This is a genomic window from Kitasatospora sp. NPDC087861, from assembly GCF_044742585.1.
Classification (GTDB): domain Bacteria; phylum Actinomycetota; class Actinomycetes; order Streptomycetales; family Streptomycetaceae; genus Kitasatospora.
This window is the reverse complement of sequence record NZ_JBIUUS010000020.1, coordinates 114,198-169,914: the sequence shown is the minus strand read 5'-3', so window position 1 is coordinate 169,914 and position 55,717 is coordinate 114,198. Positions and strand designations below refer to the sequence as shown.

54 protein-coding genes and 2 pseudogenes (3 of these 56 cut by a window edge) are annotated in these 55,717 nt (G+C 72.2%); 37 read left to right on the top strand and 19 right to left on the bottom strand.

The features are described from left to right. Position 1: a 1-nt sliver of a hypothetical protein gene (locus ACIOJE_RS27040; protein WP_400779431.1), read on the top strand. Its footprint begins 206 nt before the window's first position; only 1 of the gene's 207 nt is visible here; the start codon falls outside the window, past its left edge; its stop codon straddles the left edge of the window (only 1 of its three bases is visible, at position 1). After that, positions 1–975: pseudogene (locus ACIOJE_RS27035) on the top strand (FtsK/SpoIIIE domain-containing protein); its annotated part reaches 3 nt to the left of the window's first position; the annotation flags it as partial. The gene ACIOJE_RS27040 and the pseudogene ACIOJE_RS27035, both read left to right, overlap by 4 nt. A gap of 129 nt (positions 976–1,104) precedes the next feature. Here the strand turns inward: ACIOJE_RS27035 and ACIOJE_RS27030 are convergent. Both ACIOJE_RS27030 and ACIOJE_RS27025 read right to left on the bottom strand, forming a co-directional pair. Continuing rightward, positions 1,105–2,058, bottom strand: a complete 954-nt coding sequence (locus tag ACIOJE_RS27030) for an IS481 family transposase (RefSeq protein ID WP_400779429.1) — start codon at positions 2,056–2,058, stop codon at positions 1,105–1,107. A 287-nt stretch (positions 2,059–2,345) separates the two neighbouring features. Next, positions 2,346–3,824, bottom strand: coding sequence for a recombinase family protein (locus ACIOJE_RS27025; protein WP_400779427.1), 1,479 nt, complete (start codon positions 3,822–3,824; stop codon positions 2,346–2,348). Positions 3,825–3,833: 9 nt separating this feature from the next. On the opposite strand from ACIOJE_RS27025, the gene ACIOJE_RS27020 reads away from it, so the two are divergent. Then, positions 3,834–4,028 carry a hypothetical protein gene (locus ACIOJE_RS27020; protein ID WP_400779424.1) on the top strand — a complete coding sequence of 65 codons (195 nt, stop codon included), beginning with the start codon at positions 3,834–3,836 and terminating at the stop codon, positions 4,026–4,028. Between the two features lie 216 nt (positions 4,029–4,244). On the opposite strand, the gene ACIOJE_RS27015 is transcribed toward ACIOJE_RS27020, so the two are convergent. Then, positions 4,245–4,448: a cold-shock protein gene (locus ACIOJE_RS27015; protein ID WP_031063656.1), complete on the bottom strand. Its 204-nt coding sequence runs from the start codon at positions 4,446–4,448 to the stop codon at positions 4,245–4,247. Between the two features lie 346 nt (positions 4,449–4,794). On the opposite strand from ACIOJE_RS27015, the gene ACIOJE_RS27010 reads away from it, so the two are divergent. From ACIOJE_RS27010 to ACIOJE_RS26980, 7 genes are all read left to right on the top strand, one after another. After that, positions 4,795–5,754 (top strand): menaquinone biosynthetic enzyme MqnA/MqnD family protein, encoded by a 960-nt coding sequence (locus ACIOJE_RS27010; protein WP_400779422.1) that lies wholly within the window; start codon positions 4,795–4,797, stop codon positions 5,752–5,754. Positions 5,755–5,884: 130 nt separating this feature from the next. Then, a complete protein-coding gene (locus tag ACIOJE_RS27005) occupies positions 5,885–7,573 on the top strand; it encodes a serine/threonine-protein kinase (protein WP_400779420.1) in 1,689 nt (562 codons plus the stop codon). A gap of 112 nt (positions 7,574–7,685) precedes the next feature. Then, the gene (gene mqnC / locus ACIOJE_RS27000) at positions 7,686–8,906 is read left to right on the top strand and encodes a cyclic dehypoxanthinyl futalosine synthase (RefSeq protein WP_280678632.1); all 1,221 of its coding nucleotides are present in this window, start codon (positions 7,686–7,688) and stop codon (positions 8,904–8,906) included. A 16-nt stretch (positions 8,907–8,922) separates the two neighbouring features. Continuing rightward, positions 8,923–9,564 (top strand): imidazolonepropionase-like domain-containing protein, encoded by a 642-nt coding sequence (locus ACIOJE_RS26995; protein ID WP_280678630.1) that lies wholly within the window; start codon positions 8,923–8,925, stop codon positions 9,562–9,564. A gap of 248 nt (positions 9,565–9,812) precedes the next feature. Continuing rightward, positions 9,813–10,400: a hypothetical protein gene (locus ACIOJE_RS26990; protein WP_280678628.1), complete on the top strand. Its 588-nt coding sequence runs from the start codon at positions 9,813–9,815 to the stop codon at positions 10,398–10,400. Between the two features lie 134 nt (positions 10,401–10,534). Further along, on the top strand, positions 10,535–11,230 hold the full coding sequence (locus tag ACIOJE_RS26985; RefSeq protein WP_400779417.1) for a demethylmenaquinone methyltransferase: 696 nt from the start codon (positions 10,535–10,537) through the stop codon (positions 11,228–11,230). 215 nt (positions 11,231–11,445) lie between these two features. Then, positions 11,446–12,735 (top strand): geranylgeranyl reductase family protein, encoded by a 1,290-nt coding sequence (locus tag ACIOJE_RS26980; protein WP_280678847.1) that lies wholly within the window; start codon positions 11,446–11,448, stop codon positions 12,733–12,735. Here ACIOJE_RS26980 and ACIOJE_RS26975 read toward each other — a convergent pair. From ACIOJE_RS26975 to ACIOJE_RS26965, 3 genes are all read right to left on the bottom strand, one after another. Continuing rightward, complete coding sequence (locus tag ACIOJE_RS26975) at positions 12,732–13,130, bottom strand: MazG-like family protein (protein ID WP_400779415.1); 399 nt, start codon at positions 13,128–13,130, stop codon at positions 12,732–12,734. The genes ACIOJE_RS26980 and ACIOJE_RS26975 overlap by 4 nt on opposite strands. 112 nt (positions 13,131–13,242) lie before the next feature. Then, the gene (locus ACIOJE_RS26970) at positions 13,243–13,902 is read right to left on the bottom strand and encodes a peptidylprolyl isomerase (RefSeq protein WP_400779413.1); all 660 of its coding nucleotides are present in this window, start codon (positions 13,900–13,902) and stop codon (positions 13,243–13,245) included. A gap of 126 nt (positions 13,903–14,028) precedes the next feature. After that, the gene (locus ACIOJE_RS26965) at positions 14,029–14,805 is read right to left on the bottom strand and encodes a TetR/AcrR family transcriptional regulator (RefSeq protein ID WP_400779411.1); all 777 of its coding nucleotides are present in this window, start codon (positions 14,803–14,805) and stop codon (positions 14,029–14,031) included. A gap of 94 nt (positions 14,806–14,899) precedes the next feature. On the opposite strand from ACIOJE_RS26965, the gene ACIOJE_RS26960 reads away from it, so the two are divergent. Together ACIOJE_RS26960 and ACIOJE_RS26955 are read left to right on the top strand one after the other, a co-directional pair. Beyond that, entirely contained in the window at positions 14,900–15,565 is a 666-nt protein-coding gene (locus tag ACIOJE_RS26960) for a CatB-related O-acetyltransferase (RefSeq protein WP_400779409.1), read from the top strand. Between the two features lie 173 nt (positions 15,566–15,738). Then, a complete protein-coding gene (locus tag ACIOJE_RS26955; RefSeq protein WP_400779407.1) occupies positions 15,739–16,698 on the top strand; it encodes a DMT family transporter in 960 nt (319 codons plus the stop codon). 13 nt (positions 16,699–16,711) lie between these two features. Here ACIOJE_RS26955 and ACIOJE_RS26950 read toward each other — a convergent pair whose 3' ends face one another. Next, a complete protein-coding gene (locus ACIOJE_RS26950; protein ID WP_280678614.1) occupies positions 16,712–17,284 on the bottom strand; it encodes a hypothetical protein in 573 nt (190 codons plus the stop codon). Positions 17,285–17,478: 194 nt separating this feature from the next. Between ACIOJE_RS26950 and ACIOJE_RS26945 the strand changes: the two genes are divergently transcribed. The 20 genes from ACIOJE_RS26945 (at position 17,479) to ACIOJE_RS26850 (ending at position 41,417) form a co-directional block, all read left to right on the top strand. Then, positions 17,479–18,615 carry a sensor histidine kinase gene (locus ACIOJE_RS26945; protein WP_400779404.1) on the top strand — a complete coding sequence of 379 codons (1,137 nt, stop codon included), beginning with the start codon at positions 17,479–17,481 and terminating at the stop codon, positions 18,613–18,615. A gap of 25 nt (positions 18,616–18,640) precedes the next feature. Beyond that, positions 18,641–19,330 carry a response regulator gene (locus tag ACIOJE_RS26940; RefSeq protein WP_400779402.1) on the top strand — a complete coding sequence of 230 codons (690 nt, stop codon included), beginning with the start codon at positions 18,641–18,643 and terminating at the stop codon, positions 19,328–19,330. A gap of 567 nt (positions 19,331–19,897) precedes the next feature. Further along, complete coding sequence (locus ACIOJE_RS26935; RefSeq protein ID WP_030060100.1) at positions 19,898–20,257, top strand: NADH-quinone oxidoreductase subunit A; 360 nt, start codon at positions 19,898–19,900, stop codon at positions 20,255–20,257. A gap of 101 nt (positions 20,258–20,358) precedes the next feature. Next, complete coding sequence (locus tag ACIOJE_RS26930; protein WP_280678608.1) at positions 20,359–20,913, top strand: NADH-quinone oxidoreductase subunit B family protein; 555 nt, start codon at positions 20,359–20,361, stop codon at positions 20,911–20,913. Beyond that, positions 20,910–21,638: an NADH-quinone oxidoreductase subunit C gene (locus ACIOJE_RS26925; protein ID WP_400779400.1), complete on the top strand. Its 729-nt coding sequence runs from the start codon at positions 20,910–20,912 to the stop codon at positions 21,636–21,638. The genes ACIOJE_RS26930 and ACIOJE_RS26925 overlap by 4 nt, the downstream gene beginning before the upstream one ends. Next, a complete protein-coding gene (locus ACIOJE_RS26920) occupies positions 21,638–23,023 on the top strand; it encodes an NADH-quinone oxidoreductase subunit D (RefSeq protein ID WP_400779398.1) in 1,386 nt (461 codons plus the stop codon). Before ACIOJE_RS26925 ends, ACIOJE_RS26920 begins: the two co-directional genes overlap by 1 nt. Positions 23,024–23,040: 17 nt before the next feature. After that, positions 23,041–23,775, top strand: a complete 735-nt coding sequence (gene nuoE / locus ACIOJE_RS26915; protein ID WP_280678845.1) for an NADH-quinone oxidoreductase subunit NuoE — start codon at positions 23,041–23,043, stop codon at positions 23,773–23,775. Then, positions 23,775–25,136: an NADH-quinone oxidoreductase subunit NuoF gene (gene nuoF, locus ACIOJE_RS26910; protein ID WP_400779396.1), complete on the top strand. Its 1,362-nt coding sequence runs from the start codon at positions 23,775–23,777 to the stop codon at positions 25,134–25,136. Before nuoE ends, nuoF begins: the two co-directional genes overlap by 1 nt. Then, on the top strand, positions 25,133–27,691 hold the full coding sequence (locus ACIOJE_RS26905; RefSeq protein WP_400779394.1) for an NADH-quinone oxidoreductase subunit G: 2,559 nt from the start codon (positions 25,133–25,135) through the stop codon (positions 27,689–27,691). Before nuoF ends, ACIOJE_RS26905 begins: the two co-directional genes overlap by 4 nt. Continuing rightward, positions 27,688–29,022, top strand: coding sequence for an NADH-quinone oxidoreductase subunit NuoH (gene nuoH / locus ACIOJE_RS26900; RefSeq protein ID WP_280678598.1), 1,335 nt, complete (start codon positions 27,688–27,690; stop codon positions 29,020–29,022). The genes ACIOJE_RS26905 and nuoH overlap by 4 nt, the downstream gene beginning before the upstream one ends. 6 nt (positions 29,023–29,028) lie before the next feature. Then, positions 29,029–29,631 carry an NADH-quinone oxidoreductase subunit NuoI gene (gene nuoI / locus ACIOJE_RS26895; RefSeq protein ID WP_280678596.1) on the top strand — a complete coding sequence of 201 codons (603 nt, stop codon included), beginning with the start codon at positions 29,029–29,031 and terminating at the stop codon, positions 29,629–29,631. Between the two features lie 5 nt (positions 29,632–29,636). After that, positions 29,637–30,542: an NADH-quinone oxidoreductase subunit J gene (locus tag ACIOJE_RS26890; protein WP_280678843.1), complete on the top strand. Its 906-nt coding sequence runs from the start codon at positions 29,637–29,639 to the stop codon at positions 30,540–30,542. Next, positions 30,539–30,838 carry an NADH-quinone oxidoreductase subunit NuoK gene (gene nuoK, locus ACIOJE_RS26885; protein ID WP_195911268.1) on the top strand — a complete coding sequence of 100 codons (300 nt, stop codon included), beginning with the start codon at positions 30,539–30,541 and terminating at the stop codon, positions 30,836–30,838. Before ACIOJE_RS26890 ends, nuoK begins: the two co-directional genes overlap by 4 nt. Before the next feature lie 13 nt (positions 30,839–30,851). Further along, a complete protein-coding gene (nuoL, locus tag ACIOJE_RS26880; RefSeq protein WP_400779391.1) occupies positions 30,852–32,765 on the top strand; it encodes an NADH-quinone oxidoreductase subunit L in 1,914 nt (637 codons plus the stop codon). A 37-nt stretch (positions 32,766–32,802) separates the two neighbouring features. Continuing rightward, entirely contained in the window at positions 32,803–34,422 is a 1,620-nt protein-coding gene (locus ACIOJE_RS26875) for an NADH-quinone oxidoreductase subunit M (protein WP_280678591.1), read from the top strand. A gap of 11 nt (positions 34,423–34,433) precedes the next feature. Continuing rightward, a complete protein-coding gene (gene nuoN, locus ACIOJE_RS26870; protein ID WP_400779448.1) occupies positions 34,434–36,056 on the top strand; it encodes an NADH-quinone oxidoreductase subunit NuoN in 1,623 nt (540 codons plus the stop codon). Positions 36,057–36,359: 303 nt separating this feature from the next. Further along, entirely contained in the window at positions 36,360–37,370 is a 1,011-nt protein-coding gene (locus ACIOJE_RS26865; RefSeq protein ID WP_280678589.1) for a polyprenyl synthetase family protein, read from the top strand. Between the two features lie 100 nt (positions 37,371–37,470). Further along, a complete protein-coding gene (locus ACIOJE_RS26860) occupies positions 37,471–38,133 on the top strand; it encodes a response regulator transcription factor (protein WP_280678587.1) in 663 nt (220 codons plus the stop codon). A 264-nt stretch (positions 38,134–38,397) separates the two neighbouring features. Further along, a complete protein-coding gene (locus tag ACIOJE_RS26855) occupies positions 38,398–40,365 on the top strand; it encodes a 2-oxoacid:acceptor oxidoreductase subunit alpha (RefSeq protein ID WP_400779446.1) in 1,968 nt (655 codons plus the stop codon). Further along, the gene (locus ACIOJE_RS26850) at positions 40,362–41,417 is read left to right on the top strand and encodes a 2-oxoacid:ferredoxin oxidoreductase subunit beta (RefSeq protein WP_400779388.1); all 1,056 of its coding nucleotides are present in this window, start codon (positions 40,362–40,364) and stop codon (positions 41,415–41,417) included. Before ACIOJE_RS26855 ends, ACIOJE_RS26850 begins: the two co-directional genes overlap by 4 nt. 71 nt (positions 41,418–41,488) lie before the next feature. Here ACIOJE_RS26850 and ACIOJE_RS26845 read toward each other — a convergent pair whose 3' ends face one another. The 3 genes from ACIOJE_RS26845 to ACIOJE_RS26835 all read right to left on the bottom strand — a co-directional run bounded on the left by ACIOJE_RS26845 (position 41,489) and on the right by ACIOJE_RS26835 (position 44,122). Beyond that, positions 41,489–41,869, bottom strand: coding sequence for a VOC family protein (locus ACIOJE_RS26845; protein ID WP_280678585.1), 381 nt, complete (start codon positions 41,867–41,869; stop codon positions 41,489–41,491). 170 nt (positions 41,870–42,039) lie between these two features. Continuing rightward, positions 42,040–43,680: an LCP family protein gene (locus tag ACIOJE_RS26840; protein ID WP_400779385.1), complete on the bottom strand. Its 1,641-nt coding sequence runs from the start codon at positions 43,678–43,680 to the stop codon at positions 42,040–42,042. Continuing rightward, positions 43,673–44,122, bottom strand: a complete 450-nt coding sequence (locus ACIOJE_RS26835) for a DUF6542 domain-containing protein (RefSeq protein ID WP_400779383.1) — start codon at positions 44,120–44,122, stop codon at positions 43,673–43,675. The genes ACIOJE_RS26840 and ACIOJE_RS26835 overlap by 8 nt, the downstream gene beginning before the upstream one ends. 295 nt (positions 44,123–44,417) lie before the next feature. Between ACIOJE_RS26835 and ACIOJE_RS26830 the strand changes: the two genes are divergently transcribed. Further along, positions 44,418–45,059, top strand: a complete 642-nt coding sequence (locus ACIOJE_RS26830; RefSeq protein WP_400779381.1) for a TetR/AcrR family transcriptional regulator — start codon at positions 44,418–44,420, stop codon at positions 45,057–45,059. Between the two features lie 27 nt (positions 45,060–45,086). On the opposite strand, the gene ACIOJE_RS26825 is transcribed toward ACIOJE_RS26830, so the two are convergent. The 4 genes from ACIOJE_RS26825 to ACIOJE_RS26810 all read right to left on the bottom strand — a co-directional run bounded on the left by ACIOJE_RS26825 (position 45,087) and on the right by ACIOJE_RS26810 (position 50,310). Continuing rightward, positions 45,087–45,617, bottom strand: coding sequence for a GNAT family protein (locus tag ACIOJE_RS26825; protein ID WP_280678579.1), 531 nt, complete (start codon positions 45,615–45,617; stop codon positions 45,087–45,089). 134 nt (positions 45,618–45,751) lie between these two features. Beyond that, positions 45,752–46,459 (bottom strand): hypothetical protein, encoded by a 708-nt coding sequence (locus ACIOJE_RS26820; RefSeq protein WP_400779379.1) that lies wholly within the window; start codon positions 46,457–46,459, stop codon positions 45,752–45,754. A gap of 236 nt (positions 46,460–46,695) precedes the next feature. After that, on the bottom strand, positions 46,696–47,247 hold the full coding sequence (locus ACIOJE_RS26815) for an RICIN domain-containing protein (protein WP_280678576.1): 552 nt from the start codon (positions 47,245–47,247) through the stop codon (positions 46,696–46,698). Positions 47,248–47,358: 111 nt separating this feature from the next. Further along, positions 47,359–50,310: an AfsR/SARP family transcriptional regulator gene (locus ACIOJE_RS26810; protein ID WP_400779376.1), complete on the bottom strand. Its 2,952-nt coding sequence runs from the start codon at positions 50,308–50,310 to the stop codon at positions 47,359–47,361. A 131-nt stretch (positions 50,311–50,441) separates the two neighbouring features. Between ACIOJE_RS26810 and ACIOJE_RS26805 the strand changes: the two genes are divergently transcribed. After that, positions 50,442–51,899, top strand: coding sequence for a BTAD domain-containing putative transcriptional regulator (locus ACIOJE_RS26805; protein WP_400779374.1), 1,458 nt, complete (start codon positions 50,442–50,444; stop codon positions 51,897–51,899). A gap of 104 nt (positions 51,900–52,003) precedes the next feature. Here ACIOJE_RS26805 and ACIOJE_RS26800 read toward each other — a convergent pair whose 3' ends face one another. Further along, positions 52,004–52,480 carry a hypothetical protein gene (locus ACIOJE_RS26800; RefSeq protein WP_280678571.1) on the bottom strand — a complete coding sequence of 159 codons (477 nt, stop codon included), beginning with the start codon at positions 52,478–52,480 and terminating at the stop codon, positions 52,004–52,006. A 139-nt stretch (positions 52,481–52,619) separates the two neighbouring features. After that, positions 52,620–53,261 (bottom strand): NAD(P)-dependent oxidoreductase, encoded by a 642-nt coding sequence (locus tag ACIOJE_RS26795; protein ID WP_280678569.1) that lies wholly within the window; start codon positions 53,259–53,261, stop codon positions 52,620–52,622. Between the two features lie 96 nt (positions 53,262–53,357). Here ACIOJE_RS26795 and ACIOJE_RS26790 point away from each other — a divergent pair, with 96 nt between their 5' ends. Beyond that, positions 53,358–53,720 (top strand): helix-turn-helix domain-containing protein, encoded by a 363-nt coding sequence (locus ACIOJE_RS26790; protein WP_280678567.1) that lies wholly within the window; start codon positions 53,358–53,360, stop codon positions 53,718–53,720. 8 nt (positions 53,721–53,728) lie between these two features. Here the strand turns inward: ACIOJE_RS26790 and ACIOJE_RS26785 are convergent, their stop codons facing one another. Next, on the bottom strand, positions 53,729–53,857 hold the full coding sequence (locus tag ACIOJE_RS26785; protein WP_400779371.1) for a hypothetical protein: 129 nt from the start codon (positions 53,855–53,857) through the stop codon (positions 53,729–53,731). A 5-nt stretch (positions 53,858–53,862) separates the two neighbouring features. On the opposite strand from ACIOJE_RS26785, the gene ACIOJE_RS26780 reads away from it, so the two are divergent. Beyond that, positions 53,863–54,447 carry a DinB family protein gene (locus tag ACIOJE_RS26780; RefSeq protein WP_400779369.1) on the top strand — a complete coding sequence of 195 codons (585 nt, stop codon included), beginning with the start codon at positions 53,863–53,865 and terminating at the stop codon, positions 54,445–54,447. A gap of 45 nt (positions 54,448–54,492) precedes the next feature. After that, a pseudogene (locus ACIOJE_RS26775) lies at positions 54,493–55,310 on the top strand (IS5 family transposase). Between the two features lie 81 nt (positions 55,311–55,391). Here the strand turns inward: ACIOJE_RS26775 and ACIOJE_RS26770 are convergent. Together ACIOJE_RS26770 and ACIOJE_RS26765 are read right to left on the bottom strand one after the other, a co-directional pair. After that, complete coding sequence (locus tag ACIOJE_RS26770; protein WP_400779367.1) at positions 55,392–55,592, bottom strand: DUF397 domain-containing protein; 201 nt, start codon at positions 55,590–55,592, stop codon at positions 55,392–55,394. 10 nt (positions 55,593–55,602) lie between these two features. Continuing rightward, positions 55,603–55,717: the 3' portion of a helix-turn-helix domain-containing protein gene (locus ACIOJE_RS26765; RefSeq protein ID WP_400779365.1), read on the bottom strand. 776 nt of this gene lie beyond the right edge of the window; 115 of the gene's 891 nt are visible here — the last part of the coding sequence; its start codon lies beyond the right edge, outside the window; it ends in the stop codon at positions 55,603–55,605.

Here is a 55,717-nt window from a genome sequence, read left to right as displayed (position 1 = left end):
ATCCTCGCCCAACTCCTCTGGGTGATCCTGCTCGCCGCCGTGCTCATCCTGCTCACCACGGCCCCCGGGTTGCGGCGCAGCTACCCCTACGTGTGGTGGTGCTTGCTCGGCTACCCGGTCACCGTGGTCAGGGTCCGTCTCACCTGGCGGCGCCTGACCACGAACCTGGGTCTCGTGGTCGCGAAGCGTCCTGGGCGGGTGCTGCTCGGGGACCTGGTGGTCAGGGGTGATCCCCTCAAGCCGGTCCCGCCCCGTCTGGGTGTGCCGAAGCTGCGGCGCGGTGGTCTGGACGTGGCGGTGCGGCTGCACCCGGGGCAGGTGCCGGAGCACTTCCTGTCCGCCGTGGAGGCGATCACCCATGCCTGGCGAGTGCACGCGGTCCGGCTGTTCTCCGACGAGCGCGGGTTCGTCACCCTGTCGGTACTGGCTTGGGACCCGCTGCGGGCGCCCGTGGTGCCGTACCAGTTGAAGCAGCGTGTGCTGCGGGCGGTCGTCGGCCTGCTGGAGGACGGCCGGGCCTGGGTGATCGACTTCCGGCGGGCGCCGCACTGGCTGATCGTCGGCGCCACCCGCTCCGGCAAGTCCACGCTCATCGCCGCTCTGGTGAAGGAGCTCGCCCCTCAGCGCGTCGCCCTGTTCGGCATCGATCTCAAGGGCGGCATGGAACTGTCGCTGTTTGAGGACCGGCTCTCCGCGCTGGCCTCCACCCGGACGGAAGCGGCTCGCCTGCTCGCCGAGCTGGTCGCCGAGACGGAAGCGCGCATGCAGTTGTGCCGCTCGGTCGGCGCCCGGTCGATCTGGGACCTGCCCGCAAAGCTCCGCAAGCTGCCCGTCGTCCTGATCGTCGACGAGGTGGCGGAGCTGTACCTGATGGCCACACGGGAGGACAAAGCGGAAGTCGGGGAGATCTCCACGAACCTCCTGCGGCTCGCGCAGCTCGGCGCCGCGCTTGGCATCCACCTGGTGATCGCCGGTCAGCGGGTCGGCTCCGACCTCGGCCCCGGCGTCACGGCCCTGCGGGCGCAGTTGGCCGGCCGCATCTGCCACCGGGTGAGCGACGCGGGCACAGCGGAGATGGCGCTCGGCGACCTCAACAAGGACGCCCTAGGTGTTCTGTCCCGTGAGGTTGGGGATGCGGCTTGCGGGTGGTTGGCCTGCGAGTGCGGTGTGTCCGCGGTGGTGATTGTAGGTGTGGAGCCAGGCGGGGTAGGCGTCGCGTCGTTCCTGTTCGGTGCGGTAGGGACGTGCGTAGGCCCATTCGTCGAGCAGGGTGCGGTTGAAGCGTTCGACCTTGCCGTTGGTCTGGGGGCGGTAGGGGCGGGTGCGCTTGTGTGCGATGCCCTCGGCCGCGAGGGCATCGCGCCAGGGGTGTGAGCGGTAGCAGGCGCCGTTGTCGGTCAGCACGCGCTGGACGGTGATCCCGGCCCGGGCGAAGAACTCGTTCGCCCGGGCCCAAAACGCGGCGGCGGTCTCCTTGCGCTCGTCGGCCAGGATCTCGCTGTAGGCGAGGCGGGAGTGGTCGTCGACGGCGTTGTGGAGGTAGCTGTAGCCGGCCCTGGAGCGGTTCTTGCGGCCGGCCTCGCGGCCCAGGGTCTTGTGGCCGCCGCCGTCGGGGATGTTGCCGAGCTTCTTGATGTCGACGTGCACCAACTCGCCTGGTGCGGCGCGTTCGTAGCGCCGTATCGGACGGGCGGTGGCGCGGTCGAGGTGGGCCAGGCGGGCGAGCCGGTAGCGGACCAGGACCCGGTGCACGGTGGCCGGGTTGAGCTTGAGGAGGTAGGCGATGCGGGCCGGTCCCCAGCGTCGCAGGACGCGGACCTTGACGATCCGCCGCTCGGTCCGGGTGGGCAGCCTGCGCGGGCTGCGGTGCGGGCGGCTGGACAGGTCGCTCATGCCGGCCTCGCCGAGCGTGCGGTACCGGTCCGCCCACCGCTTGGCCGTGGTCGGTGAGACCTGGAAGCGCTCGGCGGCCCGCCGCAGCGGCCAGCCGTCCTCGACCACGCAGCGGGCCAGGCGCAGGCGTCCGGTCTCGGTCAGCGGTGCGTTACGGTGTGGCATGAGGGCCTTTCTGGAAACCGGGTAGATGTCGCAATCCACACCGAGCCAGAAGGCCCTCACTCATTTCAAGACCACACAGCCGTGAGCCCTGTCACCAACCTCCGTGGTCAGTACAGCTAGGCCAACCGGGTGCCGTACACCTAGATCGTGATAGTCCCTCAGCAGGTGACCACTCATGACTGCTCCGGCGACGGGCCCGGTGGCGGAGTGGATCGCGGAGATCCTTTCGAGGTGGGTCCCCCCGGAGGACTACGACGCGCAGCTCTCCGGGGTGGTGGCGGGCTACGTCAGTGATCGTCGACGGGAGCGTGTTCCTCCTCCGGGCGATGCTGGCCAACCGGGGTGACGGTGATCGAGTCGAGCTCAGGCGGCTTCCGCCGGCCTCGGCCGACGCTGTGTACCTCGACCTCGGAGATGACGGTTGCCACGATGGCCCGGCGGCGTTCGAGATTCTGCATGGTGTCATCGCGCCAGACGGCAAGCGCGTCCACCTCGGTCTGCGACTGCGCCACTGCTGCCGCCGCCTCCCGGGTGCGCAGCGACTGGAGTTCGGCCCGTAGGTGGCCCAAGGAGTCGAAGTAGTCCTCATCCTCCAACTTCTGCTCCTTCCAACGGAGACGAAGCAGCCGGATGCGTTCCTCCAGCAGGGAGATTTCGCCGGTCAGATCCGTGCCGGATTCGACCGGCGTGATGTTCGGCTGCTGGGCGAGCAGCGCGGCTTCGACGACCTTGTTCAGTTGCTCTTCGACCCACGTGTACGCCCGGCTGACCTTGCCGCACGCCGGGCGGCCGTCGGTCGCGTTGCGGTTGGTGGCGCAACGGGTCTGGCGGAACGTGCGGGTCTTGTCGGTGACCCATTGAATGGCCATGTTGGAGCCGCAGGGACCACACTTGAGGAAACCCGAGTAGAGGTGCTTCCGTTTGCCCGCGCCCTTGGCGACTGGGGCGGCCCGGCTGTCGAGTACGGCCTGAACGTTCTCCCACTCCTCCTTCGTCAGAGGATGCGGGTAGATGCTGTCGCCCAGTACCTGCCCCTTGTAGGTGATGATCCCGCCGACGCGTTCGGACCGGTACACACGTTTGACCTTGTTCGGCGTCCACCACGTCCCGGCCCCTGACGACCGCGCCCCCTTGGCGTTCCATACACGGGCGATCTCGCCGGGAGTCTTGCGGTCCATGAGCATGTCGTATCCGAGTCGGATCAGTTCGACCTCCTCCGGGACGACCCGCTGAAACCCCGAGTCGGCCGCGAAGCCGAACACGCGGGGGCCGCCGGCGTGCGGTTTGCCCTTCTCACGGCGTTGGAGGAGAGCGGAGTTGACCCGCTCCGCCATGCGTTCGGTCTCCTGCTGCGCGACCGCACCCTTGATCGTGAGGATCATGCGACCGGAGGCGCTGGCGGTGTCCTCGCCCTCGGTGGTGGCGAAGGCGAACCCGTGCTCCTTCTGCTCTTCCAGAAAGCTGGTCAGCTCGGTGATCCGGCGCGTGAGGCGGTCGATCGAGTAGACGACGATCGCGTCGATGATCCCGGAGCGGGCGTCCTTCATCATTTCGGTGAAGGCCGGACGGGGCTTCCGGCTGCTGGTGGACGCCGAGACGTCGTTCTCCGGATAGACCTTGAGGACCGTCCAGCCGAGACGGTCACACAGCTCCCGGCAGGCTTTCTCCTGGCGCTGGATGCCGAGTTCCTGTCCCTTGCGATCCTTGCTGATGCGGACGTAGACGCCGACCCGAGTAGCCTTGGGAATTGCACCCCCTGATCTCAAATGATCACTGTGCGTAACGTAGGTGTTCAGAGTACAGCGACGAACGTCGCGGGCCAGGTGCTGGTGCCGGTCCTGGTGGCCTCGCGGGAGAAGATCCTCGACGTCGCCGCCTACAACCACCCCTCCGGCGACCTGTACGACGACGCCCCGTCGGCCGTCATCCCGGCACAGGCGGACAAGGAGGCGGCCCCGGCGGCCGCCTGACCCCCGCCGGCCGGGCACACGACGAGGCCCGCCCCCGCACCGAGTGGTGCGGGGGCGGGCCTCGTTCTGCCACCGGCCGCCTAGGCCGGAAAAGGCAGGGGGCCCGCCGGTCGGGCGGGCCCCCTTGGGTGTTGCTCTTGTGCTCGTGGGTGACGGCCGTCGGGGGCCGTCGACGGACCCGGTGGGGTCCCGAGCGATCAGAACATCAGAAGATGGTCAGATAGCGACGACGTTCTCCGCCTGCGGGCCCTTCGGGCCCTGGGTGACGTCAAAGCTCACCGCCTGGTTCTCCTCCAGCGAGCGGAAGCCGCTCGCGTTGATGGCGGAGTAGTGGACGAAGACGTCGGGGCCGCCGCCCTCCTGGGCGATGAAGCCGAAGCCCTTCTCAGCGTTGAACCACTTGACGGTTCCCGTGGCCATGCCGTTCTCCTTGCGAGGGACGTATCGGGGCCACACCGTGTGGCACCCGGTCCGCTGCGCTGATCGCCCTGCCTCCGGACGAGTCCGAAGTTTTTCGATATTGCTGAAAAACTACAAAAAGCCTGCGGTTACATGCTCCGCAGGCTTCAAGTACTGCAAGGGGAATCAAACTGCAACTGAGGGCAACGCTAGCATGCGGTCGCTGTGACGACCAGGGGTGAACTGCGGCCCGGACGGCGCGTGTCGCAAGGGCCCGGGCCCGCGTGTCAGGTGCCCGGTGCGGGCCTTTCCGGGCACCGGGCATACGCTGCGGGAAGGCGCACGAACGGCACGAGGGAGCGGCGCAGTGGCAGCACCGGACGGACAAACGCGGGAGCCCCAGGAGGCCGCCCCGGTCAGGCCGCGGGTCGGCCACATTCAGTTCCTGAACTGCGTCCCCCTTTATTGGGGCCTCGCCAGGACCGGCAATCTGCTGGATCTCGACCTCACCAAGGACACCCCGGAGAAGCTGAGCGACCAGCTCGTCGACGGCTCGCTGGACATCGGGCCGATCACCTGCGTGGAGTACCTGCGCAACGCCGACGACCTGCTGGTCCTGCCCGGCATCGCGGTCGGCAGCGACGGCCCGGTGATGTCCTGCCTCATCGTCAGCAAGGTGCCGCTCGCCGAGCTGGACGGCCGCCGGGTCGCCCTCGGCTCCACCAGCCGCACCTCCGTCCGGCTCGCCCGACTGCTGCTGGAGGAGCGTGAGGGCGTCCGCCCGGACTACTTCAGCTGCCCGCCCGACCTGAGCTCGATGCTCGCCGAGGCCGACGCCGCCGTCCTGATCGGCGACCCGGCGCTGCGCGCCTACCTCGGGCAGGCCGCCGACCTCGGGCTGACCGTCCACGACCTCGGCGAGATGTGGAAGGAGTGGACCGGCCTGCCGTTCGTCTTCGCCGTCTGGGCCGTGCGCCGCGAGTTCGCCGAGCGCCGGCCGGACCTGACGGCGGCCGTGCACCGGGCCTTCCTGGAGTCCCGCGACCTGTCGCTGGTCGAGGCCGCCAAGGTCGCCGAACAGGCCGCCCGCTGGGAGGCCTTCGGGGCGGACGTGCTGGAGCGGTACTTCAGCGAGGCCCTCGACTTCTCGCTCGGCGAGCGGCAGTTGGCCGGCGTCGCCGAGTTCGCCCGGCGGGTGGCGCACGACAGCGGCTTCGCGCCCGACGTCGCGGTGCGGCTGCTGGAGTCGGCGGCGCCGGGGTCGGTGGTGCCGGGGTCGCCGGTGCTGGAGCCGGTGCTGGAGCCGGCGGTGCTGCCGGTCGGCTGAGCGCGGGGCGGCCCCCGCCCGGTACGGTCTGCTCCCGGGCACGTCGTGCGGGCCGACCGCCGGACGCGCCCGGGGCGGCGGACGCGGCCGGACGGCCGCGCGCCCACGGCGCGAGGGGAGCGTGGCGGGCATGCGGGCACTGGGGTCGGACGACCCGCGGCAAGTGGGCGCCTACCGGCTGCTGCGGCGGCTCGGCGCGGGCGGCATGGGCCGCGTCTACCTCGGCCGGACGGCGGGCGGACGCACCGTGGCCGTCAAGGTGGTGCGCGGCGAACTCGCGGACGACGCCGAGTTCCGCGCCCGCTTCCGGCAGGAGGTGGCCGCCGCCCGGCGGGTCGGCGGCGCCTGGACCGCACCCGTCCTGGACGCGGACACCGAGGGCGAGCACCCCTGGGTCGCCACCGGCTACGTGGCCGGTCCGGCGCTCGGCGACGCCGTCCGGGACTTCGGGCCGCTGCCCGAGCCGGCCGTGCGCGCCCTCGGCGTCGGGCTCGCCGAGGCGCTCGCCCACGTCCACGGGCTCGGCCTGGTGCACCGCGACGTCAAACCGTCCAACGTGCTGCTGACCCTGGACGGTCCGCGGCTGATCGACTTCGGGATCGCCCGCGCGCTCGACGCGACCAGCGGCTTCACCCGGTCCGGGTACGTGGTCGGCTCGCCCGGCTTCATGCCGCCCGAGCAGGCGAACGGGCAGGCCGTCGGGCCGGCCGGCGACGTCTTCTCGCTCGGCGCCGTCCTCGCCTTCGCCGCCACCGGGGTGCACCCCTTCGGCGAGGGGGTGAGCGCCGCCGTCCTGCTCTACCGGGTGCTGCACGAGGAACCGGACGTCGCCGACCTGGCCGGGCCGCTGCGCACGCTCGTCCTCGACTGCCTGGCCAAGGACCCGGCCGCCCGCCCCACCCCGGGTGCGCTCCGGGCCGCGCTGGACCCGGACGGCACGGCCACCGCCCGGCTGGGGCAGGGCGGTTGGCTGCCGCCGGCACTGGCGGCGGCGGTGGGGCGCGGTGCGGTGGGGCTGCTGGATCTGGAGGGGGACGGGGCTTCGTCGGTCGGGGTTCCGGTGGCGGGCGGGGCTTCGCCGGTGGTCGGGGCGGCGGCCGCGGAGTCGCCGGTGGGGCGGACACCGACGCTGGTGCCGGGTGTGGGTGTGGGCGCGGGCGGGGGTACGGGCGAGGCTGTGAAGCCCGGGCGGCGGCGGCCGGGGCGGGCCGGGCTCGTGGTGGCGGTGGTGCTCGCGCTGCTGGCGCTCGGGGGCGGCGGGTACGGGGTGTACGCGTGGCTGCACCGGGCGGATCCGGGGCCGGGGGTGGTCGCCGGGCCGACGGCGCCCACGGGGGACGGCGGTTCCGGGAGCGCGGGGCCGAGGCCGGCGCCGTCCCCGACCGCCGCCGACCGCACCTCCGCCGCCCCGTCGCCCGGGACGGGCAGCGGGACGGGCGGGCCGAGCGTGGTGCCGGCCGGGTTCCTGGGCACCTGGCGCGGGGACATGGTCACGGACAAGGGCGTGCCCGCCGGCACCACCACGCTCACCATCGGTCCGGCCGCGATCGGCCAGGAGAACACCACCAGCCGCAACGCCCTCACCGGCCTGATCCCGCTGAGCTGCGAGGGCGCCTGGACGCTCAGGTCGGTGTCCGACACCAAGCTCGTGTTCGCCTCCCGGCTGGTCCGCTCCTCGCTGCCCGGCGCCTGCACCGGCGGCGCGAACGCCGAGACGCTCACCCTGCAGGGCGACGGCACGATCCGCTTCAGCTCCGCCGACCCGGCGGCCGGAAACCCGGTCGGCACCCTGCGCAAGGTCGACGGGGCAGCGGGCTGACGCGGACGCCGGAAAGGCCTGGCGTAGGCTGGTTCGGCCGTACCCGGGCGCCCGTCGTCCGGGGTCCGGCAGCGCCGAGAACAGCAGTATCCGAGAGAGAGAAGGCCGCCAGGTGACCGAGCTCGCAGCGACCACCCTCGATGCGCCCAGCACCGACCTGCAGGCCGTGCTCGACCGGGCCGCCGGCGGTGGCCGGATCACCCCGGAGGAGGCGCTGGAGCTGTACCGCTCGGCGCCGCTGCACGCGCTCGGCTCCGCCGCCGACGCGGTGCGCCGCCGCCGCTACGCCGGTACCGAGCACATCGCGACGTACATCATCGAGCGCAACATCAACTACACCAACGTGTGCGTGACGGCGTGCAAGTTCTGCGCCTTCTACGTGCCGCCGAAGAGCGACAAGGGCTGGTCCCGCGAGCTCGACGAGATCCTGCGCCGCTGCGCCGAGACCGTCGAACTGGGCGGCACCCAGATCATGTTCCAGGGCGGCCACCACCCGGACTACGGGGTGGAGTACTACGAGCGCGCGTTCGCGGCGATCAAGGCGGACTTCCCGCAGCTGGTGATCCACTCCCTGGGCGCCTCCGAGGTCGAGCACATGTCCCGGATCTCGGGCGTCTCGATCGAGGAGGCCATCACCCGGATCCACCGGGCCGGCCTGGACTCCTTCGCCGGCGCCGGCGCCGAACTGCTGCCCGAGCGGCCGCGCAAGGCGATCGCCCCGCTCAAGGAGTCCGGCGAGCGCTGGCTGGAGATCATGGAGGTCTCGCACGGCCTCGGCGTGGAGTCCACCTCCACCATGCTGATGGGCACCGGCGAGACCAACGCCGAGCGGATCGAGCACCTGCGGATGATCCGCGACGTGCAGGACCGCACCGGCGGCTTCCGGGCCTTCATCCCGTACACCTACCAGCCGCAGAACAACCACCTGAAGGGCTCGACGCAGGCCACCGTCTTCGAGTACCTGCGGATGATCGCGATCGCCCGCCTGTTCCTCGACAACGTCGCCCACATCCAGGGCTCCTGGCTCACCACCGGCAAGGAGGCCGGCCAGCTGTCGCTGCACTACGGCGCGGACGACCTCGGCTCGGTCATGCTGGAGGAGAACGTGGTCTCGGCGGCCGGCGCCAAGCACCGTTCCAACCTCACCGAGCTGATCCACCTCATCCGGGCCGCCGACCGCGTCCCGGCGCAGCGCTCGACCACGTACGAGCACCTGCGGGTGCTGGACGACCCGGCGAACGACCCGGTGGACCCGCGGGTCGCCTCGCACATCGCCTCCACCGCGATCGAGGGCGGCACCGCGCACCCCGAGCTGAAGATCCTGGACAACTGAGGCCAGGGCCACCGCCGTGCTGACCCTGCACCGGGCGGCCCTGGTGCTGCCCGACCCGGCCGACCCCGCCGCCCCGTCCCTCCCGGACGGGGCGGTGCTGGTGCGCGGCGACCGGATCGAGGCCGTCGGGCCGTACCGGGAGCTGGCCGCCGCGCACCCGCAGGCGCGGCTGCGGGACTGGGGCGCCGCCGTGCTCACCCCCGGGCTGCGCAACCCGTACGGGCACCGGCTGTTGGAGCGCGACTACCACCCGGACCCGCGCGAGGAGGTCGGCGTCGAGCCGGTGGCGGGCGGGCTGGTCGGCTCGGTTGATGACGCCCGGTGCGGGGCGAGCGCCCGGCGCGGGCTGCAGCGGATGCTCGGCTTCGGGGTGACGGCGGTGGCCGGGCCGTTCGAGCGGGCAGCGGTGCGGACGGCGGTGGCGCGCTCCGGGCTGGTCGTGCTGCCGGGCGCCCCGGACGAGGGGGACGCCGGGGACGGCCCGCTGGACCCGTTGGCGGTGCTGCCGTTCGCGGCGGCCGTGCACGGGCGGGTGGCGGCGGGCGGCCGGGCCGACTTCGTGGTGTTCCCCGCTGTTGGGGAGGGCTTCGCCGTGCCGCTGCCGGGCGGCTGCCTGGCCGCCGTGCTGGGCGGGCGGCTGGTGTACCGGCGGCGCTGAGCGGGACCGGCGCGGGTGCGGCGTACTCGCCGGTAGCCGGACTTCCTTGCGGCGTACGCGACTTCCTTCGTGTGCCGCCGAACTCCGGTGTCCACCCGGCGGGGTGATTCCCCCTTCGCCGTGACCTGAGGGCCCGCCAGCGGATACGATCCCGGACAGCTCACTCCGTACCCTCACCACATCACCGCCCGTGCCCGCGGGTGGCGGGGCCACGTCCCAGGCCCCGACGGCAAGCCAGGACAGGAACCATGCGATCCGCGACCGTTCCCCCGCCGCGATCCCCGCGGATGGGCCGTGGTTGGTACCTCGCCGCCGTGCTCAGCGCCGTGCTGGCCGTCGGCATGTGCCTGCTCGGTTGGCGCCAGGCCGACCAGGCCGACCGGATCGGCGCCCACCCGGTGAGAGCCGAGGGCGTCGTCACCCAGCTCCCCACCGGCGGCGGCTCCTACAGCGCCGTCAGCTACCGGGCCGGCGGCCAGTCCCACACCGCCGCCGCGCTGCCGCTCGCCGACGGCGCCAAGATCGGCGACCAGGTCTGCCTGGAGCACGCCGCCGACGACCCGGGCGCGGTGCGGATCTGCGGCGACACCTACCCGCAGCCGGTCGGTATCGGCCTGGCCCGCTTCAGCGTGCCGGTCGCGGTCGGGATGTTCGTGATCTGCGTGCTGCGGATCCGGCGGCACCGGCGGGCCCTGGCGGTCCGCGCCGGGCAGGGCCGGCTGGCCGCCACCGTCGCGCTGGCGACCGGGGCGCTGGCCGACGGGATGCCCGCGATAACCCACGGCAAGCGCTCCCGGCGCCGACGGCGCGCGGGCGGTCGGCGCGCGCAGCACTGACGGGGGCGGCCGGGCTGACGGGCCCGTTCGGACGGGTGGGCCCACCCGGGCCGGCCGGCCCGTCCGGCGGGTGCCGGACGTGCCCGGCGTGCCCCCTTGGTCCGGGCGCCGGCGCGAGGGTGAACAATGGGGGCGTGACCCGAGCCTCTCTGGACAAGCAGCCGCACGAAGTCGCCGCCATGTTCGACGACGTCGCGGCCAAGTACGACCGCACCAACGACGTGCTGTCCCTCGGCCAGGCCCGTGCCTGGCGCCGGGCGGTGGCCGAGGCGGTGGCCGCCGGACCGGGGGACCTCGTGCTCGACCTCGGGGCCGGTACCGGCACCTCCTCGCTGCCCTTCGCCGAGGCCGGCGCGCAGGTCGTCCCGTGCGACTTCTCCGTCGGCATGCTCGTCGAGGGCAAGAGCCGCCACCCCGAACTGGCGCTCACCGCCGGCGACGCCACCCGGCTGCCGTTCGCGGACGACACCTTCGACTCGGTGACGATCTCCTTCGCGCTGCGCAACGTCCAGGACACCGACGCGGCGCTGCGCGAGATGCAGCGGGTCACCAAGCCCGGCGGCAAGCTGGTGATCTGCGAGTTCTCCACCCCGACCTGGACGCCGTTCCGGACGGTCTACACCGAGTACCTGATGCGCGCCCTGCCGCCGGTCGCCACCGCGGTCAGCAGCAACCCGGACGCGTACGTGTACCTCGCCGAGTCCATCCGGGCCTGGCCCGACCAGGCCGGGCTGGCCGCCCGGCTGCAGGAGAGCGGCTGGTCCAAGGTCGCCTGGCGCAACCTCACCGGCGGCATCGTCGCGCTGCACCGGGCGTACAAGCTCGGGTAGCGGGCGGACAGGCCCGGGCGGCGGGGGCGCGGGGGCGGCCGGTGCGGTGGGGGGCGCGGGTGCGGCCGGTGCGGCCGGTGCGGTGGGGGACCGGTGGGGTGGGGGCGCGGTCGTTTCCGGCGGCGGGGACGGAACTAGACTGCCGGAGACAAAAGCAGCCGTCCCCCAGCCGCAGCTCCAGGAGAGTGTCCACCGTGTCCGAGACCGCAGCCGATCTGACGAAGCCGGACAGCCCGATCGAGAGTACGGCCGACGTCATCGTGGTCGGCGCGGGCCCGGCCGGGTCCACCACCGCGTACTACCTCGCCCAGGCCGGGCTGGACGTGCTGCTGCTGGAGAAGACCGCGTTCCCGCGCGAGAAGGTCTGCGGTGACGGTCTGACCCCGCGCGCCACCAAGCAGCTGGTGGACATGGGCATCGACGTCTCCACCGAGAACGGCTGGCTGCACAACAAGGGCCTGCGCATCATCGGCGGCGGCGTCCGGCTGGAGCTGGACTGGCCCGAGCTGTCCGCCTTCCCCGACTACGGCCTGGTCCGCAAGCGCGCCGACTTCGACGAGCTGCTGGCCCGTCAGGCCGAGAAGGCCGGCGCCCGGCTCTACGAGCGCTGCAACGTCAGCGGGCCGGTCCTGGACGACCGCACCGGCCGGATCGTCGGTGTCACCGCCAAGCTCGGTGACGAGAAGCGGCCGGTCACCTTCCGCGCCCCGCTGGTGGTCGCCGCCGACGGCAACTCCACCCGGCTCTCCCTCGCCATGGGCCTGCACCGCCGCGAGGACCGCCCGATGGGCGTCGCCTACCGGACGTACTTCACCTCGCCGCGCCACGACGACGACTACCTGGAGTCCTGGCTGGAGCTGTGGGACACCCGCGGTGGCCAGCGCAGGCAGCTGCCCGGGTACGGCTGGGTCTTCGGCATGGGCGACGGCACCTCCAACGTCGGCCTCGGCATCCTCAACTCCTCGCCCGCGTTCGGCGAACTCGACTGGCGCGAGGTGCTCAAGGCCTGGTGCGCCGGCATGCCGGAGGAGTGGGGCTACACCCCCGAGAACATGACCGACCCGATCCGCGGCGCCGCGCTGCCGATGGCCTTCAACCGGCAGCCGCACTACACCCGCGGCCTGCTGCTCGTCGGCGACGCGGGCGGCATGGTCAACCCGTTCAACGGCGAGGGCATCGCCTACGCGATGGAATCCGGTCAGATCGTCGCCGGCGTCATCGTCCAGGCCCACGCCCGGGTCACCGCGACCGGACGCGAGCGCGCCCTGCAGGGCTACCCGCGCATCCTCAAGGACGTCTACGGCGGCTACTACACGATGGGCCGCGCCTTCGTGAAGCTCATCGGCAACCCCAAGGTGATGCAGCTCGCCACCCAGCGGGGCCTCACCCACCCGATGCTGATGCGCTTCACCCTCAAGATGCTCGCCAACCTCACCGACCCGCAGGGCGGCGACGCGATGGACCGCATCATCAACGGCCTCGCGAAGGTCGCGCCGAACGCCTAGGGCTTCTTCTCCGTCTCCTTCGTCTTCTCTGTCTCCTCCTTTTCCTCCGCCGTCTTCCGCTCCCGGTCCGCCGGGTGGCGGGAGGCGGCGGAGCGCTGTTCGACGTAGGCGAGGCGGTCGGCGAAGACCCGGGCCGCGTCGGGGGTGAGCGTCCGGAGGGCGACGAGGGCGGAGAAGACGACGTCGCAGAGTTCGTGCTGGACGTCCTCCCAGCTGTGGGTGACGCCCTTGCGCGGGTTCTGGCCGGTGGCGCCGATCACCGCGGCGCCGACCTCGCCGACCTCCTCGGAGAGCTTGAGGATCCGCAGCAGGCGTTCCTCCCGGGGCGACTGCGTGCTCTCCTCGTCGAGCCACGCGACCAGGTGGTCGACGCTCTCCCAGATCCGGCTGTCCATGTGCGCTGCTCCCGTGCGGTGTCGTTGGTGCTGTCACCGTACGGGAGCAGCGGCGGGCGGCGGTCGGCCGGTCAGTGGGCGCGGGAGCCCGGCCGACGGGGTGGGCCTTCGGTCAGTGGGTGCTGATCTTCACGTGGCGGATGTTCACGGGGAGGTTGGGGAAGCCGTCGCCGGGGTTGTTCTGGTCGTCCTCGCCGCCGGCGGCGATCTTCTGCAGCACGTCCAGGCCCGCCGTGACCCGGCCGAACGGGGTGTAGGCGGGGGAGAGCTTGGTGTCCTTCCAGACGAAGAAGAACTGGCTGCCGTTGGTGTTCGGACCGGCGTTGGCCATCGCCACGGTCCCGGCCGGGTAGGTGGCGCCGGTCAGGTTCTCGTCTGGGAAGGAGTAGCCGGGGCCGCCGCTGCCGGTGCCGGTCGGGTCGCCGCACTGCAGGACGTAGAGCCGCTGGGTGGTGAGGCGGTGGCAGTGGCTGCGGTCGAAGTAGTCGTGCTCGGCGAGGAAGCGGAACGAGAAGGTGGTGCAGGGTGCCTTGTCGGTCAACGCCTGGAAGGTGATCGCGCCCTGGCTGGTGCGCAGGGTGGCGCGGTAGGGCTGGGAGGCCTTCTTGGCGTCGAAGACCGGGATGCCCTTGAAGTTGTCGGCCGGCACCGCGGGGGTGTAGGTGCAGGCGGGCGCGGGGGGCGGGGTGTCCGCGACGGCGGTGCCGGCGCTCGCCGTGAGCGGGAGGACGGTGGCGACGGCGAGCAGGGCCGCCCAGGGTGCGCGCTTCACGTGACTTGCCTTCCGAGGGGTGGTGGACGGCGGGGTTGGCATGGCGCCATCATCCACGCCGGGGCGGCGATCCGGTAGGGGGCGGTGGGGATCGGGTTCCATCGGGCGGGCGGAGGGGCGGGAGCGTCAGGAGGCTTTCCGGGGGCCGGGGTTGGCGGGCGGTGCGGGGTTGGCGGTCGGTGCGGGGTTGGTGGGCGGTGCGGGGTTGGTGGGCGGTGCGGGGTCGGCGGGCGGTGCGGTGGTGAAGAGTCCGGCGCGGGCGGCCAGCGCGGCGGCGTCGGCGGCGCGTTCGGCGGTGTGGGCGTCCAGCGGCTCGCCGGTGACGAACAGTCGGTAGTAGAGCGGGGCGGTGGCGGCCCGGACCACCTCGGCGCCGTCCGTCCCGGCGGGCAACTCGCCGCGGGCGACCGCTCGTTCGGACACCTCGGCGGCCTGGCGGTGGCGGGCGGCGAAGAAGGCGCGCAGGGCGGCCGCGCCGGCGTCGGAGCGCTGGGCGGCGAGGATCAGCGCGGTGGGGGTGGCGCCCAGGTCGGGGTCGGTGAAGACGGTGAACACCTCCCGGGTGATCCGGCGTAGGTCCTCGCGGAGGTCGCCAGTGTCGGGCAGCGGCCAGGGCTGGTCGGCCGAGGCGGTCAGGGCGTCCGCGACCAAGCCGTCCACCCCGGTCCACCGCCGGTACAACGTCGCCTTGTGGACGCCGGAGCGGGTCGCGACCGCCTCGACGGTGAGGCTGTCGTACCCCTTCTCGGCGACCTCGGCGAGGGTGGCGGCGACCACCTCTGCCCTGACCCGGGCGCTGCGGCCGCCGGGGCGCGGGGTCGGGGTGCGGGGCTCGGGGTGGGGGTTTTCGGGGGTGTGCGTGCGGGCGTTCTCGGAGGTGTTCGCGGAAGTGTTCCCGTTCAAAGTCGACTCCAGTCGCATTAATGCTTGCTGTGGCGAGGTGGCCGTGCCATGCTCATCGTAATGCGACTTTAGTCGCGTTACGAGAGGAGTCCGCATGACCTCCACCGCCATTCCCGATCCCACCGCCCTGCACCCGCTCGCCGGCCACGACCGGGTGGTCCTGCTGCGCCCGCTCGTCACCGACCCGCGGATCGAGGTCGGCGCGTACACCTACTTCGACGACCCCGACGGGGCCACCCGCTTCGAGCAGCGCAACGTCCTCTACGCCTACGGGCCCGAGCGGCTGGTGATCGGCAAGTACTGCGCGATCGCCACCGGAACCCGCTTCCTGATGGCCGGCGCCGCCCACCCGACCATCGGTGTGTCCACCTTCCCGTTCACGATGTTCGGCGGCGACTGGACCGAGCGGACCCTCGACATCGTCACGGGCCTGCCCAGCCGGGGCGACACCGTGATCGGCAACGACGTCTGGTTCGGCCACGGCGCCACCGTCCTGCCCGGTGTCCGGATCGGCGACGGCGCGATCATTGCGGCCGGCGCGATGGTCTCTGCCGACGTCGATCCGTACACCATCGTCGGTGGCAACCCGGGCCGCCCGATCCGGCGCCGCTTCGAGGACGCCGACGTCGAGCGACTGCTCCGCGCGGCCTGGTGGGACTGGCCGGTGGAACTCGTCACCGAGCACGTCCGCGCCATCATGTCCGGGGCCCCGGCGGACATCGAGGAGATCGCTGCGGCGAACGGCCTGCTCGGCGGCTGACCGCCGGACCCGGAAGGGCATTGATCGCGGACGGGCCGGTGCGCGAAGATGGCGCCCTCCTGCTCCACGCTCCGCCCCGTCGACAGCCGGGCCTTCCGCCCGGCTCCAGGGTCCGTCCGACGCCGTACGGTACTCGCGCCCGCCGGTTCCGTACGCTCGGAGGGATCTGACCCATGCGTGCCCCGTTGTCCATGTCCTCGTCCTCCTCGGTCCTTCGCGATCTGCCGGTCCTGCTCGTGGCGGTGGTGTGGGGATCGAGCTTCCTCGCCGTCCAGCGGGTGGCAGGGCCCGGGACGGCCGTGGCGATGCTGGTCCTGCGGTTCGGGCTGGTGCTGCCGCTGCTGGGGGCGGTCGCCTGGCCGGCGCTCCGGCGGCTGAGCCGTGCCGAGTGGCTCGGCGGCGGCGCGCTGGGGCTGGTGCTCAGCGGGATCTTCCTGCTGGAGACCTACGGCGCCGTGCACACCTCCGCCACCAATGCGGGGCTGATCATCAGCCTGGCGATGGTGTTCACACCGCTCGGCGAGAGCGCCCTCGGCCGGACGGCGCCGCCGCGGGCCTTCCTCGCGGCCGCGGGGCTGGCCGTGCTCGGCGTCGCCCTGCTCACCGGGGACGGCGGGCTGCGTCCTCCTTCCCTCGGAGACCTGCTGGTCCTGGGTGCCGCCCTGGTCCGTTCGGCCTTCGTCCTGGCGACGGCCCGCGTCCGGGCCGTCCGCGACACCGGCATGCTTGCTCTGACCTGGGTCCAACTCGCTGTTGCCACCGCCGTGTTCGCGGTCGTCGCGGCGGTCGTGGGGCCGTCGCCGTGGACTCTCGCCAGCTCGTACGGGCCCGGCCAGTGGGCCTGGCTGCTGCATCTGTCCCTGTTCTGCACGCTGTTCGCCTTCTTCGTCCAGATGTGGGCCGTCCGCGCCACCTCGCCGTCCCGGGTGAGCCTGCTGCTCGGCACCGAGCCGCTGTGGGCTGCCGTCTTCGGCATCACCATCGCCGGGAACCGGATGGGCCCGCTCGCCCTGGTCGGCGGAGCCCTGGTGCTGGTCGCGACCGAGTGGGGCCGCCGCACCGCCCCGGCTCCGTGCCAGGCCGAGGCCGAGGCCGAAGCCGCGGACCGGGAGTCGGAGCCCGCCCCGGCGTGACACGCCACGGTGGTCACCTGCGCCGCAGGGTGCGTCGGGCGTAGTCGACGGTGACCACGCCGAGCAGCGGACCCCAGGCGACCAGCGGCAGGTAGGCGAGGGTCATCACCAGGCCGGCGATGCCGTGCGGGGAGTCCGCCTCCGCCATGTTCCGGCTCCAGCCGCCGGTCAGCGCGGCTATCCCGAGCGTGGTCAGAATCGCCGAGCCCAGTGCGGCCGGAACGATCGCCGCGAGCGGCCGGACCGCCCGGCCGCCGATCAGCGGGATCCAGCGAGGCGCCACCCGCCCCCAGGGCCGGACCAGCCCGACGGTCAGGAAGGCCAACGCCTCGGCCAGGGCGCTCAGCACCACGACGTAGACCGTGCCCCAGCCCGGCTGGTGCTCGGCGTACCGCGCGGCCGTGGCGCCAGTGAAACCGACCGGGACGCCGAAGCCGAACGCGATCCGCCACAGCCCCGAGGGCACGGTCGTCAGGACGGTGGCCCTGGCGGCGAGCTCGGCCCATCGCGGCGCGGGCGGGACGGCCGGGACGGCCGAGGGGGTCGGACGAGTGGTGGTCCGGGCCTTGATCATGATCTTCGACATGGGGGTGAACTCCCTTCGCGGTCGGCCCATCCGGCCGCTTCGATGGCTCAAGCCTGACCGCTGCGGCCGATCCGCGACAGCTGCCGATCGGGCTGTTCTCCCTGCTCAACAGGCCTCTGAAATATGCCGATCGGCACAAGCGAGCAGCCGGCGACCCGTCGTAACGTGGCGGCAGTCGAAAGGAGGAGATGGCGATGAGTCAGCTGCTGGCGGTGGTCGTTCCGGCCACCCTCCTGCTGGTGCCCATGGCGCGCAGGCGCCGAGGGGCCGCGGTCGCGACCGCGGCGGTCGGGGCGATGTCGTCGGCGGTCACGATCGCCGTCTGGCTCGCCGGCCGCTGGACGGAGTCGGACCGGTGGCCCGGGGTGCTCGGCCTGGCCGAACTGGCCGCGCTGCTGCTGGCGGTGGTCCTCCTGCTGCGCGCGGAGGACGGCCCGCGGTGCGCGGCGGCGGCCTGGACGGCCTGTGGTGCGGTCGCGCTCTGGCCGTCCCGCTTCCAGGCGATCGACGGGCCCGGAGACGTGCTCACCCTCTTCGGTTTCGGGTCGATGCTGGCCCTGCCGGCCGTTCTGATCGGGCTTTATCTGCGCGGCCTGGACGCGGGGCGGCACAGGGCGGTCGCCGAGGCACGGCGTGCCCAGCGGCTCGAACTGGCCCACGACCTGCACGACTTCGTGGCGCATGACGTCAGCGGCATGGTCGCCCAGGCCCAGGCCGGGGCCTATCTGGCAGCCATCGACCCGGCCCGGGCGGTCGAGATGTTCGAGCGGATAGAGCAGGCCGGGCAGCGGGCCCTGGCCTCGCTGGACCGGACGGTTCAACTGCTGCGCACAGAGGAGGGGACTGGGCGCGGACCGCAGCAGGGGCTGGCCGAACTCGTCGAGTTGGTCGAGCGGTTCACCGCCTCGGGCGCCGCCGAGGTCCGGCTGGAGCTCCCGGAGGAGCCAGTACCTCGGGAGGTGGAGGGCACGGTTCACCGGGTCGTTGTCGAGGCCCTGACCAACGTCCGGCGTCACGCCCCGGGCGTACGGCAGGTCGAGGTCAGGGCGCGCTGCACCGGTGGGTGGCTGGAGTTGCTGGTGGTGAATGACGGCCTCGCCCCTGGTGCAGGTGGGCGCCCGCGCCGGGGCGGCGGCAGCGGACTACCGGGGCTGGCGGCCCGGGTGGAGGCGCTCGGGGGCACGTTGGCAGCGGGTGCGGACGGCCAGGATGCCTGGCAGGTGACGGTGAGGCTGCCGTTGGAGCGGCAGGAGGGAAACGAGACGCGAGAAGCGCAGCGGGTGGAGGAGGCAGGGGAGGAACGGGAGATGCAGGGGAGACCGGTCCGATGAGGACCAGCACAGAGGAAGGGTGGAGATGAGGGGCAGCACGGGCCCGATTCGGATCCTGGTCGCCGACGACCAGGCGGATGTCCGCAGCGCGTTCCGGATGATCTTGGACGTCCAGCCGGACATGGCCGTGGTGGCGGAGGCAGCGGACGGAGTCGCAGCGGTGGAGGAGGCCCGACGGCTTCGACCGGACGTCGTGCTCGCGGACATCCGGATGCCAAGGCTCGACGGTCTGGAGGTCACAAGACAGTTGGCCGGGGAGTGCAAGGTGATCGTGGTGACCACCTTCGACCTGGACGAGTACGTGCACACGGCCCTGCGGCACGGTGCGGCCGGGTTCCTACTGAAGCGCTCTGGGCCGGTGCTGCTGGTCGAGGCGGTCCGCGCGGCGATGGCGGGGGACGCGTTGATCAGCCCGCAGGTCACCGTCAGGTTGCTGCGGCACATGGCGGCGCCGGCGGGCGACCGGAGGGCCGGCGCCGGGCCTGTGGCACCGGCGCCGCTGAAGGCCGGTCCGGTTGAGGAGCTGACCGCGCGAGAAAGGGAGATCGCCGAACTGGTGGCGGACGGCGCGACGAACGCCGAGATCGGAGCGGGGCTGTTCATCTCACCGGGGACGGTGAAGAACCACCTCGCCAACGTCCAGCGCAAGCTCGGTGCCCGTAACCGGGTGGGCATCGCGGCCTGGGTCTGGGAGAAGGCGGCTGGTAGCCGGTAACCGGCCCCAGCGCACGGAGATCGGGGCGCCGCGCCCTGGGTCAGGCATGACCCAGCGCCGGAGAGGGGCGGGCGGGTGGCGGGTGGCGGGTGGCGGGTGGGGAGGGGGGAGGGGGGAGACCCCCTCCGAGCAGCACCTCGCGCGCTTGTGAACGAAGGGTCAAGCGGGCGTTCGGAACCGCGCCACCCCTCAGGGTGAGCCGCTATAACACGTCAACATGACGCCAGAAAATTTGCTCCCGGCGAAGCATAGTTGATATAGGAGCGCGGCTCTGACCAGCCGCTTCACAAGTAAATGCGACCGGTTGTGACCATTTGACTTCTTTGCGTTGACAATTCTGGGCATGTTCATATTCGACACGGTTCTCATCGTGTCGTAGATCACAAAGATGACGTTGAACTGCGTGTCGCAGATCACAAGCCGACGGGCATAGGATGCGCTCGTTCCAGGCTTTGTGAACTGCCTCACATGAGGTGGATCCCGGGAACCGGAACGCGGGTTCACCTCAGTGTGACCCGCCGGTTCCGATCTGCAGTCAAGGACGACTGGACGGAGGGAGCGGGGGCTATGAATGCCTACGCGCCGATCCTCGTACTCGGTGCCATCGCGGCGGCGTTCGCGGTCGGCTCCGTCGTGATGGCCTCACTCACCGGCCCCAAGCGCTACAACCGGGCCAAGTTGGAGGCGTACGAGTGCGGCATCGAGCCGACCCCGCAGCCCGTGGGCGGCGGTCGGTTCCCGATCAAGTACTACCTGACGGCGATGCTCTTCATCGTCTTCGACATCGAGATCGTCTTTCTCTACCCCTGGGCGGTGACCTTCGACGCCCTGGGGATCTTCGGGTTGGTCGAGATGCTCCTGTTCATCGCCACCGTCTTCGTCGCGTACGCCTACGTGTGGCGCCGCGGCGGTCTGGAGTGGGACTGAACGCGGGGTGGCCGCCGCCTTTGTGAACGAGCGGACAAGCCCGAACGGGCCGGCCGCACCACAGGACTTGAGGGCTTCTTGAGGGCATTGAGAGGGATCTGATGGGAATCGAGGAGAAGCTGCCGAGCGGCTTTCTGCTCACGACCGTGGAGACGGCCGCCGGCTGGGTGCGCAAGGCGTCACTCTTCCCGGCCACCTTCGGTCTGGCCTGCTGCGCGATCGAGATGATGACCACCGGCGCCGGCCGCTACGACCTGGCCCGGTTCGGCATGGAGGTGTTCCGGGGCTCCCCCCGGCAGGCCGATCTGATGATCGTGGCGGGGCGGGTGAGCCAGAAGATGGCCCCGGTGCTGCGCCAGGTGTACGACCAGATGGCCAACCCGAAGTGGGTCATCTCGATGGGCGTCTGCGCCTCCTCGGGCGGGATGTTCAACAACTACGCGATCGTGCAGGGCGTCGACCACATCGTCCCGGTGGACATCTACCTGCCCGGCTGCCCGCCCCGCCCGGAGATGCTGATGGACGCCATCCTAAAGCTGCACGACAAGATCCAGCACGAGCCGCTGGGCGCGAACCGGCGCCGGGCCGAGGAGCTCGGCGAGGCGCTCGCCCTCCGGGCCACCCCGGTCAGCGAGATGCGGGGGCAGCTGCGATGAGCGAACAGCTACCCGAGACCCGCGGCGAGGAGTCGGTCCGCGAGCGGCCGGTCCGCGAGATCCCGGTCGAGGTGGTCGGCCGCCGGCAGGGCATGTTCGGCGCCCAGGGCAGCGGCGACACCTCCGGCTTCGGCGGCCTGGCCGCGCCGATCGTGCTGCCCGGCCCGAGCGCCCGGCCGTACGGCGGCTGGTTCGACGAGGTCGCCGACGAGCTGGAGGGCGCCCTGGAGGAGCAGGGCCTGGACCCGGCCGAGGTGATCGAGAAGACCGTCGTCGACCGCGGCGAGCTCACCTTCCACATCGACCGCGCCCACCTGCTCAGGACCGCCCGCACCCTGCGCGACGACCCGGCGCTGCGCTTCGAGCTGTGCCTGGGCGTGAGCGGCGTGCACTACCCCGCCGACCAGGGCCGCGAACTGCACGCGGTCTACCACCTGCGCTCGATCACCCACGGACGGCTGATCCGGGTGGAGGTCACCGCGCCGGACGCCGACCCGCGGATCCCCTCGGTGGTGAGCGTCTACCCGACCAACGACTGGCACGAGCGCGAGGCCTACGACTTCTTCGGCCTGGTCTTCGACGGCCACCCGGCGCTCACCCGGATCATGATGCCGGACGACTGGCTGGGCCACCCGCAGCGCAAGGACTACCCGCTCGGCGGCATCCCCGTCGAGTACAAGGGCGCCCAGATCCCGGCACCCGACCAGCGGAGGTCGTACAGCTGATGACTACTCAGCATCACGAAGAGACCGAGCGGACAGACGCCAAGCGGACAGGGGCCGAGCAGGCGGAGGCCGAGCGGGCGGAGGCCCGGGACACCACCGAGGGCCGGGTCTTCACGGTCACCGGCGGCGACTGGGGCGAGGTGGTCGAGGCGGTCGGCCGGGCCGACGACGAGCGCATCATCGTCAACATGGGCCCCCAGCACCCGTCCACCCACGGCGTGCTGCGGCTGATCCTGGAGATCGACGGCGAGACGGTGAAGGAGGCCCGCTGCGGCATCGGCTACCTCCACACCGGCATCGAGAAGAACATGGAGTTCCGCAACTGGGTCCAGGGCACCACCTTCGTGACCCGGATGGACTACCTGACCCCGCTGTTCAACGAGACCGCGTACTGCCTGGCCGTGGAGAAGCTGCTCGGCATCACCGGCGACGTCCCGGACCGGGCCAACGTCATCCGGGTCCTGATGATGGAGCTCAACCGGATCGCCTCGCACCTGGTCTGCCTGGCCACCGGTGGCATGGAGATCGGCTCCACCACCCTGATGATCTACGGCTTCCGCGACCGCGAGCTGATCCTGGACGTCTTCGAGCTGGTCACCGGCCTGCGCATGAACCACGCGTACGTGCGCCCCGGCGGACTCGCCCAGGACCTCCCGCCCGGCGCCGTCGACCAGATCCGCGAGTGCGTGAAGACGCTCCGCTCCCGGATGCACGAGTACGACAAACTCGCCACCGGCAACCCGGTGTTCAAGGCCCGCCTGGTCGACGTCGGCTTCCTCGACCTGCCCGGCTGCCTGGCCCTCGGCGCCACCGGCCCGATCCTGCGCGCCACCGGCCTGCCGCACGACCTGCGCAAGACCGACCCGTACTGCGGCTACGAGGACTACGACTTCGAGGTCGTGACCGCCGACAGCGCCGACTCCTACGGCCGCTTCCTGATCCGTCTGGAGGAGATGCGGCAGTCGCTGCGGATCGTCGAGCAGTGCCTGGACCGGCTGCGCCCGGGCCCGGTCATGGTGGCCGACAAGAAGATCGCCTGGCCCGCCCAACTCTCCGTCGGCCCCGACGGGATGGGCAACTCGCTCGACCACATCCGCAAGATCATGGGCACCTCGATGGAGGCCCTGATCCACCACTTCAAGCTGGTCACCGAGGGCTTCCGGGTCCCGGTCGGCCAGGCGTACGCGGCGGTCGAGTCGCCCAAGGGCGAGCTGGGCGTGCACGTGGTCAGCGACGGCGGGACGCGCCCGTACCGGGTCCACTTCCGGGATCCGTCGTTCACCAATCTGCAGACGATGGCGGCGATGTGCGAGGGCGGCCAGGTCGCCGACGTGATCGTCGCGGTGGCCGGGATCGACCCGGTGATGGGAGGCGTGGACCGGTGACAGACGTCCAGTTGGGGATGCCGGCGCTGCCGGCCACACCGTACCCCGAGGAGGTGCACGCCCGGCTGGCCGCCGACGCCGCCGAGCTGATCTCCCGCTACCCGCAGGCCCGGTCGGCGCTGCTGCCGCTGCTGCACCTGGTGCAGGCCGAGGAGGGCTTCGTCAGCCCGACCGGCATCCGGTTCTGCGCCGAGCAGTTGGACCTCACCACCGCCGAGGTCACCGCGGTCGCCACCTTCTACACCATGTACCGGCGGCGCCCGGCCGGTAAGTACCACGTCGGGGTCTGCACCAACACCCTGTGCGCGGTGCTCGGCGGCGACCAGATCTTCGCCGAGCTCCAGCAGCACCTCGGCGTGCGCAACAACGAGACCACCGAGGACGGCGAGATCTCGATCGAGCACATCGAGTGCAACGCGGCCTGCGACTACGCCCCCGTGGTGATGGTCAACTGGGAGTTCTTCGACGACCAGACCCCGGACAGCGCCCGGCAGCTGGTGGACGACCTGCGGGCTGGCCGCGAGGTCCGGCCGACCCGCGGCGCCCGGCTGTGCGACTTCAAGGAGACCGCCCGGATCCTGGCCGGCTTCCCCGACGAGCGCCCGGGCGCCAACGACGAGTCCGGTGCCGGGGGCGCGCCCTCGCTGGCCGGCCTGCGGCTGGCCAAGGGCGAGGCGCTGCCCGGCACCGGCGGCACCCGGGTCGTCGCTCCCCGCCACGAGGGAACCGGTCACGAAGGGACCGAAGCGTGATGACCTCCGCCGAGCCGGCCGAGAAGCTGCTCACCCCCGTCCTGTCGGCCTCCTGGGACGACAGCCGCCCCTGGACGCTCGCCACCTACCGTCGCCACCAGGGCTACGAGGGCCTCAAGGCGGCCCTGGCCATGCCGCCGGACGACGTGATCGCCCTGGTCAAGGACGCCGGGCTGCGCGGCCGCGGCGGCGCCGGCTTCCCCACCGGGATGAAGTGGCAGTTCATCCCGCAGAACGACGGCAAGCCGCACTACCTGGTGGTCAACGCGGACGAGTCCGAGCCGGGCACCTGCAAGGACATCCCGCTGCTGTTCGCCAATCCGCACGCGCTGATCGAGGGCATGATCATCGCCTCCTACGCGATCCGCTGCGACCACGCGTTCATCTACCTGCGCGGCGAGGTCGTCCCGGTGCTGCGCCGCCTGCACGCGGCCGTCGCCGAGGCGTACCAGGCCGGGCTGCTGGGCCGGGACATCCTCGGCTCGGGCGCGAACCTCGACATCACCGTGCACGCCGGCGCCGGCGCCTACATCTGCGGCGAGGAGACGGCGCTGCTGGACTCGCTGGAGGGCCGCCGAGGCCAGCCCCGGCTGCGCCCGCCGTTCCCGGCGATCGCCGGCCTGTACGCGTGCCCGACGGTGGTCAACAACGTGGAGTCGATCGCCTCGGTGCCGCCGATCCTGGCCCGCGGCAAGGAGTGGTTCAAGGGCCTGGGCACCGAGAAGTCCCCCGGCTTCACGCTCTACTCGCTCTCCGGCCACGTCACCAACCCCGGCCAGTACGAGGCGCCGCTGGGCATCACGCTGCGCCAGCTGCTGGACATGAGCGGCGGCGTCCGGTCCGGCCACCGGCTGAAGTTCTGGACCCCGGGCGGCTCGTCCACCCCGATGTTCACCGACGAGCACCTGGACGTCCCGCTGGACTACGAGGGCGTCGGCGCGGCCGGCTCGATGCTCGGCACCAAGGCGCTGCAGGTCTTCGACGAGACCACCTGCGTGGTGCGGGCGGTCACCCGCTGGACGGAGTTCTACGCCCACGAGTCCTGCGGCAAGTGCACCCCCTGCCGCGAGGGCACCTACTGGCTGGTCCAGCTGCTCAAGCGGATCGAGGCGGGCGAGGGCGTCGAGGGGGATCTGGAGAAACTCCTCGACATCGCCGACAACATCAACGGCAAGTCCTTCTGCGCACTGGGTGACGGCGCCGCCAGCCCGATCGTCTCCTCCCTCCAGTACTTCCGGGCCGAGTACGAGCAGCACCTGGCCGAGCGCCGCTGCCCGTTCGACCCGGCCGCCTCCACCGTCTGGGCCGACGGCCCCCGCCCCGGCCACCAGTCCGCCACCGAAAGGGAGGTGCACGCGTGACGATCACAGAGCCATCCACCTCCACGGGCGACAAGGCCGCGGTCGAACTGGTCACGCTCACCATCGACGGCGTCGAAGTGCAGGTCCCCAAGGGGACGTTGGTGATCCGGGCCGCCGAACAGATCGGCACCCAGATCCCGCGCTTCTGCGACCACCCGCTGCTCGACCCGGCCGGCGCCTGCCGGCAGTGCATCGTCGAGATCGAGGGGCAGCGCAAGCCCGTCGCCTCGTGCACCATCCCGGTCGCCGAGGGCATGGTGGTGCGCACGCAGGTGAGCTCGCCGGTGGCCGAGAAGGCGCAGCGCGGCGTGATGGAGCTGCTGCTGATCAACCACCCGCTGGACTGCCCGGTCTGCGACAAGGGCGGCGAGTGCCCGCTGCAGAACCAGGCGATGTCCACCGGCGACGCCGACAGCCGCTTCGAGGGGATGAAGCGCACCTACGAGAAGCCGATCCCGCTCAGTACGCAGGTGCTGCTGGACCGGGAGCGCTGCGTGCTGTGCGCGCGCTGCACCCGCTTCTCGCAGCAGATCGCCGGGGACCCGTTCATCGACCTGCTGGAGCGCGGGGCGCTGCAGCAGGTCGGTATCGGGGACGCCGAGCCGCTCGACTCGTACTTCTCCGGGAACACCATCCAGATCTGCCCGGTGGGTGCGCTGACGTCGGCGGCTTATCGTTTCCGCTCGCGCCCGTTCGACCTGGTCTCCTCGCCCAGCGTGTGCGAGCACTGCTCCGCCGGCTGCGCCCAGCGCACCGACCACCGGCGCGGCAAGGTGCTGCGCCGGCTGGCGGGTGAGGACCCGACGGTCAACGAGGAGTGGAACTGCGACAAGGGGCGGTTCGCGTTCCGCTACGCCCAGCAGCGGGACCGGATCACCACCCCGCTGGTGCGGGTGGACGGCGAACTGGTGCCCGCCTCCTGGCCGGAGGCGCTGGCCCGGGCGGCCGAGGGTCTGCGCGGCGCCCGGACCGGGGTGCTGACCGGCGGACGGGTGACCGTCGAGGACGCCTACGCGTACGCCAAGTTCGCGCGGGTGGTGCTCGGCACCAACGACGTGGACTTCCGGGCCCGCCCGCACAGCGGCGAGGAGGCGGACTTCCTGGCCGCGGCCGTCGCCGGGCGCGGGGTGGACGTGGACGGCGAGGGCCTGACCTACGAGCAGCTGGAGCAGGCGCCGGCGGTGCTGCTGGCGGGCTTCGAGCCGGAGGAGGAGTCGCCGATCGTCTTCCTGCGGCTGCGCAAGGCCGCCCGCGACCGGGGCCTGAAGGTGTACTCGGTGGCGGCGTTCGCCTCCCGGGGCCTGGCCAAGCTGAACGGCGCGCTGCTGCCGGCCGCCCCGGGCACGGAGGCGGAGTGGTTCGCCGCGCTGGCCGCCGACGAGCCGCTGAACGACGAGGCCGGGCGGGCCGCGGAGCTGCTGCGCAGCCCGGGCGCGGTGATCCTGGCGGGCGAGCGGCTGGCCGCCACCCCGGGCGCGCTGACGGCGCTGCTGCGGCTGGCGCACGCGACCGGCGCACGGCTGGCCTGGGTGCCGCGCCGGGCTGGTGAGCGGGGCGCGGTCGAGGCGGGTGCGCTGCCGGGGCTGCTGCCCGGCGGCCGTCCGGTGGCGGCTCCGGCGGCCCGGGCGGAGGCCGCCGCGCTGTGGGGCGTGGCGGAGCTGCCGTCCCGGCTGGGCCGGGACACCGACCAGATTCTCGCGGCGGCCGCGCACGGCGACCTGGACGCGCTGCTGGTCGGCGGCGTCGACCCGGACGACCTGCCGGATCCGGCGCTGGCCGACGAGGCGCTGGCGGCGGTGCCGTTCGTGGTGTCGCTGGAGCTGCGGCCCTCCGCGGTGACGGCGCGCGCCGACGTGGTGCTGCCGGTGGCGGCGGTGGCGGAGAAGGCCGGCACCTTCCTGGACTGGGAGGGCCGGGTGCGGATGTTCGAGGCGGCGCTCAAGCCCGACCAGCAGATGGGCCGCCACCTGTACTCGGACCTGCGGGTGCTGACCATGCTGGCGGACGCGCTGGGCCACCGGCTCGGCCTGCCGGACGTCCGGGCGGCCCGGCTGGAGCTGGACCACTTCACCCCGTGGACGGGTGACCGGTCCGCCGACCCGGCCGCGCACCCCGGCCTGCTGCCCCGCCCGGCCACCGGCCAGGCGGTGCTGGCGGGTTGGCGTCAGCTGCTGGACAACGGCACGCTGCAGCAGGGCGATCCGCACCTGGCGGGCACCCGGCACCGGGCGGTGGCCCGGGTCTCGCCGGTCACCGCGAAGGAGATCGGTGCCGGGCAGGCCGGCGCCGAGGCGGGTGCGGCACTGCGGCTGACCGGCCCGGCGGGCTCGCTGACCCTGCCGCTGGAGGTCACCGACTCGATCCCGGACCGCACGGTCTGGATCCCGCTCAACTCCACACCGGGCGGCGCCCAGCGCGCGCTCGGCACCACCGTCGGCCACCTGGTCACGATCGCCGCGGCGGCGGCCGAACCGCCCGCCAAGACCTCGGCCGAGACCGGGGCCCCGGCCGGCGCCCAGGCCGGCGACGCGGGCAGCGAAGGGGAGGACCGATGACTCCGCAGCCGTACGAGACGCTCCACTTCTTCGGCCAGGACCCGTGGTGGCTGGTGCTGCTGAAGGCGGTGTTCTGCTTCGGCTTCCTGGTCCTGACGGTGCTGATCGCGATCGTCTGGGAGCGCAAGGTGGTGGCCTGGATGCAGTTGCGCATCGGGCCGAACCGGCACGGCCCCTGGGGGATGCTGCAGTCCCTGGCGGACGGCGTGAAGCTGGCGCTCAAGGAAGACCTGGTGGTCAAGGGCGCGGACAAGGTGGTCTACATCCTGGCCCCGATCGTCTGCGCCATCCCGGCGTTCATGGCCTTCGCGGTGATCCCGTTCGGCCCGGCCGGCAACGAGGTGTCGATCTTCGGCACCCGGACGGCGATGCAGCTGACCGACTTCCCGGTGGCGCTGCTGTACATCCTGGCGACGGCCTCGATCGGCATCTACGGCATCGTGCTGGCCGGCTGGTCGTCCGGTTCGACGTACCCGCTGCTGGGCGGGGTGCGCTCGGCCGCGCAGATGATCAGCTACGAGATCGCGATGGGCCTGTCGTTCGCGGCGGTGTTCATCTACTCGGGGTCGATGTCGACCTCGGAGATCGTGGCGCACCAGCAGCCGACCTGGTTCGCGGCGCTGCTGCCGGTGTCGTTCATCGTCTACATCGTCGCGATGGTCGGCGAGACCAACCGGGCGCCGTTCGACCTCCCGGAGGCCGAGGGCGAGCTGGTCGGCGGCTTCAACACCGAGTACTCCTCGCTGAAGTTCGCGATGTTCATGCTGGCCGAGTACGTCAACATGGTGACCGTCTCGGCCGTCGCCTCCACCCTGTTCCTGGGCGGCTGGCGGGCCCCGTGGCCGGTGTCGACCTTCTGGGCGGGCGCCAACCACGGCTGGTGGCCGATGCTGTGGATCACGCTGAAGATCCAGCTGCTGCTGTTCTTCTTCATCTGGCTGCGCGGCACGCTGCCCCGGTTCCGCTACGACCAGTTCATGAAGCTGGGCTGGAAGGTGCTGATCCCGGTCTCGCTGGTGTGGCTGGTGCTGATCGCCAGCGTGCGGGCGCTGCGCAACGAGGGCTACGGCTTCGGCGAGGTGGTGCTGTACGTCGGTGCCCCGGTCGGGGTGATCCTGCTGCTCGCCCTGCTGCGGGACTTCCTGAAGAAGGCCCCCGAGTCCGAGCCCGAACCCGAGTCTCCCGAGGGCGGGTTCGATCCGATGGCGGGTGGTTACCCGGTGCCGCCGCTGCCCGGCCAGGAGCTCCCGCCGGTGCCGCGCCGGCGCAGCCGTGCCCCGAAGCAACTCCAGGACGCCCTCAACGGGGCCGACCATTCCGAAGGGAGCTGAACCGAGATGTCGTCCGACCAGACGGACCGGGCCGAGCGGCCCGACAAGCCGTCGATCCTCGGCCCGGCCGCCGGCTTCGGCGTGACCTTCAAGGCCATGTTCAAGAAGCGGCTCACCGAGCAGTACCCGGAGCAGAAGAAGCCCACCGCTCCGCGCTTCCACGGCCGCCACCAGCTGAACCGGCACCCGGACGGCCTGGAGAAGTGCGTCGGCTGCGAGCTGTGCGCGTGGGCCTGCCCGGCCGACGCCATCTACGTGGAGGGCGCCGACAACCGGGACGAGGAGCGCTACTCGCCCGGCGAGCGCTACGGCGCGGTCTACCAGATCAACTACGCCCGCTGCATCCTGTGCGGGCTGTGCATCGAGGCCTGCCCGACCCGGGCGCTCACCATGACCAACGAGTACGAGCTGGCCGACTCCTCGCGCAAGGACCTGATCTTCACCAAGGAGCAACTGCTGGTGGGCCTGTCCGAGGGCATGGTGGACTCCCCGCACACGATCTTCCCGGGCGCCGACGAGGGCGCGTACTACCGGGGCGAGATCACCGCGGCGGCGCCCGGGACGGTCCAGCAGGAGCGCACCGACCGGGAGAGGGAGGTCCAGCAGTGACTGCCCTGAACCTGGCCGCCACCGGGACGACCTCCCTCGGGGAGGCCGTCCAGTTCTGGGTGCTCGCGGTGGTCGCGGTCGGCGGCGCGCTCGGCATGGTGCTGATGCGCAAGGCCGTGCACAGCGCGTTGTGCCTGGCCGCCACGATGCTGGCGCTGGCGGTCTGTTACATGGCCCAGGGCGCGGTGTTCCTGGGCGTGGTGCAGATCGTCGTCTACACCGGCGCGATCATGATGCTCTTCCTGTTCGTGGTGATGCTGGTCGGCGTCACCAGCGAGGACTCCTTGAAGGAGCAGCTGAAGGGCCAGCGGTTCGCCGCGGTGCTGTGCGGGCTGGGCTTCGGCGTGCTGCTGATCGCCGGGATCGCCGACGCCAGGCTGAACCACTTCACCGGCCTGTCCGAGGCGAACGCCGAGGGCAACGTGCCGGGCCTGGCCCGGCTGATCTTCACCCGCTACGTGTGGGCCTTCGAGGTCACCGGCGCGCTGCTGATCACCGCGGCGATCGGCGCGATGGTGCTGACCCACCGCGAGCACGTGAAGGCCCCGAAGACGCAGCGCGAGCTGGCCGCGCAGCGGGTCAAGGACAACATCCAGCTGCCGCCGCTGCCGGCGCCGGGCGTGTACGCGCGGCACAACGCGGTGGACATCCCGGCGCTGCTGCCGGACGGCACGATCGCGGAGGACTCGGTGATGGAGACGCTGCGCGAGCGCGGCCAGATCCGGGACGTCAGCCAGGAGATGCTGCGGCGGATGGCCGAGCTGGAGAACACCACGGCCGACTGGCTGGGCCGGCCGTCGTCCGAGCGGCCGACGGTCGCCGGGCCGCGCAAGTCCCTGGAGCCGGTGCCGGCCCAGCAGCCGGACGCGCAGACGGACGTTCCGAAGGCCGACCAGGAGGGCGCGGAGTGAACCCGGTCAACTACCTGTACCTCTCCGCCCTGTTGTTCACCATCGGGGCCGCCGGGGTGCTCATCCGGCGCAACGCGATCGTGCTGTTCATGTGCGTGGAGCTGATGCTGAACGCCTCGAACCTCGCCCTGGTGACCTTCTCCCGGCTGCACGGCACCCTGGACGGCCAGATCATCGCGTTCTTCACGATGGTGGTCGCGGCGGCCGAGGTCGTGGTCGGCCTCGCCATCATCGTCTCCATCTTCCGGACCAGGCACTCCGCTTCGGTCGACGACAGCAATCTGATGAAGCTGTAGGCGGAGGGCCTCGGTGAACTCTCTCATTCCGCTGCTGGTGGCGGCCCCGCTGGCCGGCGCCGCCCTGCTCCTGCTCGGCGGCCGGGCACTGGACCGCTTCGGCCACTGGCTGGCCACCGCCCTCGCGGCGCTCTCGTTCGGCTTCGGCCTGGCGCTGTTCTCGGACATGCTGGGCCGCGAGGCCGAGCACCGGGCCATCACCAAGCACCTGTTCAGCTGGATCCCGGTGAACGGCTTCCAGGCCGACATCTCGTTCCGGCTCGACCAGTTGTCGATGACCTTCGTCCTGTTGATCACCGGCGTCGGCACGCTGATCCACCTGTACTCGGTGGGCTACATGGCGCACGACGAGCGCCGACGCCGCTTCTTCGCGTACCTGAACCTGTTCCTGGCCGCCATGCTGCTGCTGGTGGTCGCCGACAACTACCTGCTGCTGTACTTCGGTTGGGAGGGTGTGGGCCTCGCCTCGTACCTGCTGATCGGCTTCTGGCAGCACAAGCCGAGCGCGGCGACGGCGGCGAAGAAGGCCTTCATCGTCAACCGGGTCGGCGACATGGGCCTGTCGATCGCGATCATGCTGATGTTCGTCGAGTTCGGCTCCTTCGCCTTCGAACCCATCCTCGGTTCGGCGGGCACCGTCGGCGGGGTGGCCCAGGCGAGCGAGGGCAAGCTGACGGCGATCGGCCTGATGCTGCTGCTGGCGGCCTGCGGCAAGTCCGCGCAGGTGCCGCTGCAGTCCTGGCTCGGCGACGCCATGGAGGGCCCGACCCCGGTGTCGGCGCTGATCCACGCGGCCACCATGGTGACCGCCGGCGTCTACCTGATCACCCGCTCGTCCGCGATCTTCGACCTGGCGCCGGACGCGCAGACCGCCGTGGTGGTGGTCGGCGCGGTCACGTTGCTGTTCGGTGCGATCGTCGGTTGCGCCAAGGACGACATCAAGAAGGCGCTGGCCGGGTCGACCATGTCGCAGATCGGCTACATGGTGCTGGCGGCCGGGCTCGGCCCGATCGGCTACGCCTTCGCGATCATGCACCTGGTGACGCACGGCTTCTTCAAGGCCGGGCTGTTCCTCGGCGCCGGGTCGGTCATGCACGGCATGAACGACGAGGTGGACATGCGTCACTACGGTGGCCTGCGCAAGCACATGCCGGTCACCTTCGTCACCTTCGGCCTCGGCTACCTGGCGATCATCGGCTTCCCCGGCCTGTCCGGCTTCTTCTCCAAGGACAAGATCATCGAGGCGGCCTTCGCCAAGGGCGGCACCGAGGGCTGGATCCTCGGCCTGTGCGCGCTGGTCGGCGCCGCCGTCACCGCGTTCTACATGACCCGGGTGATGCTCCTGACCTTCTTCGGCGAGAAGCGCTGGCAGCCCGACGCCGACGGCAACGCCCCGCACCCGCACGAGTCGCCGAAGTCCATGACGATCCCGATGGTCCTGCTGGCCTTCGGCTCGGTCTTCGCGGGCGGGCTGTTCGCCTACAACGACTCGTTCCTGACCTGGCTGGAGCCGGTCACCGGCCATTCCGAGGGCGACTCGCCGCTCGCCCCGCTGGTGGTCACCCTGCTCACCACGGCCTGCATGCTGGCCGGCGTCGCCGTCTCGTACCTGATGTACGGGCGCTCCGCCGTCCCCGTGGTGCCGCCGGTCGGCTCCCCGCTCACCCGGGCCGCCCGCCGCGACCTGCTCCAGGACGACTTCAACCACGCCGTCCTGGTCCGCCCGGGCTCGGCGCTCACCGCGGCGCTGGTCTACTTCGACAGCCGCGGCCTGGACGGCTTCGTCAACGGTCTGGCCGCCACCATCGGCGGCATCTCCGGTCGGCTGCGCAGGGTCCAGAACGGCTTCGTCCGCTCGTACGCGCTCTCCATGTTCGGCGGCACGCTGGTGCTGGTCGCCACGACTCTCCTGATGAGGTCCGTCTGATGGATAGGGATCACGAAATCCGTCGGGGAGGTCTGGCATGAGTGCGCTGCTGACCGTCACCTGTGCCGTCCCGGCGGCCGGCGCGGTGCTGACCGCCGCCCTGCCCGCCGGGTCGACCGAGGCCCGGCGCTCGACCACCAAGGCCGTCGCCCTGGGCGTCTCGGCCGTCACCCTGGTGCTGGCCGCCGTGGTGGCGACGCGGTTCGACCCGCACGGCGCCCGCTACCAGCTGACCGAGTCGTACAGCTGGATCCGCTCCTTCGGGATCACCTTCTCGCTCGGCGTGGACGGCATCGGCGCCGTCCTCGCCCTGCTCACCGCCGTCCTGGTGCCGGTGGTGATGCTGGCCTCCTGGCACGACGCCGACCCGGCCCCGGTCGCGCCCGACGGGACGTTCGAGAACCGGCGCCGCACCCAGGGCTTCTTCGCCCTGATCCTGGCGGTGGAGGCGATGGTGATCGTCTCCTTCTACGCCACCGACGTCTTCCTGTTCTACGTGTTCTTCGAAGCCATGCTGATCCCGATGTACTTCCTGATCGGCGGCTTCGGCGACCGGGCCGGCGGCCCCGAGGCGGCGCGCCAGCGCTCGTACGCGGCCGTGAAGTTCCTGCTCTACAACCTGCTCGGCGGCCTGGTGATGCTGGCCGCCGTGATCGGCCTGTACGTGATCGCGCAGGACCAGGGCCTGGGCACCTTCGACCTGCAGACCCTCACCTCGGCGATCGCCGACGGCAAGCTGCAGCTGACCGGCACCGCCGAGAAGGCGCTGTTCCTGGGCTTCTTCTTCGCCTTCGCGGTGAAGGCCCCGCTGTGGCCGCTGCACACCTGGCTGCCGAACGCGATGGGCGAGGCCACCGCCGGCACCGCCGTGCTGATCACCGCCGTGGTGGACAAGGTCGGCACCTTCGCGATGCTGCGCTTCTGCCTCGGCCTGTTCCCGGACGCCTCGAAGACCTTCGCCCCGGCGATCCTGGTCCTCTCGGTGATCGGGATCATCTACGGCGCGCTGCTGGCGGTCGGTCAGAAGGACATCAAGCGGCTGGTCGCCTACGCCTCGATCTCGCACTTCGGCTTCATCATCATGGGCATCTTCGCGCTGACCAGCCAGGGCCAGAGCGGAGCCACCCTCTACATGGTCAACCACGGCATCTCCACCGCCGCGTGGATGCTGGTGGCGGGCTTCCTGATCTCCCGTCGCGGCTCGCGGCTGATCGCCGACTACGGCGGCGTGCAGAAGGTCGCCCCGGTGCTCGCCGGGACGTTCCTGGTCGGTGGCCTGGCCACCCTGTCGCTGCCGGGGCTGGCGCCGTTCGTCAGCGAGTTCCTGGTGCTGGTGGGCACGTTCACCCGCTACCCGGCGATCGGCATCGTGGCGACCTTCGGCATCGTGCTGGCCGCGCTGTACGCCCTGCTGCTGTACCAGCGCACCATGACCGGCCCGGTGAAGGCCGAGGTCAGCACGATGCCCGACCTCAAGGTCCGCGAACTCGCCGTGGTCGCCCCGCTGGTGGCGCTGACCATCCTGCTCGGCGTCTACCCCAAGCCGCTCACCGACCTGGTCAACCCCTCGGTGAACGCGACGCTCTCGCAGGTCCACGAGACCGACCCGGCGCCGGCCCACCCGGTCGCCGCCACCTCAGGAGGTGAGCAGAAGTGAGCACCACCGGCATGCTCGCCGCCGCCGGCGGCAGCACCCCCAGCATCCCGGCGCCGCACATCGAGTACGGCCAGCTCTCCCCGATGCTGGTGGTGTTCGGCGCCGCCGTGGCCGGCATCCTGGTGGAGGCCTTCGTGCCCCGCCGGTACCGGCACTGGACCCAGGTGTCGCTCGCCCTGGCCGGGCTGATCGGCTCCTTCGTCGCCGTGGTGGTGCTGGCCGCGCAGGGCTACGGTTCCACCAAGGTCGACCTGCTGGCCATGGAGTCGGTCGCGCTGGACGGCCCGGCGCTGTTCCTGCAGGGCGTGATCCTGCTGGCCGCCGTGGTGGCCGTGCTCACCTACGCCGAGCGGAAGCTGGAGCCCAAGGCGGGCGGCCTGCCGGCCGACGCGTTCGCCGCCCAGGCCGCCGCCACCCCCGGCGGCGAGCAGGAGCGGACCGCGCTCCGGGCCGGCTTCGCCACCAGCGAGGTCTTCCCGCTCACCATGTTCGCGGTCGGCGGCATGCTGCTGTTCCCCGCCGCCAACGACCTGCTGACCATGTTCGTGGCGCTGGAGGTCTTCTCCCTCCCGCTGTACCTGCTCTGCGCCCTGGCCCGGCGCCGCCGGCTGCTCTCCCAGGAGGCGGCGGTCAAGTACTTCCTGCTGGGCGCCTTCGCCTCGGCGTTCTTCCTGTTCGGCACGGCGCTGCTGTACGGCTACGCGGGCAGCGTGAAGCTCGGTGACATCTCGGACGTGATCTCCGGCAAGGCGATGACCACCCCGGCGCTGCTGAGCACCACCCAGAACGACGCGCTGCTGCTGATCGGCCTGGCGATGCTCGCGGTCGGCCTGCTGTTCAAGGTCGGCGCGGTGCCCTTCCACTCCTGGATCCCGGACGTGTACCAGGGCGCGCCGACCCCGGTGACGGGTTTCATGGCGGCGGCGACGAAGGTCGCGGCGTTCGGGGCGTTCCTGCGGCTGTTCTACGTGGCCTTCCCGGGCCTGCGACTGGACTGGCGGCCGGTGCTGTGGGGGGTGGCGATCCTCACCATGGTGGTGGGCGCGGTGCTGGCGGTGACCCAGCAGGACGTGAAGCGGCTGCTGGCCTACTCCTCGATCGCGCACGCCGGGTTCATCCTCACCGGGGTGATCGCCACCAACAAGCAGGGCCTGTCCTCGGTGCTGTTCTACCTGCTGTCGTACTCCTTCGTGACGCTCGGCGCCTTCGCCGTGGTCACCCTGGTGCGCGACTCCAAGGGCGAGGCCACCCACCTGTCCAGCTGGGCCGGGCTGGGCCGGCGCTCGCCGCTGGTGGCGGCGGTGTTCGCGCTGTTCCTGCTGGCCTTCGCCGGGATCCCGCTGACCTCCGGGTTCACCGGGAAGTTCGCGGTGTTCCAGGCGGCGGCGGCCGGCGGGGCCACGCCGCTGGTGGTGGTCGGTGTGCTGAGCTCGGCGGTGGCCGCGTTCTTCTACATCCGGGTCATCGTGCTGATGTTCTTCTCCGACCCGAAGCCGGGCGGCCCGACGGTGGCGATCCCGAGCGCCTTCACGGCGACCGCGATCGGGGCGGGGGTGCTGGTCACGCTGGGTCTCGGCCTGCTGCCGCAGTACTTCCTGGACCTGGCGTCGAAGGCCGCGCTGTTCGTCCGCTGACCGCCGCCGGGGCGGCGCCGCCGCCCCGGAACCGTCCGGGCCGCGCCCTCCGCGCGCGGCCCGGACGCGCGTGTGCCGCCGACCGGTCGGCGGGCCGGCTTCGGCCCGTGTTTCACAGCTGAATTCGCCCCCACCGCAGTACTGCCCCCACAGCCGCCCTGACCAGGGCATCCAGCCCGATCATGACAGGATCCGCACGCCCGTGCAGTGATCCACTCGTGACCGGATACCCTGCCTGTATGGCCAGCGGCGGCACTCAGGGACCAGGCCGCTAGATCGACCAGGGACAGAGGAGTGGTCTTCGTGACCGTCGTGGGACCCTTCGGGCTCAGCGTGCAGGACCGCGACCTGACCCGGGACGTCCAGGCCGGACTGGACGCGGTGGAGACGGCACTCGCCGACGCCGTCAAGAGCGACGTCCCGTTCATCACCATCACCGCCAGTCACCTCATCGAGGCCGGCGGCAAGCGCTTCCGCCCGCTGCTCCTGCTGCTGGCCGCCCAGTTCGGCGACCCGGGCGCGCCCGGCGTGGTGCCGGCGGCCGTCGTCGTCGAGCTGACCCACCTGGCCACCCTGTACCACGACGACGTCATGGACGAGGCCCTGGTGCGCCGCGGCGCCCCCAGCGCCAACTCCCGCTGGGACAACTCGGTGGCCATCCTCACCGGCGACTTCCTGTTCTCCCGCGCCTCCCAGGTGCTCGCCGACCTCGGCCCCGAGGCGGTCCGGATGCAGGCCGACGCCTTCGAGCGGCTGGTCACCGGTCAGATCCTGGAGACCCGCGGCCCCGGCCCGGACGGCGACCCGCTGCTGCACTACCTCGACGTGCTGTCCGGCAAGACCGGTTCGCTGATCGCCGTCTCCTGCCGGATAGGAGCGCAGATGGCCGGCGCCGAGCCGTGGATGGTGGAGACCCTCAGCGAGTTCGGCGAGCGGATCGGCATCGCCTTCCAGCTGGCCGACGACGTGCTGGACATCGCCAGCGACGGCCACGAGTCCGGCAAGACCCCCGGCACCGACCTGCGCGAGGGCGTGCCGACGCTGCCGACCCTGCTGCTCCAGCAGATGCCGGCCGACCCCGCCGACCCGGCCGACACCCGGCTGCGCGAACTGCTCACCCAGGACCTCGCCGACGACGAGCTGCACGCCGAGGCGCTGCACCTGCTGCGCCGCCACCCGGCGCTGGAGCGCGCCCGCCGCGAGACGCTGCGCCAGGGCGAGGACGCCCGGGCGCTGCTCGCCCCGCTGCCGGACTGCCCGGCGAAGGCGGCCCTGGAGGCGCTCTGCGACTCGGTGGCGATGCGGACCATGTGACCGGGGCGGCGAGCGGGGCGCGGGAGCCGCGAACCCCCGGCGGGCGGCCGCGCGGATGGGGGAGACTGGCCGTGTCAGCTCACCTGCCGGGAAGGTCACCATGCGCCGCGTCGTCATCGCCGAGGACTCCGTACTGCTGCGGGAGGGCCTGACCCGGCTGCTCACCGACCGGGGCCTGGAGGTCGTCGCGGGGGTCGGGGACGGCGCGGCACTGCTGAAGACCATCCACGACCTGGCCGCGGCCGGCGAGCTGCCGGACGTCGTGGTCTCCGACGTGCGGATGCCGCCCACCCACACCGACGAGGGGCTGCGCGCCTGCGTCGAGCTGCGCGGCCACTACCCGGGCCTGGGCGTGCTGGTGCTGTCGCAGTTCGTGGAGGAGCGGTACGCCTCCGAGCTGCTGGCCGGTTCCACCCGGGGCGTCGGCTACCTGCTGAAGGACCGGGTCGCCGAGGTGCGCGAGTTCGCGGACGCGGTGGTCCGGGTCGCCGAGGGCGGCACCGCGCTGGACCCCGAGGTGGTGCAGCAGCTGCTCAGCCGCAGCCGCAAGGGCGACGTGCTGGCCAACCTCACGCCGCGGGAGCGGGAGGTGCTCGGGCTGATGGCGGAGGGCCGTACCAACAGCGCGGTGGCCAGGCAACTGGTGGTCTCGGACGGCGCGGTGGAGAAGCACGTCAGCAACATCTTCCTGAAGCTGGGCCTGGCACAGAGCCCGGAGGACCACCGCCGGGTGCTCGCGGTGCTCACCTACCTCAACTCGTAGCCCCGACCCGTCGTCGGGCGAAAACCCGTCGGATCGAGGGCGGCCGCCGGACGCGGAATGATCTCCGGCGGCCGGACGTTGTACCTGCTGTGCGGCCCGGGCGCGGACCGGTGAGATTCGTGCGCCACTTCCATCCGGGGTCGAGTTCACCCGCATAGGATGCGGGAGGTGCACCAAGCGGACGGGGCACGGGGTCGCGCCCGCGGTGGTGTGCCCACGAGGAGGTCCGCGGCAGTGACCAGTCAGGTCGATCAGTCAGAGGCAGTGGACGGCCCGGACGGCGACGAGAGCCGTCCCGGGAGCGGTGACGGACGCCCCGGCGCGGCCGTGCCCGCCGGCCCCGCCGCCCCGGGCGGCTCACCACCGAGGCGGAGCAAGCCCATTCGCCGACTCGACCGGGTGATCATCCGTTTCGCCGGCGACTCGGGTGACGGGATGCAGCTCACCGGTGACCGGTTCACCTCGGAGACGGCGTCGTTCGGCAACGACCTCTCCACGCTGCCGAACTTCCCGGCCGAGATCCGGGCGCCCGCCGGGACGCTGCCGGGGGTGTCGAGCTTCCAACTGCACTTCGCGGACCACGACATCCTCACCCCGGGGGACGCGCCGAACGTGCTGGTGGCGATGAACCCGGCGGCGCTGAAGGCGAATCTGGCGGATCTGCCGCGCGGCGCGGAGATCATCGTGAACACGGACGAGTTCACCAAGCGGGCGCTGACGAAGGTCGGGTACGCGGCGGATCCGCTGGGGGACGGCTCATTGGAGGCCTACCACCTGCACAAGGTGCCGCTGACGACGCTGACCCTGGAGGCGCTGAAGGACAGCGGGCTGGCGCGCAAGGACGCCGAGCGGGCCAAGAACATGTTCGCCCTGGGGCTGCTGTCCTGGATGTACCACCGCCCCACCCGCGGGACGGAGACCTTCCTGCGCAGCAAGTTCGCGAAGAAGCCGCAGATCGCGGAGGCGAACATCAGCGCGTTCAAGGCGGGCTGGAACTTCGGGGAGACGACGGAGACCTTCGCGGTCTCCTACGAGGTGCCGCCGGCGAAGCTCCCGGCCGGGCGCTACCGCAACATCTCGGGGAACCTGGCGCTCTCCTACGGCCTGATCGCCGCCGCGGAGCGTTCCGGGCTGCCGCTGTACCTGGGCTCGTACCCGATCACGCCGGCCTCGGACATCCTGCACGAGCTGAGCCGGCACAAGAACTTCGGGGTGCGCACCTTCCAGGCGGAGGACGAGATCGCCGGGATCGGCGCCGCACTGGGCGCGGCCTTCGGCGGCGCGCTCGGGGTGACCACGACCTCGGGCCCCGGGGTGGCGCTGAAGAGCGAGACGATCGGCCTGGCGGTGTCGCTGGAACTGCCGCTGCTGATCGTGGACATCCAGCGCGGCGGCCCGTCCACCGGTCTGCCGACCAAGACGGAGCAGGCGGACCTGCTGCAGGCGATGTTCGGGCGCAACGGCGAGGCGCCGGTGCCGATCGTCGCCCCGGCGACGCCGGCGGAGTGCTTCGACGCGGCGCTGGAGGCGGCCCGGATCGCGGTGACGTACCGGACACCGGTGTTCCTGCTCTCGGACGGCTACCTGGCGAACGGTTCGGAGCCGTGGCGGATCCCCGAGGTGGACGGACTCCCGGAGATCGACCCGGACTTCGCGACCGGCCCGAACCGTGAGGACGGCGCGTTCTGGCCGTACCTGCGGGATCCGAAGACCCTGGCCAGGCCGTGGGCGCTGCCCGGCACGCCCGGGCTGGAGCACCGGATCGGCGGGATCGAGAAGCAGGACGGGACGGGGAACATCTCCTACGACCCGGCGAACCACGACTTCATGGTCCGCACCCGGCAGGCGAAGGTGGACGGGATCGCCGTCCCCGAGGTCGAGGTCGACGACCCGAGCGGCGAGGCGCGGGTCCTGGTGCTCGGCTGGGGCTCGACGTACGGGCCGATCACCGCGGCCGTGCGGCGGGTCCGGGCGGACGGCGGGGAGGTGGCCCAGGCACACCTGCGCAACCTGAACCCCTTCCCGGCCAACCTGGGCGCGGTGCTCCGGAGCTACGAGAAGGTCGTCGTGCCCGAGATGAACCTCGGCCAGCTCGCGCTGCTGCTGCGGGCGAAGTACCTGGTGGACGCGGAGTCCTACAACCAGGTGCGCGGACTGCCGTTCAAGGCGGCACAGTTGGCGGACGTGTTGTCGGCGGCGATCGGCACCCTGGACGAGGAGGACCACCGATGAGCGAGAGCGGCTTCCCGTCCCTGCACCTGGTGCCCAAGGCCGAAGGGCCGCAGAGCGCACGGGACTTCAAGACCGACCAGGAGGTGCGCTGGTGCCCCGGCTGCGGGGACTACGCGGTCCTGGCGGCGGTGCAGGGCTTCATGCCGGAGCTCGGCATCAAGCGCGAGAACACCGTGTTCGTCTCCGGGATCGGCTGCTCCTCGCGCTTCCCGTACTACATGAACACCTACGGGGTGCACTCGATCCACGGGCGGGCGCCGGCGATCGCGACCGGCCTGGCCTCCGCGCGGCAGGACCTGAGCGTGTGGGTGGTGACCGGGGACGGCGACGCGCTGTCCATCGGCGGCAACCACCTGATCCACGCGCTGCGGCGCAACGTCAACCTGAAGATCCTGCTGTTCAACAACCGGATCTACGGCCTGACCAAGGGCCAGTACTCGCCGACCAGCGAGCTGGGGAAGATCACCAAGTCGACGCCGATGGGCTCGCTGGACGCGCCGTTCAACCCGCTGTCGCTGGCGATCGGCGCCGAGGCGTCCTTCGTCGCCCGGACGATCGACTCGGACCGCCAGCACCTGCAGTCGGTGCTGCGGGCGGCGGCCGCGCACGAGGGCACCGCGCTGGTGGAGATCTACCAGAACTGCAACATCTTCAACGACGGCGCGTTCGAGGCGTTGAAGGAGCCCGGCACCCGGGACGAGGCGCTGATCCGGCTGGAGCACGGGCAGCCGATCCGCTACGGCACCGACCTCGCCGGCGGCGTCTTCCGCGGCCCGGACGGCGAGCTGTTCACCGCCCCGGTGACGGCGGACAACGAGGCGGACGTGCTGGTCCACGACGCCCACGCGGCCAGCCCGGCGACGGCCTTCGCGCTCTCCCGGATCGCCGACGCCGACACCCTGCACCACACCCCGATCGGTGTCCTGCGCGACGTGCGGCGGCCCGTCTACGACGAGCTGATGGCGAGCCAGCTGGCCACCGCCGCCGCGCACCGCGGGCCGGGCGACCTGGCCACGCTGCTCGCGGGCAACGACACCTGGACGGTGGACTGACCGGTCCGGTCCGGTACGTGCGGCGCCCCCTCGGCCATCGGCCGAGGGGGCGCCGCCGGTTGGCCGCCCGGCTACTGCTTGACCCACTCGACCAGCTCGATCACGACCCCGTTCGGGTCGGTGACCTGGAACAGCTTCTCCCCCCACGGCTCCTCGCGCAGCGGCAGGGTGGCCTCGACCCCTTCGCCGCGCAGCCGCCGCTCCTCGCCGGCGACGTCCGCGACGACGAACGCCAGGATCACCCCGTCCGCGATCCGGTCGCGGTGGCTCTCGGGCAGCACCTCGAGGCCGCGCCGCAGGTAGACGACGTTGACCCCGGCGCCCGGGTGCTTGAGCGAGACGAAGCCGTCGGCGGACATCTCCTCGGTGTAGCCGAAGTGCCGCTGGAGGAAGGCGGCGGAGGCAGTGACGTCCTCGACGGTCAGGGAGACGGCGGAGGCGGTGATCCGCATGGTGGGGTCCTCTCGGCGGGCGGCGCGCACGGTTATCCCGTACGCAGTACACTATACATAGTACGGAGAATCTTGCCAGGGGTCGGCCCGGGGCCGGGGGGCCGGTGCGGGAAAGGCGTGAGGGAGGCCCCCGGGCAGGAGCCTCCCTCAAGCAGTGGTGCGGGGGCGCGTCAGTAGACGCAGGGGATGCCGCCGTCGCTCTGGGCGTCGACCGAGGGGCCCTGCACGGGCAGGTTGGCGGTCGGGTCGGCCGGGCCCTGGGTGGCGCCGGTGCTCGGGGCGGCGGTCTTGTCGTCGGCGGGCCCGGTGAAGGCGGTGCCGAGGGTGACGATCACGCGGTCGGCGGAGGCCGAGGCGGACTCGGTGGCGGTGACGCCGTAGCGGGCGGCGATCTGGTCGGCCGCGTCCTTGGCGCCCTTGCCGTAGATCACCGTGCTGGTCTTCGACTTGGAGGCGGAGCCGCCGGTCCGGCCGGCCTTGAAGCCCATCGCGACCAGGGCCTTGGACTCGGCGGTGGAGGAGACCCCGGCGGCGGTGGAGGCGTTGTAGACGTCCACCGTGGCGGGGGCGGCGGCCTTGGTGGGCGTCGGGGTCGGGGTGGGGGTGGCGGCCGGCGGAGTGGTCGGGTCGCCCGCCGCGTCGGGGGTGGCCGGGGCGGAGTCGGCGTAGCCGAAGATCTGCTTGACGACCTTCTGGACCTTCGCCGGGGTGACGAGGTTGACGTCCTGGCCGTTGCGCTTGCCGAAGTCGTCGAAGGTCAGGGTGTTGAACTCGACGTTGCCGCCGGTCAGGTTCGGGGCCTGCTGGGCGAAGTCGAGGACGTTCCACTCGTTGTCGATGACGAGGTCCTTCTGGACGACGCCGAACAGCTTCTGCAGCTTGCCGAGGTCGCTGACGATGCCGTCCTGCTTGAGCTTGTGCACGACGGAGGAGATGAAGGCCTGCTGGCGGTGGGTGCGGGCGAAGTCACCGCTGTTGCCGTCCGGGCCGTCCAGGTTGTGGCGCTGGCGGACGAAGGCGAGCGCCTGGGAGGCGTTGAGCTTGTTGACGCCCTTGTGGAAGTCGGCGCCGGAGCCCTGGCCCTCCATGGCCGGGTCCTTGGTGTCGTGGGTGAGGCAGACCTCGATCGGCTCGACCGCCTTGGCGATGTCGTAGAAGCCCATGAGGTTGACCTCGGCTATGTGGTCGATGGGCTGGTCGAGGAACTTCTGCACGGTCTGGATGGTGGCCGCGCGGCCGGCGTCGCGGCCGGCCTTCTCCAGGTCCGCGCCCTTGAGCCCCTTGGCCTGGAGGGCCGGGGTGGCCTTGTCCTTGGCCTCGCCGTAGGCCTCCTTGATCTTGCGCATGCCGGCCTGCTTGCCGTCGGCGCCGTACGTCATGACGTAGTCGTCGCGGGGGATGGAGACGGCCTGCACCTTGCCGCCGCCGGCGGGGATGTGCAGCAGGATCAGGGAGTTGGTGTTGTAGCCGCCGATGTCGGAGCTGTGCCCGGCGTGCAGCTCGTCCTGGACGAACTCCGGCGGCAGGTCGGTGCCGTCCATGTTCTTGCGGCTGTCGAGGCCGATCAGCAGCAGGTTGACCGAGTTGTCCAGGTGCTTGGGCGCGTCCTTCTTCGTCTCGGCGATGACGTTGGACGTGGTCATCCCGTCGGTGAGGGTCCGGTACTCGTACCAGACCACCCCGCTGGCGGCGAACACCGCGAACGCGACCGAGCAGGCGACCGTGCGGCCCGCGATCAGCAGCGGGGAGCGCCTGCGGGCCGCCGTGGCGGCGGCGCGGCCGGTCTTGCGGGTCTCCGGGTTCTCAGCCATGGTCCCTCCTCCGGTCCCGGACCAGCCGGACCACGATCACCAGCGCGGCCACTGCGGCGGCCGCGGCCATCACGGGAAAGCCGTGGACCACCCACTTCGCGGAGCCGGTGGCCAGGCTCTTGCCCTGGTAGGCGTCGCCGTTGGCCAGCAGTTCGGCGCCGGCCGTCACCCCCAGGACCAGCAGCGGCGAGGCGGCTACGACCCACCACCAGCCGTTGCGGCTGCTGAGGGCGGCCGACAGGCCGGTTCCGAACACCGCGCCCACCGCGAAGGCCAGCCCCATGCCGGGGCCGGAGAGCTCGTCTATCCCGGCGCCCACGGCGGGCAGCCCGACGGCCAGTGCTGCGGGCAGGGCCGCTCCGCCGGGGAGGGTCCGCGCGGGGGGCTTGTTCGCCCGCCGTCGTGTCTCCTGCTCGGACGTCCGTCCTCGCCGCCCCGCCACGCACTCACCCCCGGTGTTCCCGTGCTTGCGCGCCACTGTGGCGCCCGCGCCCGGTCGTCGTGTGAAGAGCGGATGCGCTGCCACTACTGGACGCTGGTGTTCGGCCGGCCGGTTCCCGCGCGCGGCATCGGCTTTCCGGTCGGGGGCAGGCGTGCTGTTGAATTCCCTCTACACGGGTGTAGAGGTTGTAGGCAGCATAGAGCACCCTTGTTCGATGGCAAGCTCGGGTCCGACGGGCCCGGGATAGACTACACCGGGTAGTTTTCGACGGTTTCAGCAGATGGGAAGTGGCGCCGTGGCGACGACGGGCGGAGCGGGGCGGCCGGAGAAGCGCAAGGCGATCACGCGGGCCGCGACGGCGGTGTTCGGGCGCGAGGGCTACGTCCGGGCCAGCATGGACGCGATCGCCGCGGAGGCCGGGGTGTCCAAGCGGACGGTCTACAACCACTTCGCCGACAAGGAGACCCTCTTCCTCTCCGTCGCGCTCCTGAACTCGGCCGAACTGACCGAGGCCATCCGGGAGTTGATGGAGAAGCACCTCGACCGGGTGGTGGACCTGCGCCAGGACCTCACCGACTTCGCGGTCGAGCGGGCCCGGGCCGTCCTGTCGGCGGGGGACCACGGCGCGCTCGGCCGGGCCATCCGCGCCGAGGTGGCCAACATCCCGGCCGACGTCCTGGAGGCGTGGCTGGAGGCCGGCCCGATCGCCTCCCACCGCGACCTCGCGGAGCACTTCGAGGCGATCGCGGGCCGGGGGCTGCTGGCCGTCGACGACCCCGCGCAGGCCGCCGAGCGGTTCACCCTGTTGACCTTCCACGGCGTCGCCGAGCGCTCGTTCTGGGGCGCGCTCCCGGTGGCGGACGAGGACGTCGTGCGGATCGCGCAGGAAGGCGTCGACGCCTTCCTGCGGATCTACCGGGCGCCGGCGGCCGGGTGAACCCGGACGCCGGGGAGGTCGGCCGGGTCAGGGCGTCCATTCGTGGGCGAGCAGGCCGAGGACGGTCTGGTCCGCGAAGCCCTCGTCGGTCCAGTGGCAGGCGCGCAGGGTGCCCTCGACGGTGAAGCCGGCGCGGCGGGCGGCGCCCAGCATCGGCGCGTTGTCGGCGAGCGTCTCCAGTTGGAGCCGCTGGAGGCCGAGCGTCCGGAAGCCGTAGCGGCAGAGGGTGCGCAGGGTGTCGGTGGCGAGGCCGCGGCCGCGGTGCGCGGGGCGCAGCGCGAGGCCGAGGTGGGCGCAGCGGTTGTGGGTGTCGATGCCCCAGAGCAGCGCCTCGCCCGCGAGTTCGCCGGTGGCCTGTTCGGTGACGGAGAAGCAGGCGGCGTCGTCGGTCGGTGCGGTGACGGTGTAGGGGGAGTGCGGGGAGTCGGGCGGGAGGGGGCGCCACGGCCGGTTGTCGGCGCGGGTGCGGGTGGCGACGTCGTCGTACAGCTCGGACTGGAGGACGGGGATGTCGTCCTGTCGCCGGGCACGGAGGGTGATGTGGGAGCCCTGTAGCATGTCACATTGTCTATCAGGGTGAGGGTGGTCCGCGCCTCCGATTTCCGGGCGCCCGAGGGCGGCGGCCGGGTGAACCCGGACGCCGGGCGGGAAGGCGGCGTGCGGCCGCCCTTCCCGCCCGGCGTCCGTGCGGATCACTTCCAGTCGATGCCCTTGCCGATGGTGTACGGCTCGCCCCAGTACTCGGCGCCCGCGACCTTCGAGGCCGCCGGGGAGAGCGCCACCGCACAGGCGGTGGCGGACTGGCCGTTGGTGAAGCCCGTCGGCAGCGAGCTGCTCGGGCACTTGGCAAAGCTGCCGATGATCAGCAGGTCCTGCGCCTCGGTGCCGTCCGCGAGCAGGCCCTTCATGTGGCCGACGCTGGTGTACGACAGGTCGGTGGTGCCGGCGTTGGTGATCTTGTAGTGGATGTAGTACGGCACCAAGCCCTTCGCCTTGTCACCGAGCTTGAGGGCGGTGAGGTCGCCCGGGTCACCCTGCTCGATCGAGGTGACGGCCAGTGAGATGGTGCCCTTGGTGCTGCCCGAGGTGAACGGCAGCTGGACGGCCTCGCCGAGCTTGACGGTCGTCCCGGGCGCCGCGGTCGCCCCGCCGCCGGCCGCCGGGGGCGCACCGGCCGCCGGGGTGGTGGCCGGGGCGGCGGGGGTGGTGGGCGCGGCCGGGGTGGCGACCGGGCTGGTCGGCGCGGCGGCCGCAGTGGTGGGCGCGGTGGTCGCCGGCGGTGGGGTCTTCGCCGTGTCGGACGACGCCGCGTCGTCGTTGCAGGCGGTCAGGGTGAGCGCGCCGACCGCGATCAGTCCGGCCAGTACCGCCGCGTTCTTGCTCGTGCCGATGAGCTTCATGTGGTGTCCCCCGTATCTTCGGGCCGCCGGACGGGCGGCCCTTCCGAGGGATGTTCCTAGCGTAGGGCGGGGGTCCGGCACCACTTCTTTGGCGGCCTCTTGACCCTGCCGTGACGAGTCCCACGTGCCACCGTGACGACGGATACGGGACTGTGACACAGCGTCGGGAGCGCGGTCGGGGGAGGGCCGGGCCGCTCGGCGGCGCCGACGCGCGGACCGGGGTCGGGGGCCGTGGATCAGCCGAGCCGCCAGCGCTGGGCCGGGTCGTTGCCGTCGCAGGCGGTCACCGAGGTGTACTGGGCGACGCCGTTGGACTTGAGGCACTGGCCGGTGGCCGCGTTCTGGATCAGGTACCAGCCGCGGTCCTCGGCGGTCCGGCGCCACTTCTGATTGGCCGCCATCCAGTCGCCGGCCGGGCGGTTGAGGCCGTCCAGGCCGCCGGGGGTGTCCCAGAGCTGGACGGCGCCCGAGCCGGTGTCGAGGTCGACGACCTTGCTCCCGTGGGAGATGGCGGTGGTGCCGTCGCAGTAGCCCCAGAAGGACCAGGTCTGCGCGGGGCTCTGGTTGGCGGTGTAGACGCCGACCCGCCGGCCGTTGGCCTCGTCGTCGGACGGCAGGTCGAGGGCGCCGCCGGCGCCGTTGTAGACGGAGGTGAAGGTCGCCACGTTCGGCGGCAGCTCGCAGCCGGCGGCGTGCGCGGCCGGGGCGACGACCACGACCGCCCCCGCGACGGCCGTGGCGGCGCCGAGTCCGGCGAGGATCCTGCGGGTACGGGTGAGGGCTCTCATCTGGGTTCTCCTTCGCACGGCCGCGGTTCGCGACCTGACGAGAGAGAAGGTCGCGGACCGCGGTAGACAAGCCGTCAACGCTTGGTGCACGCCCGGCCCGGAACGACGGCGTCAGGGCTGCGGCAGGGCCTCCAGCAGCGTCCTGGTCCGGTCGGCGTCCTCGCCGAGCCCGAGCCGCTCGTACACCTCCAGTGCGTCGGCCAGGCAGGCCCGGGCCTGGCGGGGGCGGCCGAGGCCGGTGAGCGCGGTGCCCAGGGTGCGCAGCAGTGCGGCCTCCAGGGCGGCGCTGGTGCGGCGGGCGAGCGGCAGCGCCGCCTCGGCGGCGTCGGCGGCGAGCAGCCAGCGGCCGGCCTCGGCGTGGATCCGGGCGGCGAGGTCGCCGGCCGCCGCCTCGAACACCGTCACCTGGAGCGCGGCGAACTCGTCCCGGGCGCCGAGCGCGTGGGCGAGCGCCGCCTCCGGGTCGCCGCACAGCCGCAGCACCCGGGCCAGGTAGTAGCGGCCGGTGGCGGCGGACACCGGACCGGAGCCGCTCATCAGGCGGGCGCAGCGCTCGGCCGCGTCCCGGGCCTCGGCGAGCCGGCCGGTGTGGGCGCAGCTGAACGCGAACTCGCCGAGCGCGCTGCCCTCGGAGCGTTCGGCGCCGAGGCGGTGGAACAGGTCGGCGGCGCGGCCGGCGTGCTCGGCGGCGTCGGCGTAGCGGCCGCGGATGCGGGCGTTGCCGCCGAGGGTGAGCAGGGCCTTGGCGAGGACGCGGAGGGTGGGGCCCCCGCCGCCGAGGGCGTCGTCGCCGTCGCACAGGGCCACCGCCTGGCGGATCTCCTGCTCGGACTCGGCGTAGCGGTTGATGTGCCAGAGCATGCTGCCGCGCACGTAGCGGGCGAGGGCGAGCGGGCCGTGGTCGTCGCGGGCGGCGGCCTCCCGGGCGATGCGGTCGGCGAGGTCGGCGATGTCGCTGGTCTGGGTGCGTTCGGCGAGCACCGCGCTCATCCGGTCGGCGAGTTCGGCCGCCCGGTCGAGCGGCAGCGCCGGGTCCGCGCAGCTCAGGGCGATGGCGGCGGCGTGCACGCCGGCCTGTTCGCGCATCCAGCGCACCGCGGCCGGCCCGTCCGGCAGCGTCCGGCCCGGGGAGCGGACGGTCGCGCCGAGCAGGCTGAGCTCGACCGGGTCGGCCTTGCGGGCGGCGAGGTCGGCGTTGCGGGCGGTGGCCAGGCAGTAGTCGACCAGCCGGTCGGCGGCGGCGGTGCGCCCGGCGGCGGGTTCCTCGGTGGCGAGCCGGCCGCGCGCGTAGTCGCGGACCAGGTCGTGGAAGCCGTAGCGGCCGAAGCCGGGGGAGTGCAGCAGGTTGAGGTCGACGAGGGCTTCGAGGAGTTCGTCGGCCTCGGTCTCGGTGCGGTCGAGCAGTGCGGCGGCGCAGGGCAGCGGGATGTCGGGGGCGTCGGGCAGGGACAGCAGGCGGAAGGCGCGGGCCGCCTCGGCGTCGAGGCGGTGGTAGGAGAGGGCGAAGGTGGCCTCCACCGTCCGTTCGCCGTCGCTCAGTTCGGCCAGCCGGTGCTCCTGGCGCAGCCCCTCGGCGAGCGCCGCCAGGGTGAGCGCGGGGTCGGCGGTCAGCCGCGAGGCGGCGATCCGGACCGCGAGCGGCAGCAGCCCGCAGGCCCGGACGACCTCCTCGGCGGCCGCGGGTTCGGCGGCGACGCGCTCGGCGCCGACGATCCGGGTCAGCAGTTCCAGTGCCTGCCCGGGCGGCAGGGTGTCCAGGCGCAGGTGGTGCGCCCCGGCGAGGCCGGCCAGCCGGACGCGGCTGGTGACGAGGACGGCGCAGCCGGACGAGCCGGGCAGCAGCGGCTCGACCTGGTCGAGGGTGGCGGCGTTGTCGAGGACGACGAGGACCCGCCGCCCGGCCAGCGCCGAGCGGTAGAGGGCGGAGCGCTCTCCGGTGTCCGGCGGGATCTCCTCGGCGGCCACGCCGAGGGCGCGCAGGAAGCCGGCGAGTACCGCGCCCGGGGCCGAGGGCGTCCGGTCGGCGCCGCGCAGGTCCGCGAAGAGCCGCCCGTCGGGGTAGCGCTCGGGCACCTGCCGGGCGACGTGCACGGCCAGCGTGGTCTTGCCGACCCCGCCCATGCCGTCCAGCGCGGAGACCACCACGGCCCGCCCGCCGGCGCCGGCGAGGCGGTCCACGAGCGTCTCGACCTCCTCGGTGCGGCCGGTGAAGTCGGCCAGACCGGAGGGCAGCTGGTCGGGCGGCTGCCAGGCGGCGGCGGGTTCGGCCCGGGGGGCGGCGGCGGAGGCGGGCAGCAGCGCCGGGTCCTCGCGCAGGATCCGCAGCTGCAGCGCGGCCGGGCCGTCCTCGCCCGGCGGCAACCAGCGGCGGGCGTCCTCGTACACGGCGAGTGCCTCGGCCTTGCGGCCCGCCTGGTAGAGGGCGCGCATCAGGGCGGCGGTCAGCCGGGGCCGGCCCGGGTGCTCCAGGGCCAGCGCGGCGGCCTCCGCCGTCAGGCCGGTGCGGTCGCCGATCTCCGCGTCCAGCTCCAGCTGCGCCTCCTTGGCGGAAAGTCGCTGCTCGGTGAGGACGGCCCGGACGGCCTCGGCGTGCGGCCCGGGCAGCCCGGCCAGTGGCTCGCCGACCCACAGCCGCTGCGCCGCCTGCAGCACCTCCCGGACCTCCGCCGGGGGCGCCTGCCGGTCGCGCAGCCGTCCGGCCTCGGCCAGCAGCGCCTCCCAGCGGGCCGAGTCCACCTCCGCCCCGGGCACCCGCAGCGCGTACCCGTCGCCGACCCGCACCAGCGGCATCCGCTCCGGATCCGGCCCCGTGTACGGCTTGAACGCCACCCGCAGCCGGGAGACGGCCACCTGGACGGCCTTGCGCGGATCGGCCGGCGCGGCTCCGCCCCACACCCCTTCCACCAGCACTGGCGTCGCCACCGTCCGTCCGGCGGCGCTCAGCAGCACCGCCAGGACGGCCCGCTGCTGCGGTCGGCCCAGCTCGATCTCCCGCTCCCCGTACCAGGCCCGCAGTGGTCCCAGCAGTCCGAACCGCAGCCCGGATTCCCCCATGTCAACCATGTCCCGTCCCCGAATGTCGCCGTGTGTCCGGATCACGCCACTTCCGTACGGACGGTGACGCCCCCACGATCCGGGCACCTATGATCTGCCACAGATTGTGTACTGAAACTCATGGCTTCGGGGATGGGGACATGGGGCTCGATTTCCGTGTGTTGGGAGCGCTGCGCGCCTCGTGCGACGGCCGCGAGATCGACCTGGGCCGGCCGCAGCAGCGCGCCGTCCTCGCCGCCCTGCTGCTCGCCCCCGGCCAACTCGTGCCCACGGAGCGGCTGGTCGAGGGCCTGTGGGGCGAGGACGACGGCCGCTGGCCCAAGGACCCGGTCGGCCAGATCGGCACCCACGCCCACCGGCTGCGCCGCGCCCTCGACACCCCCGGACTGCTGGTCGCCACGGCCGGTGGCTACCGGCTGGCGGTGGAGCGCGCCGCCGTCGACCTGTTCCGCTACGAGGCCGGGGTGGGCGAGGCGGCCACGCTGCGCCACGACGACCCGGCGCGGGCCCGTGAACTGCTCGCCGGGGCGCTCGCGGTGTGGCGGGGGCGTGCGCTGGACGGCGTGCCCGGCGGCTTCGCCGAACGCGCCCGGGAGCGGCTGGCCGCCGGGCGCCACGCGGCGGTGAAGGTGCTGCACGACCTCGACCTCGCGCTCGGCCGGCACGCCGAGGCGCTGTCCGCGCTGGACGCGCTGGCCGCCGAGCACCCGCGCGACGAGGAGGTGCAGCGCCTGTACCTGCTGGCCCTGCACCGCTGCGGGCGGACGGCCGAGGCGCTGGCCGCCTTCGAGGCGCTGCGCGCGCGGCTGGACCGGGAGCTGGGGCTCGAACCGGCGCCGGCGGTGGTGGACCTGCACGCCCGCATCCGGCGGGGGGACGCTTCGCTGGCGGCGCCGGACATCCCGGTGCCGCCGCGCCGGCCGCCCCGGCCCTGCCAGCTGCCGCCGGACCTCCCCGACCTGGTGGGGCGCTCGGCGCAGCTGCGGCAGGCCGGGCGGGTGCTGCGGGAGCCGGGGGTCGGGGGCGCCGCACCGGTGCTGGGGCTGTCCGGTCCGGCCGGCAGCGGCACTTCGGCGCTCGCGGTGCATGTGGCGCATGCCGTTCAGGACGCCTTTCCGGACGGGCAGCTGTACGCGGCGGGAGGGGCGGCGGACCCGGGTGCCGCGCTGGCGGCGTTCCTGCGGGCGCTGGGGGAGCGGCCCCCGTACGGGGCGACGGTCGAGGAGATGTCCGCGCGCTACCGGTCCGCGCTGGACGGGCGGCGGGTGCTGGTCGTGCTCGACGGGGTCGGCGAGGTGGCGCCGCTGCTGCCGGCGGTGGCTGGCTGCGCGGCCGTCGTCGCGGGGGCGGAGCCGGGGGTCCTGCCGGGGGACGCGGTGAGGGTGGCGCTGGGGCCGCTGGAGCAGCACGATGCGCAGGAGCTGCTGGCCCGGATCGTCGGCGCCGACCGGATCCGCCGGGAGCCGGGCCCGGCGGCCGAGCTGGCCGAGATCTGCGGCTACCTGCCCGTCCTGCTGCGGACGGCGGCGACGCGGCTCGCGGCCCGGCCGCAGTGGTCGGTGGCCGACCTGGTCAGGTGGCTCGCCGAGCGGGGGTGAGGGGTGGGCACGGGGGCGCGGGCGCGCGCGTGTGGCCCCGGCCGGCGGAGAACCGCCGGTCGGGGCCACGATGCGCGAGGTCACGCCGGAGCGGGCGGTGCCCGTCAGTACAGGTCCGACGACAGGAAGCGCGAGTAGGGGTCGCCCGTGTTGGCCCTGGGGAGCCGACCGCTGCCCCAGGTGACGCCGACGGCGCCCGAGTCGTTCACCACCAGCTTGGCGTGCGGGTGGCCGTCCGTGCCGAGGGCCCAGCAGACGCCGCCGGAGGCGGAGTAGACGACGAGGTTCCCGTCGGACTGCATGACGGTCTTGTAGCCGCAGTTCGTGGTACCGGACCTGAACGGGACCTTCGGACTGGCGGTGTTGAAGTCCTGGTAGATGACCAGGTCGCCGTCCGCCTGCATGATCAGCCGGGTGGTGTACGAGTCGACGTGCCAGCCCGCGTAGAGCGGCTCGTCGTCCCAGATGCTGTGGCTGGTCGGGTCGTACGCGGCCTGCGCGGTGCCCGCCGTCGCCATCGTCCCGGCCAGGGCCAGTGCGCCGGTTGCTGCGGCCAGCGCCATGTGCCGTATTGCCTTCATCCCCGTGTGCCTTCCTCATCCATGTTCGCGCCCGTGAACGTTCGGGGCGCCCCGTGGAACTGACCATGGACCAAGGCGGTAGACAAACGATGAACGCCCCCGTTGATCCGCCGTCCTGCCCACCATGCCGGTCACGCCGTCAGTGCGAAACCGCCCACTGCACCCCGCGATGCTTCGGCGTCTCGATCTCGTCCAGCAGTGCCACCGCGAGGTCCTGGTGCGAGATGCGCCCCTGCCCCACCACGGCACCGACCGCGCTCGTGTAGTGCCCGGTGGCCTCGGCCTGCGCGTTCAGGTCCAGCGGGGGGACCACCATCAGCCAGTCGAGCTCGGTCGCGGCCGTCCGCAGCAGCTCGAACTCCGCCACGTGCCCCTGGGAGAACAGCCGGTACTCGTCGGGGAACTGCGGATCGTCCATCACCCGCACGCCTGGCGAGGTTTCCAGCGTCGTCGCGATGCCCAGGACCAGGAGCCGCTTCACCCCCGTCCGCCCGAGCCCGTCGACCAGAGCCCGCGCGGCCGCCGTGAAGTACTCCTCGGCGGGCAGGTCCAACCGGGCCGAGGCATTCACGGCGGCATCGTGCCCCGCCGCGACCACGGCCACCGACTCGGCGTCGGTCGCGTCGCCCCGTACCACGGTGACAGCATCCGAAGTGCCAAGCTCCGCGTACTTGCCGGGGTCCCGCACCACTGCGGTCACCGAGTGTCCGCGCCGTACGGCTTCAGCCACTGCCGCGCGGCCCACGCGTCCGCCCGCCCCGAAGATCACGATCCTGCTCATGGGTCCTCCTCTGGATTGCCCGTTCGGGCCTGGTGTGCGAGACGGTAGGCGGGAGGTGGCCGGTTACTGCAACGGAACCGGCTCTATCGTCGGGGTATGAGCGCGCCCCTGAACGCCGACCTGTTCGACCCGTTTTGCAGCCACCGCATGCCGATCCGGGTCGGCGACAAGTGGAGCGGCATGATCCTGCGCTGCCTTGAGGACGGCCCGCGCCGGTTCACCGAGTTGAAGGTGCCGCTCAAAGGGGTCGCCCCGAAGGTGCTGACCGAGACGCTGCGTGCGATGGAGCGCGACGGTTGGCTGACCCGGACCGCGTACGACGAGAACCCGCCGCGAGTGGAGTACGCCCTCACCGAGCTCGGGCGGTCGCTGCTCGGCCCGATGGACGTTGCCTGCGCGTGGGCACGCGAGCACCTCGACGATCTCCCGCGCATCGGGGACCGCACGCACCCGGCTTAGAGGTCGTCTCACGTGGCAAGTTTCGCGAGCTTCTTGTAGGAGGTCAGGGCGGTGGCCATGGCCAGGCCTCGGCTCTGCCAGTCGTTGCGGACCACGTACGGGATCTTGAGACCACGAGCAGCCCATGGCAGGCTCATGCCGCATGATCGATGAATTCGCGAAAGACAACCTGCACGGGAGACTGCGGCGGGACCGCAAGGCGCTGCTCTGGAAACTCGACGGCTTGTCCGAATACGACGCCCGCCGGCCTTTGACAGCGACCGGGACCAACCTCCTCGGCCTGGTCAAACACGTGGCCACCGTCGAGGCCAGGTACTTCGGCGAGGTCTTCGACCGCCCTGCCCCGGAACCGCTGCCCCGGTGGCAGGACTCCAACGGCAGCGATCTGTGGGCGACCGAGGACGAGACCCGCGATCAGATCATCGGGTTCTACCGGCGCACGTGGGAACACTCGGACGCGACGATCAACGAGCTTCCCCTCGACGCCCCCGGCCACGTGCCGTGGTGGCCGGAGCCTCATGCCGACACGAACCTGTTCGCCGTCATGGTCCATGTCCTCGGCGAGTCCATCCGGCATGCCGGGCACGCCGATATCCTGCGCGAGGGCCTCGACGGCCGGACCGGGTTGCGCGCCGAACACGAGAAGCAGATCGACGAGCAAGCCCGTGCAGTGTACTGCGCGAAGATCGAGCAGGCCGCCAGGTCGGCCGCACCAATCAAGGCTTAGAGGTCGTCTCACGTGACTTGATGTTCGTGCGGCATGATGCCGGTCGTGGGTGCTGATCTATCGAAGCGTCTGGTTCCTGATGAACTCTGGGAGCTGGCCGCCCCGTTGCTGCCGTCGTTCGCTGCTCGTCCGCAAGGTGGTGGGACCGCTCCGTGTGACGAGCGGGCCGTGTTCACGGCAGTGGTGTACGCGCTGACCAGCGGCTGTGCCTGGCGGCATCTGCCGCCGACGTTCGGCACGTCGCCCGCCACCGCGCATCGCCGCTTCACGGTATGGACCCGAGGCCGGCCTGTGGCGTCGGCTGCACCGGGCGGTGCTGGACGAACTCGGGGCCCGCGGAGAGGTGGACTGGACCTCGGCGATCGTCGACGCGGCCTCCGTTCGCGCCAAAGGGGGGATCGCTGACCGGGCCGAACCCGGTCGATCGCGGCAAGAAGGGCAGCAAGCTGCACGTGTTGTCCGATGCCCAGGGCATCCCGCTTGCCGTCGCCGTGTACGGCGCGAACATGCACGACAGCCTCGCCCTCAAGCCGCTCATCCGCGGCATACCCGCCGTCCGGTCCCGCCGGGGACCACGGCGGCGCCGACCCGTCGAACTCCGCGCGGACAAGGCGTACTTCTCCGCCGAACATCTGGCCTGGCTGCGCGAGCGCGGGCTCGTCGCGCGCATCGCGCGGCCCGGCATCGAGTCCGGCGAACGCCTCGGTCGGCACCGCCGGAAGATCGAACGGTCGATCGCCTGGCTCTTCGGCTACCGCCGCCTCACCGTCCGATACGAACGAAAGGGCTCGCACTTCCTCGCCTTCCTCGGCCTGGCCGCCGCCCTGACCTGCTACAAGAAGCTCGCGAAACGTGCCACGTGAGACAACCTCTTAGCTCATGGGCGGACGAGGCGGCAGCGCCCCGCCCGCTCGTTGGGCTCCAACGAGCGGGCGGGGAGGGGGTCAGAGGAGGTGGTCGAACTCGCCGGCCTTGGCGCCGAGGATGAAGGCGCGGAGCTTGGTGGCGGTGGTGGTGACGATGATGGAGGGGTCGTCGGACTCGCGGAGGTGGCGGATGTCGTCGGCGCTAGCGGCAAGCTCAAGGCAGTTATTGCCTCCCTCGGCATTGCTGTATGACGACTTCTGCCAGGAGAAGTTGGACATCGTGCGCCTTTCACGACTGGAGTAGATAGAGAAGATGATGCAGGACTCCCCACGACTCGCGGTTGGGGAGTCCGCGCAGCGCCGTTTCCCGATCCGCTCTCGGCAAAGCGTGTGCGCTGAGCTGC

Coding starts and splice junctions, on each gene's coding strand:
- ACIOJE_RS27030 (WP_400779429.1), bottom strand. CDS start 2,058: ATGCCACACCGTAACGCACCGCTGACCGAGACCGGACGCCTGCGCCTG.
- ACIOJE_RS27015 (WP_031063656.1), bottom strand. CDS start 4,448: ATGGCCACGGGAACCGTCAAGTGGTTCAACGCTGAGAAGGGCTTCGGC.
- ACIOJE_RS27005 (WP_400779420.1), top strand. CDS start 5,885: ATGCGGGCACTGGGGTCGGACGACCCGCGGCAAGTGGGCGCCTACCGG.
- ACIOJE_RS26990 (WP_280678628.1), top strand. CDS start 9,813: ATGCGATCCGCGACCGTTCCCCCGCCGCGATCCCCGCGGATGGGCCGT.
- ACIOJE_RS26975 (WP_400779415.1), bottom strand. CDS start 13,130: ATGGACAGCCGGATCTGGGAGAGCGTCGACCACCTGGTCGCGTGGCTC.
- ACIOJE_RS26960 (WP_400779409.1), top strand. CDS start 14,900: ATGACCTCCACCGCCATTCCCGATCCCACCGCCCTGCACCCGCTCGCC.
- ACIOJE_RS26955 (WP_400779407.1), top strand. CDS start 15,739: ATGCGTGCCCCGTTGTCCATGTCCTCGTCCTCCTCGGTCCTTCGCGAT.
- ACIOJE_RS26950 (WP_280678614.1), bottom strand. CDS start 17,284: ATGTCGAAGATCATGATCAAGGCCCGGACCACCACTCGTCCGACCCCC.
- ACIOJE_RS26945 (WP_400779404.1), top strand. CDS start 17,479: ATGAGTCAGCTGCTGGCGGTGGTCGTTCCGGCCACCCTCCTGCTGGTG.
- ACIOJE_RS26940 (WP_400779402.1), top strand. CDS start 18,641: ATGAGGGGCAGCACGGGCCCGATTCGGATCCTGGTCGCCGACGACCAG.
- ACIOJE_RS26935 (WP_030060100.1), top strand. CDS start 19,898: ATGAATGCCTACGCGCCGATCCTCGTACTCGGTGCCATCGCGGCGGCG.
- ACIOJE_RS26930 (WP_280678608.1), top strand. CDS start 20,359: ATGGGAATCGAGGAGAAGCTGCCGAGCGGCTTTCTGCTCACGACCGTG.
- ACIOJE_RS26925 (WP_400779400.1), top strand. CDS start 20,910: ATGAGCGAACAGCTACCCGAGACCCGCGGCGAGGAGTCGGTCCGCGAG.
- ACIOJE_RS26920 (WP_400779398.1), top strand. CDS start 21,638: ATGACTACTCAGCATCACGAAGAGACCGAGCGGACAGACGCCAAGCGG.
- nuoE (WP_280678845.1), top strand. CDS start 23,041: ATGCCGGCGCTGCCGGCCACACCGTACCCCGAGGAGGTGCACGCCCGG.
- nuoF (WP_400779396.1), top strand. CDS start 23,775: ATGACCTCCGCCGAGCCGGCCGAGAAGCTGCTCACCCCCGTCCTGTCG.
- nuoH (WP_280678598.1), top strand. CDS start 27,688: ATGACTCCGCAGCCGTACGAGACGCTCCACTTCTTCGGCCAGGACCCG.
- nuoI (WP_280678596.1), top strand. CDS start 29,029: ATGTCGTCCGACCAGACGGACCGGGCCGAGCGGCCCGACAAGCCGTCG.
- ACIOJE_RS26875 (WP_280678591.1), top strand. CDS start 32,803: ATGAGTGCGCTGCTGACCGTCACCTGTGCCGTCCCGGCGGCCGGCGCG.
- nuoN (WP_400779448.1), top strand. CDS start 34,434: ATGCTCGCCGCCGCCGGCGGCAGCACCCCCAGCATCCCGGCGCCGCAC.
- ACIOJE_RS26860 (WP_280678587.1), top strand. CDS start 37,471: ATGCGCCGCGTCGTCATCGCCGAGGACTCCGTACTGCTGCGGGAGGGC.
- ACIOJE_RS26850 (WP_400779388.1), top strand. CDS start 40,362: ATGAGCGAGAGCGGCTTCCCGTCCCTGCACCTGGTGCCCAAGGCCGAA.
- ACIOJE_RS26845 (WP_280678585.1), bottom strand. CDS start 41,869: ATGCGGATCACCGCCTCCGCCGTCTCCCTGACCGTCGAGGACGTCACT.
- ACIOJE_RS26840 (WP_400779385.1), bottom strand. CDS start 43,680: ATGGCTGAGAACCCGGAGACCCGCAAGACCGGCCGCGCCGCCGCCACG.
- ACIOJE_RS26825 (WP_280678579.1), bottom strand. CDS start 45,617: ATGCTACAGGGCTCCCACATCACCCTCCGTGCCCGGCGACAGGACGAC.
- ACIOJE_RS26820 (WP_400779379.1), bottom strand. CDS start 46,459: ATGAAGCTCATCGGCACGAGCAAGAACGCGGCGGTACTGGCCGGACTG.
- ACIOJE_RS26815 (WP_280678576.1), bottom strand. CDS start 47,247: ATGAGAGCCCTCACCCGTACCCGCAGGATCCTCGCCGGACTCGGCGCC.
- ACIOJE_RS26810 (WP_400779376.1), bottom strand. CDS start 50,310: ATGGTTGACATGGGGGAATCCGGGCTGCGGTTCGGACTGCTGGGACCA.
- ACIOJE_RS26805 (WP_400779374.1), top strand. CDS start 50,442: ATGGGGCTCGATTTCCGTGTGTTGGGAGCGCTGCGCGCCTCGTGCGAC.
- ACIOJE_RS26800 (WP_280678571.1), bottom strand. CDS start 52,480: ATGAAGGCAATACGGCACATGGCGCTGGCCGCAGCAACCGGCGCACTG.
- ACIOJE_RS26795 (WP_280678569.1), bottom strand. CDS start 53,261: ATGAGCAGGATCGTGATCTTCGGGGCGGGCGGACGCGTGGGCCGCGCG.
- ACIOJE_RS26790 (WP_280678567.1), top strand. CDS start 53,358: ATGAGCGCGCCCCTGAACGCCGACCTGTTCGACCCGTTTTGCAGCCAC.
- ACIOJE_RS26785 (WP_400779371.1), bottom strand. CDS start 53,857: ATGAGCCTGCCATGGGCTGCTCGTGGTCTCAAGATCCCGTACGTGGTC.
- ACIOJE_RS26780 (WP_400779369.1), top strand. CDS start 53,863: ATGATCGATGAATTCGCGAAAGACAACCTGCACGGGAGACTGCGGCGG.
- ACIOJE_RS26770 (WP_400779367.1), bottom strand. CDS start 55,592: ATGTCCAACTTCTCCTGGCAGAAGTCGTCATACAGCAATGCCGAGGGA.